This is a genomic window from Streptomyces sp. NPDC002640 (assembly GCF_053592575.1).
Genome location: NZ_JBSFVZ010000012.1, coordinates 166,516 through 221,426, shown reverse-complemented (window position 1 = coordinate 221,426; position 54,911 = coordinate 166,516). Strand labels below are relative to the sequence as shown.

Below are 54,911 nucleotides of genomic sequence, written 5' to 3'. Positions count from 1 at the left end.
TTCGGCCCGTGCGTCTCCACCTCGCCCGACCACGCCTTCGCCGACTACGAAGCCGAAGGAGAGGCGTTGCTGTCCTGCTCCGTCAGCCTGCCGGTGACCGGCGTCTCCGGCACCATCCGGTGGAGGGACTCGGCCGGCGACCCCACCGGTGTCTCCCGCTTCAGCGGAGGCATCTCGCTGACCGAGCGGCCCGTGGGCCAGAACGTCGTCGTCGTCGTCGCCACCATCACCTCCGGTGACTTCGCCGGCGATCAGCTGATCTACGAGATCGTGCTCCTCAACACCGACCTCTTGAAATGCCTCACCACCGGCATCGATCTGGTGGCCGGTCCCGCCAACATCACCGTCCTCCCCGTGTGAGCACTCGCGCTCCTCGCCCTCCGGGACGACGCCCGCACGGATGACCGGGGCGCAGTGAGGACCTCATGGGATCTCCGGCCGGTGTGAGGGCACATCGGCCGGAAACAGCGGTAGCCGAAGCGGTAGCCAGGTGTTGTCCTGGCAATCGGGGCACCGGCGCGCCCGCGTCCGGCCCCCTCTCCGATGCCGGAGGTATGGCGTGGATCCGGACAGCGACCTCCCGAGAACCGCAGCGGCGGCGCACGGTGTGCCCGAGACCGTGCAGTTGCCACAGGATCTGTCCCGACTGGACGACCCCTTCCCGCTGCTGGCCGAGCTGCGCCACAGCGCCCCGGTGGTGCGAGCGCGTCTGCACGACCGCTGGAACGTGTGGCTCGTCACGTCGTACCGAGCCGCTCGGCACGTGCTGCTGGACACCGAAACCTTCCGCAGCGACCACTCGTGGATCGCCGCCGCCGACGCGAAGCACGTGTCACCCATGCGGATGGGACTGCTCGACTGGGACCCGCCGCTGCACACCGAGGCACGTCGCCTGGTCCGACCGGCGTTCGCTCCGTCCGCCGTGCGCGACTTCGCCGCCCAGGTCCGCCGCCGCTGTCCGCCGCTCCTGCAGGCACTGTCCCCGACGGGGACCGCCGACCTCGTGGCGGAAGTGATCGAGCCGTTGGTCAACACCGCCGTGGGCGACTTCCTCGGCGTGCAGTGGGACGAGGCATTGGGCCGCCGAGCCGCCGCGCTCGTCGCCCCCGTGGACGACGACAGGGCGCGAGAACGGGTCGCTCGTGCCCGCGACGCGCTCGCGGCCCATGTCGACGCATGTCTGGCCGAGTCGGCCGAGTCGTCCGAGCGGCACACCGGCCTCCTGGCACGCCTCCTGACGGAAGGCGGTCCCGGCAGCCCGGAGAGCGGGGTGCCCCGTGGTCAGTTGGTGCTGCAGATGTTCGTCGCGGGGCGACAGAGCACCGTGGACTTTCTGGCCACACTGATCCGGGGACTGACCGGGACAGGGGCCCTGCCCCGGCTCCGGCATCCAGGAGCGCCACTCGCGGCCACCGTGGAGGAGTACCTGCGGCACGACGGCCCGATCGTTCGCGGCGTATGGAGGTTCGCCGCCCGGGACGGCCACATCGCCGGCACTCCGGTCGCCCGAGGTGACACGGTCCTGGTGTCCCTGGCCGCCGCCAACCGCGACCCCGCTGTCTTCGACCGTGCCGACGAGGTGGCGCCACAGCACCGTCCTCACCCCCATCTCGCGTTCGGGGCCGGCCCGCACCACTGTCCGGGAGCGCCGCTCGTCCGGGCCATGGCAGGGACGCTCGTGACGGAGATGGCCCGTCGCTTCCCCCGGATGAGCCTCGCTCCGCAGCGGGACCGCTGTCCGACGGACAGCGTGTTCCGGGGACCACGCGCCGTGCACGTACGTCCGGGCGGCGACGACGCCGGCGCGTGACGACGCCGTCAGGACCGCCGGTACCTCGCCGAGGCCCGAGAACCCGCATACCGACCACCGGCACAGGAGACCCATGCGACGTGTCACTCTGACCTGGCCAAGTCTGGACATCACCGTCACAGCCCGTCTCGACGACGCACGCAACCCCGTGCTCGCCGACACCTGGTGGCGCATGCTGCCCTACAGGAGCATCCAGAGCCACGCCGTCGTCGCCGACGGCCACATGTATCACCTCGCCCCGGACATCAACGCGGTCTTCGCGCAACGCCAGACACTGGAGGACCGCACGGACGCTCCGGACGGCAGCGTCTACCTGACCCGCCTGCAGCACCTGCTCATCAAGTACGCACCGGTTCTCGAACCGACCGTCTGCGCCCGCGTCGCGCAGGTCGAGGACGCGGACGTCCCGGCCCTGGCCACGGTGGCACGGCGCTGCTGGGAAGCCGTCTACCGCGGGCCGGGTCACTTCCAGGTCGAGGTCGCACGGGAAGGCCACCCGCCCGGGGCGGGCCTCGGGCTGCCACCCAGCCACGACGCGGAGCAACCGGCGGTGCGTGACCTCATCGACGACATGCGCCGGGCCACCGAGCGCATCTGGCTCACTCCCGCGCCCGAGGTGGTCGAGCTGCACGGCGGGAGGGTGCCACTGGGCAGCCGCGGCCAGTACTTCTCGACCCTGGTCTACGTCAACGGGGAGATGCGCACGCTCGGTTCGACCACGCTGAACCCCCTGGCCCGAGCAGCTCACGATCCCCACACAGACCTCGCCGGCCTCCTCGCGCTGACCCGCCCGCTGACCGAACTCCAGGCGGAGTTCCTCGGGCACTGCGGCTTCCGCACCCTGCGCGACCTCTTCGACCGTGTCTACGCGGTGCTTCCGCAGGTGCGCTCGAAAGACGACTACGGTGCGCTGATCGCGGAACTCGCGCTGCACGTCAACTGCCTCCGACGGTGGAACCTGCACTTCTTCCCCTGGCACCACGGTGACGAGCACCGCTGGACGGACGCGCCCTCGGCCGCGGACCGGCGAGCCGGGAGCCGGTGATGGACCTGGGACTGGAAGGCCGCGTCTTCGTCCTGACCGGCGCCACCGCCGGACTGGGCTACGCGGCCGCCTCCGCCCTCGTCCAGGAGGGCGCCCGCGTAGTGGTGTCCTCCCGTTCCCCGGAACGCGTGGAGGCCGCGGTGTCCCGCCTGGGCCGGCACGCCGTGGGCGTGACAGCCCCGGTCGAGGACCCGGCCACGCCGGCCCGGCTCGTCCGAGCGGCACTGCACCACCACGGGCGCCTGGACGGTGCTCTGCTGGCGACCGGACCGAGTGCTCGGGGCCGCGTGTGCGATGCCACCGACGAGCAGTGGCGGGCCCACTTCGACCACCTCTTCCTCGGCCTGCTGCGCACCGCCACCACCGTGGCCGGGCACCTTCCGAGCGGCGGCGCCATCGTTTTCGTCCTGTCGACCTCGGCCCGCCGTCCCCTACCGGATTTCGGCCTCTCCGACGGACTTCGTCCCGGACTGGCCATGGCGGCCCGGCAGATGGCCGCAGAGCTGGGACCGGACGGCATACGGGTGCTGAGTCTCGTCCCCGGACGCTTCCCCACCCCAGGATCTCCTTTGGGGCCGGAGGAGAGCTGCGCGGACATACCGCTGCACCGCTTCGGGACACCGGAGGAGTTCGGCAAGGTCGCCGCCTTCTCGCTCTCCACCGCAGCCGGCTATGTCACCGGCACCGAGATCGTCATCGACGGGGGCAAGCTGCGCTGCTGAGGCAACAGCTCGGCACGCCTGCCGAGGATCGCCGCACGGGCGCTCCCGACGCGCCGCGACCGGGCGTGCGCCCGTGGCGCGCGCCATGCGCCGACGACGTACAGGGGACGCTCCGAGGGTCCCGCGTCGCGCCGACGTCACCGAAGCGTCCGCCTGCCCGCCTACGGTCGTCGCCAGAGCGGTGACCGGACGCTGCCCACGCGGCGTCGGCGCGCCGTGGACGCTCCTTCTCAGGACCTCGGCCGCACACCGATCAACAGCCCCTCGTTCGTTCAGGAGTCTTCGCACGATGTCGATCGTCATCACCGGGATAGGGGCGCGCCTGGCCGGCTCCCCCTCCGCGTCCGCCTTCTGGAACAACCTGCGCACCGGGCGCCCCGGTGCGCGTTCGCTCACCGCCGACGCGCAGTTCAAGGGCATCGACAACGCCATGGCAGCCACCGTCTCCTGCCGCCGTCCGTCGGCGGACCTGCCCGGCCTCGACCCCCGGCACGCCCGCTCCTGCACCGACGAGGCCCTGGTGGCCATGGCCGTGATGGAGGAGGCGCGCCGGGACGCCTCCCTGACGGGCGACGCCGTGGACCCCGGGCGTGTCGATGTGGTCGCCTCGTCGTCACGCGGACCACTGGACTGGTGGGCCGAGCACATCCGCGACCGGCAGGGCGACGACCCGGCCACCGTGCCCAGGACGGCCGCGCTGACCGGTCTGGCGGGCGCTCCGGCCACCCTGTACGCCATCTACGGCAACCTCCGCGGACAGGTCACCACGCTGAGCTCGGCGTGTGTCGGGGGGCACCAGGCCCTCGGCTGGGCCGTCGACCGTCTGAGGACCGGGGCCGCCGACGCGGTCATCGTGGCCGGACACGAGTTCCCGGTCGTGCCCGAACTGCTCACCTGCTACAACGCCCTCGGCGTCCTCAGCCGACGCGTCGACGACCCGCCCACCGCGTGCCGTCCGTACGCCCGTGACCGTGACGGGTTCGTGCTCGGCGAAGGCGCCGTCGCACTGCTGCTGGAGCGGTCGCAATCGGCCCGCAGGCGGGGCGCCCGGGTCTATGCCGAGGTCCTGGGCCAGCGCTCCGGCAACGAGGCGCGGCACGCGACGGGCATGGACCCCACCGGCCGCTCGGCCGCCGACCTGGTGCGTGCCTTGCTGGACGACACCCGCCGTGGTGCCGGTGACGTCTCGTACGTGGCCGGACATGCCTCGGGCACGCCGCTCAACGACCTGTCCGAGTGCCGCACGATGCGCCACCTCTACGCAGGCACGTCCCCGGCGGCCTGGCCTCCGCTGGGCGGCAACAAGGCGGTGTTCGGACACACGCTGGGAGCGGCGGGGCTGGTCAACGCGGCCGCGTGCGCGCTGATGATCCATCATCAGGAGCTCGCACCCACCCCGCTCCCCGGGCCGGTCGACCCCGAATGCGACCTCGACCACGTCGCCGAGGGGCCACGGCGCGGCGACGTCGGGCTCACACTCTCGCTGTCCTTCGCCCTGGGCAGCCAGACCTCGGCCCTCCTCCTGGCCGCGCCCGCATGAACGGCCCCGTACTGCACGACGACCCCGACGACATGCTCAGGGCTTGGGTCGAACCGGGCGCGCACCTGCACTTCGCCTCCACCATGGCCCGGCCCAACGCACTGCTGTACGCGCTGGCCCGCACCCGCGAGGGGCGGCAGGACGTCACCGTGAGCGTCGCCGCGGTGCACTCGAGCGCACACGCACTGGCTCTCTCGGGAGCCGTGCGCCACGTCATCACCGGTTTCCTGGGCGACGTGTACCCGCTGCCCCGCCACAACCCCCTCTACGCGCAGATCGCGCAGGGGCAGCCCTTCACGGCGGAGATCTGGCCGCTGTGGACGCTGGTCCAGCGACTGGCGGCGGCCGGCACAGGTGCCCCGGCAGCCGTCACCCGGTCGTTGCTGACCAGCGACCTGCGCCACGCGCTCACCGCCGACCTGGAGACCGTCACCTCGTTCGACGGCGGCACGGCCCACCTCGTCCGTCCCCTGGCCCCCGACCTCACCCTCGTGCACGCCGTGCTGGCCGACCGCCGCGGCAACCTGGTCCTCGGCTCCCCGTCGGGCGAGGGCGCCTGGGCCGCCTACGCCGCCCGGCACGGTGTCCTCGCCTCCGCCGAACGGATCGTCGAGCGTCTGCCCGACGCCTGCTCGGGACTGCTCGCCGTGCCCGGACACCTGGTCCGCGCCCTGTGCCCAGCACCCCGTGGAGCACATCCGCAGGCACTCGCCACACCGCCGGCCACCGGGGTGGCGGGATACCCGGACGACTACACCTTCCTCGAGGAGGTCAACGCCCACTGCCGTCGCGGCGCGGGGACCGAGTGGTTCGACCGGTGGGTGAGGTCACCTCGAGGACACGACGACTATCTGCGCCGCCTCGACCGCCGTCCCCGCCGCGTCGCCCGCCCGTCCCGCACCGTCCCCAGCACGGCCGGTGCCAGGGAACGACTCGTGATCCTCGGCGCACGCGCCGTGCGCGACCGTGTGCTGGCCGACGGACACACGACGGTGCTCGCAGGCATCGGCCACTCCCACCTGGCGGCCTGGCTGGCCCGCGACATGCTGGCACGACGCGGCGTCGACATCCGGGTCTGCGCCGAACTCGGCTTCTACGACATGCGGCCCGCGCACGGCCAGGTCCATCTGTTCGCCCCCGCACACCTGCCCGGAGCGGGCCACCGCGTCGGCCTCCCGGAGATCCTCGGAGGCGTCGTCACCGCCGGCGGTGAGCAGTGCCTCGGAGTGCTGTCCACCGCGCAGATCGACCGGAGCGGCGCCCTCAACACGTGCCTGCTGCCCGACGGGCGCTGGCTGACCGGACCGGGCGGTGCCTGCGACATCGCCGCAGCCGCCGACTGCGTCGTCCTGGCCCAGGCCGAACCCCGTCGCTATGTGGCCTCCGTACGGCACCGCACCAGCCCGGGCGACCGGGTGCGCACCTGCGTCAGCCACTACGGACGCTTCGAAAGGACCGGTCCCGGCGAGTCGTTCGCCCTGTCCACCTGGCTCCCTCCCCACGACGCCCCGGGGGACGATCCGTTCCGCACGGTGGCCCGCACGACGGAAGGGTGGTCAGCAGGAGGCCGACCGCCCGTACCCGAGCCCGCCGTCACCGTCCGGGAGCTCGCCGCCCTGCGCGCCCTCGACCCCGACGGCGTCTACCGGTGACCACCACCGGGGCCACCCCGCCCGCACACCGCCCCCGCCGTCGGAAGGCAGCGATGGAAGCCGCACCGCACGACCCGCCACCCGTTCTGGTCAGCACCTGTGACGCAGGCGTGCTCACCCTGACCCTCAACCGCCCCGATCACCGCAACGCGCTGGATCAGGCCCTGGCCCTGCGCCTGCTGGACGCCCTCGCCGTGGCGGCCGCCGACCCCGCGCTGAGGGTCCTGGTACTCACCGGATCCGGCACCGCGTTCTGCGCCGGCGACGACCTCGCCGCCACCGCCCGCTGGCGTGCCGGGGAGTACGCCGACACACCGGCCGACCCGCGCACCCACGAGCACCTGTACCTGTCCGTCTGCCGCAGCCTGCTGACCCTCCCCGTCCCCGTCGTGATCGCGGCCAACGGGCCGGCGATCGGCGCCGGCCTGTCGCTGCTGTGCGCCGCCGACCACCGCATCGCCTCGCGCGACGCGGTCTTCGGTACACCCGCCCTGCGCCACGGTCACCTCGGCGACGCCACCCTGTTGACGCGCGCCGTAGGCCCCACCCATGCCACCCGCCTCTATGTGACCGGTGCGACCCTGGACGCCGAGGAGGCCGCCCGCATCGGACTGGTCGACCGTGTCGTGGCCCCCGAGGAACTCCGCTCCGCTGCGGCGGCCACCGGTGCCGAGCTCGCGGCCCTGCCGCCGGGAGCCTTCGCCCTGTTCAAGCGGCTCCGCGAACAGGCCCTGCACGCCCCCACCGACGTAGCGCTGCTGCTCCAGGACCGCGGCCATCACGAGTCCCACCGACTGGGTGGAGGCCGCCCATGACAGCGCCGCACAGCGCCTCGCACCGGATGACCGTGCTCGTCACGGGCGCCACCGGGGGCATGGGCCTGGCCATAGTCCGAAGGCTGACCGACGAAGGGGCTCGTGTCATGCTCTGTGCCCGCGATCCGGAACGTGTCGCCCAGGAGGCGCATGCCCTGCGCACGTGTTGGCACGCCGGAGACCTCACGGCACCGGAAACGGCCCGCACGGCACTCGCCGAGGCCACACGGCGGTTCGGCCGGCTCGACGTCGTGGTCGCCGCGGCGGGGGCCCGGGGGAGTACCCGTGACCTCGGCGCCCCCGTCGACGATGAGTGCGGACGGATTCTCGGCGACAACGTCATGACCTTGACGAACACCCTGACCGCTGCTCTGCCCGTCCTCACCGAGAGCAAGGGGTCCTTCCTCACGCTGTCCTCCCTGGCGGGCCTGACCGGCTATCCGCGTTTCCCGTACTACACCGCCGCCAAGGCCGCCACGATCGGGCTGGTCCGGGCCGCCGCGCCGCAAGCCCGGCGCCGGGGCGTGCGCCTGCGGGTGCTCTGCCCCTCCTTCACCGCCACACCCATGATCGAGGACTTCGCGGCAGGACTGGCTCGCAAGGGCGTGCCGGTGCAGCAGCCGTCGCGTGTCGCCGAAGCCGTCCTGTCCGTCCTCCGGTCGGACGGCTGGGACCCGGTCTGGACCCTGACTCCCGGAGCTCCACCCCGTCCCTACGACTTCCCGCCGTTCGCCCCGCTGGCCGAACAGCCCTCATGACAACTGCGGGCGGGCGATCAGAACGGCTGCGTCAGGGTCAGGACCAGCAGCCCCTGACTCGAGGTGACCCCCTCCGGGGTGGCACAGGCCAGCAGATCGGGAGCGGGATACGTGCCGACGAGGTTGAAGATGTAGCCGTCGAACTGACCAGCGGTCACCGTGCCGACGGAGGTGCCGACCGTCTGCCCCACAGGACGGGTGACCACGAACGTCGAGGTGATCTCGGAGTCGGGCCCCTCGTTCCAGTCCAGGATGCTGACTCCCGTGGTCACCGGCGACGAGGTGGGCAGGCAGCCGGCGTCCACCGTGTAGTCGAAGCCGAGCTGCGCGGTGTCCACGCTGCCACCACCCGTGCAGTGGTAGGTGGCGCTCGCCGTGATGCGCGTCGGCCGGGAGACGAGCGTGAGACCGGGGCTGTAGTGCTGGGTGGCGGATGCCGTGCACACGATGGCCGGAGGGCCGGCGGCCTGGGCCGGTCCGCCCGAGGGCACGAGAGCACCGAAGGACGCGAGGCCGAGGGCGAGTGGCGTGGCGAGGCGACGGAAACGATGCATGGCTGTCCTCCCGGAAAGCGCGGCACGGCGCACAACTTCCACTGCTCACACCATGACCACTCCTCCGTGGGATGTAAATGGCCGTTACGGCAACAGCCGAGAAGGGCACCACGATTCGCCGCCCTGCGCACACCTGACGGAGTACCCTTGACCGGAACAAAGCCCTGGATCGGACGGATGTGGGGGTGCGTGATGTCGGACGCTGTGAGCAGCGGCCCGGCGGGACCTGTCCCCGAGAGCGGGCCGGCCGCGCTTCGGTACCTCTCGGCGCTGGGCGAGGAAGGCGACCCGGACCTTCCGCACGAGAGCGCCGGAATGGAATGGTGGTACGCCAACCTCCACCTCACCACCGCCGACGGTGAGCCGGTGTCCGTGTTCGCCGCGTTCTTCCGGGTCGGTGAGCGCCGCCCCGACGGGACGGCACGGTACTCCTTCACCATGGCCGCCGCGTGGAGCGAGCCGCGGCGCAACCGCCACACCCAGCTGACCTGCGTCGACCAGGCCAATCTGGAACTCATCCGGTCCGTGCTGCGGCACGACCGGGCCTACGCCCCGCGTCTGCGGGAGGCGTTGCAGCACCTGGTGTCGGCCGAGGAACCGCCCTTGCCGGACCTGCCGTTGCGGGGCTCCGTCACCCTCGGAACGTCTCCCTTCCACCTCGGGTACGGGCCGCACGGCGGACTGCTGCGCGACGAGGAGGGGCGTTACCGCGTCGAACTGCGGCACCCACGGCTCGACTACGCGCTGGACTGCGTGCTGACTCCCCGGAAGCCGGCCTTCTGGCAGGGCGGGACGGGCGAGGTGGCCGGGCTGGGCGACGGCGAGGAGGGGATGCGGTACTACAGCATCACCCGACTGGACGTCACCGGCAGCGTCACGCTCGACGGGACCCGGCACGACATCGCCACCGGAATCGCCTGGTACGACCATGAGTGGGGCATCGACCTCATCAGGGCCGAGCAGGGCTACGCCCGCAGCGAGCCGGAATGGGACTGGTGCGGCCTGCACCTGGACAACGGCTACGACCTCTCCGTGTCCACCTGGCGGAAGGCCGACCACCGGACCGGGGCCAGACGGACCGCGGACCGGACGTCCCTCCTGGTCGACCCCGGAGGCACGGGCGCGATGCCGATCACCGACTGGACCCTGGAACCGCAGGCGAGCTGGACCTCGCTGGCCACCTGCAACCGGTACCCCGTCCTCTGGCGACTGACGGCACCGTCCCACGGCATCGACCTCGAACTGCGGGCCTCCTTCCCGCAGCAGGAGGTGCGGACCATCACCGTGCACCGCGGCTTCTGGGAAGGGAGGGTCCAAGCCGTCGGCACCTTCGGTCACCGCCCCGTCGGCGGCACCGGTTTCGTCGAGGTCAAGCCGGCACAGGTGCTGCCCAGCCTCGACCCGCTGATGGCGACGATCGGCGCCGAGACGAGGGCGCAGGTCGAGCTCTTCTACCCGGCCGAACCGGGACCCGGCACGACCACCGATCTCATCGGGCCCGTCGCCGGGCCCTTGCCGGCAGCCCTGCCCCACCAGGTGCTGCACCGGTCCCTGGTCGCTCCCGTACGGCACACCGTCGAGGGCATCGGCAGGAGTTGGAGATCCTTCGCCTTCGCCGCCGTCCTGGAGGCGCTCGGAGTCGACAGCGACCCCTACCGGCCGCTGCTCGCGGCGGTGGAACTCCTGCACACCGGCAGCCTCATGGTCGACGACGTCCAGGACGCCGCCGAGCTCCGCCGTGGTCAGGTGGCCGCCCACCGGCTCTACGGCCAAGCCGTCGCGATCAACGCCGGCACGGCGGCGTACTTCACCTTCGACCGCGCCCTCCGGCTCATCCCCCTGGAGCCTGCCGACCGGCTGCGCGCCTACGAGGTGTTGTGCTCGATGCTGCGCGCCGCACATGCCGGACAGGCACTCGACATCGCGGGCAGCGACGACGCCGACTTCCCCCTGCAGGACGGGCAGACCCTGGGGGAGCGCGTCCTCGCGGTGCACCGTCTCAAGACCGCCCTGCCCGTTCGCGCCCTCGCGGAGATCGGCGCCGTCCTGGGACGGGCCACACCAGCCCAGGAGGAGGCGCTGTGCGCGTACTTCGAGGCCCTCGGGCTCGGTTACCAGATCGCGGACGACGTCTTCGACCTGCTCGGACACCGGACACGCGACGGAAGCGTCCGCAAGGAGCCGGGCGAGGACATCCGCAACGGCCGCCTCACCTACCCGCTCACGTGCGCCCTGGAGATCCTGCCCGCGGACGCCGCACGCCGACTGTGGCGTCGGGTCCGGTCCCCTGGGGTCCACGAGCTCCACATCCCCGCGTGCATCGAAGAGATCACCGGTTGCGGAGCGACCGACCTGGCGCTGTCCCGTGCCCGCGCGATGGTGGAACGGGAGTGGGCGGCACTCGAACCCCTCCTGCCCAACTACCCGGTCACCGCGGTACTGCGTTCCCTGGGGTTCTACGCCGTCACCCGTGACGCCGAACTGAACGGGTGACCTTCGTGCCCCTCGGTCGCCGGTCCATGTCCCCGACTTCGACAGCCGGGCACCGGCCGGTGCACCGCCCTTTCCATGCCCCACCGAAGCCCCCGGACGGAGGCGTCCCGATGTCCGAACCCTTACGGGTCCACCCACTCCGCACAGCCCCGCCACGACGTGAACCGGAACTGCGGCAACTGGTGGAGGAGCACTACGACAGCGAACCGCTGATGCGGCTCGCCGGTGAGATCCACTTCGACATGTCACTCAGCCGGGCCGACGTGGAAGCGGTCCTGCGGATCTACGACCGCCCGGCGCCACGGACCGTGTATCTGCCGTGCGCCGGAACGCTGCGCCACGTGGCACCCCTGCTGGAACGGGGCTGTACCGAACTGCTTGCGGTCGACCTGTCGTTGGGCAGCCTGTCCGCAGGGCTGTCGCGCAACGTACCGTCGAGCGCCGCCTCCAGACTCACCGTCTGCCACGGTGACGTCCGTGACGCGGGAGAGGTGCTGCCCCGCGGAGGCGCCGACCTCGTCCTCCTGGGCGGTAACAGCTTGGGCGATCTGACGGACCCGCACGGGCACACGGAGTTGGTCGCGGCCCTGGCCCGCTCGCTGGCTCCGGACGGTGTCCTGATCTTCGACTATGTGGGAGACCGTTACCTGCCCGGCCATGGCTCCCGGTCCACCGAGTGGCCGGAGACCCTTCGTACGGCCGACGGCGACATCGAGGTGCTCGACCGCAGAACACGGTCCGTCTCGCCGCTCGCCGGATCGCCCATGTCGGTCCTGACCATCACCTGCGAAGTCGTGGAGACCAGGAGCGGCATGCCGGTGGTCCCGCGGCACACCTACCGCAAGCTGATCGTGCCTGACGAGCTGCTGATCCAGCAGTTCAGGCAGGCCGGACTGAAACTGAGCAACGTCGGCCCCGTGGCGGAGTGGTCGACGTACCACCGCGACCGCATCGCTCACGCCGGTGACCTCGGCATGCTCGGCGAACCCAATTGCTGGTACAGGGCCGTGCGAGACGAACGGCAGTGAGGAGACGGGCGTAATGAGTGATCTCGAGATCCGCCCTTCAGCCACCCACGGTCGCGGGGTCTACGCGACCCGCCCCTTCGCGCAGGGCGACGTGGTGGAATGCTGCCCGGTCCTCGTCGTCCCCGCAGCACAGCGCGCCCTCCTCGACCGGACGTCGCTGTACGACTACTACTTCCACTGGCAGGACGGAGCCGCAGCCCTCGCGCTCGGCTACGGCAGCCTCTACAACCACTCCTCCGAGCCTCTCGCCCGCTACCGCAAGAACTTCGACGCCGACACGATTCACATCGTGGCCGTACAGGCGGTCCTTCCCGGCTCCGAGATCACCGTCGACTACACCGACGGTGGCACCAACCCCCTGTGGTTCACCCCGGCACCGTGAACGGCCGCGCCCGTGACGGGAGTCGTCGCATCGTGAGAGGGGGCCGGATCACAGCGCGACCGTCAGACTCAGCACACCGCTGTCGTTCTGCAGACCGTCGGCCGTCAGGCAGTCCAGCAGATTCAACGCCGGCAGCACCTTCGTCTGCGTGACGGCCGCCCCTTCGAAGAGGCCACTGGTCACTTCACCGATGCGGACGAGGACCGTCTGGCCGCTGGGCTTCAAGTTGATGGTGAGCCGTCCCTCGACCCTGCTGGTCGCCCCGTTGTTCCAGCGGTAGATGCTGACGTCGGAGAAGTCCGCCCCGGTGCAACTGGCCTCCCCCTGGCCCACAGCGGTGAACTCCGCGCCGAGGTGACGTCCACCAGCGACGAAGCGCTGCCGGCGGATGCGGGTGTGGCACCCATGACGCCGAGGGCAATGCGACGTGCCACGCCATGGCCCCCAACGGGCCCGTGTGAACACCGACCCGGGAACGCGCGCTCCGCGCGCGTCCTTCACGCGGGTGTGCGGCAGAGGCTGCCCGTAGGGCGACCCCATGTGCGGGGCCGGCGTGGCAGTTGCGAGGTCCCCGGTCCGCGAGGTACAGCGGTTCACGTCCGGGCGGCCCGGCCCCGCGCACCGTCAACGCCCAGGCGAGACAGGGAACCCATGGGCCGGACAGGGGAGTTCCCCGATCCGGCGTACGCCATTGGAGGGTGGTGCCCCGTGCCGTGCCACCGTGTTCCCGCACCGGCCGTGCATGATCGGCGAGCCGGAACACGGGGGCGACGCGATGTCGTCTCGCGGCACTCTCACTCCGGGAAGCGAACATGGAACCCGCGCCCGTCCGTTGTCATCCAGGCGAGCCCACCACCAACCCCGCGGACGCCCGCCCGGCGCACGCCGTGGTGCCGGCCCAGTCGTACAGTGCCTTGGCGTACAGCGCCCCGCCGAGGCGCGCCGAGGAGCCCGGCGCACCGTTCGGGCTCAGAGGCCGGAGGGTCGCCGTCGTCGGGCTCGGTTACGTGGGTCTGCCCACCGCCCTCGCCCTCCGCGAGGCCGGAGCCGGCATCATCGGCATCGACGTCAGCACCGCGAGGCTGGAAGACATCCGCACCTGCCAGGTGGACCTCCTGCCCCAGCACCTGGCGCAGATGGCGGAGGCGGTACGAGCCCCGGACTTCCACCTGACGGACGACCCGGCGGCGGTCGAGGCGGCGGACACCGTCGTGGTCTGCGTGCCCACACCGGTCGACCGGCACAAGGTTCCCGACCTCGGCATGCTGTCGGCCGCGTGCGCCGCGGTGGTGCGGCACGCGCGGGAGGGTCAGCTGATCGTGCTCACGTCCACCAGCTACGTCGGCACCACCCGGGACATGCTGACCGAACCGCTCCGGGCACGCGGGCTGGTCGTGGGCACGGACATCTTCGTCGCGTTCGCCCCGGAACGGATCGACCCCGGCAATCCGGCGCACGGACAGGAGCGGACGCCTCGCGTGTTCGGCGGAGCCGACCCGCGCAGCGCCGACCGGGCGGAAGCGTTCCTGTCCGCCACGGCGCCGTACGTACACCGTCTCGCCTCGGTGGAGGCGGCCGAGATGACGAAGCTCTGGGAGAACACCTTCCGGGCCGTGAACATCGCCCTCGCCAACGAACTCTCCGACGGCTGCCACGCCCTGGGACTGGATCCGCGTCCCGTCATCGAAGCCGCCGCCACCAAGCCCTTCGGCTTCATGCCCTTCTACCCGGGCCCCGGAGTGGGCGGACACTGCATCCCGTGCGACCCGCACTACCTTCTGTGGCAACTGCGCACCACCGAGACCGAATCGCCTCTGGTCGAGACGGCGATGCGAGCCATCGCACGGCGTCCCGGCAGCGTGGTGCGCCAGGTCGTCGACCGGCTCGCCCGATCGGGCACCCCCGTCGCGGGAGCGCGGATCTTGATCGTGGGCATCGCGTACAAGGAGGAGGTGGCCGACCTGCGGGAGAGCCCGGCCCTGGAGATCTACGGCCGACTCGCCGCGGCGGGCGCCCGCGTCGCCTACGCCGACCCGCTGGTGCCGGAGGCCCGCATCGGCGGAACCGTCGTCGCGGGCGTGACCGATCCCGCCGCCGCGGAATGGGACCTCGTGGTGATCCACACCCTGCACGGCGGCACCGACATGAGCTGGCTGGACGAGGACACGGCCGTGGTCGACGTCGGCCACCGACTGCCCGCCACGGAAGGGCTGGACCGGTGAACGTCACCGACAGCACGAACGTCCGCTCCGGCCGGCCCTCCCGCTCCACGACCGGTGTGCCGGCCCCCCGCGCGAGGGGCCGGGCGATCGAGCGGTTCGGGCAGACCGACCCGGCGGTCAGACACGGCGTGCGCCGCCTGCTCGTCCTCCTGTGCCTGTCCCCGCTCGTCCTGCTCCTGGCCTGCGCCGCGCTGCGCCTCACCGAGCCGACCCTCCCGCTGGCCTACGGATGCGTCGTCCTGGCCAGCACGATCGCCGTGCTCTACATCGCCTACACCCGGTACGAGGACCCCTCCGGCGGCCCGCTGACCGTCCGTCGCCGGCACGCGGCCGGCATGCAGTTCCCGCCGCTGCCCGCCGAGCCCACTGTGACCTTCCTGCTGGCGGTCAAGGACGAGGTGGACGGCATCGAGGCCTGCGTACGCTCCATGGTCTCCTCCGACTGCCCACGGGTGCGCGTCACCGTGATCGACGACCACTCCGGCGACGGCACGGGGGACGTCCTGCGCCGACTCCGCGACGAGCTCGGTATCACCGTCATCCACCTCGACGAGAACCTCGGCAAGAAGCAGGCGCTCGTCACCGCGTGTGCGGGGGTGGACACCGATGTCATCGCCTTCACCGACTCCGACTGCGTCCTCGCCCCCGACGCGCTGACGCGGTGCGTCCGGGCTCTCGTGCGCAACCCCTCGCTCGGCGCCGTCAGCGGCCACTGCCGGGCCCTCAACGCCTCGGCCGGCCTCCTCACCCGCGTCCAGGACACCTGGTACGAGGGCCAGTTCCGCATCACCAAAGCCGCGGAGGCCTCCTTCGGCTCGGTCACCTGCGTTTCCGGACCCCTGGCGGTCTTCCGCCGCGACGCCATCTACAACTACCTCCCCGCCTGGGCCGACGACCACTTCCTGGGCGCCCCCTTCAAGTTCGCCACGGACCGGCAGCTGACCGGGTACGTCCTGGGCCAGCCGTGGAAAGGCCGTGCGCTGAAGGCCCGTTACGCCGATTCCCCCTTCGTCACCACGGAGGACTTCCCCGAACGCCCCTGGCAGGTCGGGTACGTGCGCTCCGCCGAGGTCTGGACCGACGTACCGGCCCGGCTGCGCCCCCTGCTGCGTCAACAGGTGCGCTGGAAGAAGAGCTTCATCCGCAACCTGTTCTTCACCGGCGGCTTCATGTGGCGCCGCGGCGCCGGTCCCGCCGCCCTCTTCTACGGGCACGTGCTCTGGGTACTGGCCGCCCCCGTCCTGGCCTGCGTGCACCTGATCCGGGCACCGCTGCAGGGTGCCTTCCTGCTCACGGGTCTGTATCTCCTCGGCGTGCTCCTCAAGGGCTTCGCCTGGGCCTTCGCGTACCGCATCGATCACCCCGGTGACCGCCGCTGGCGCTACCGCCCGCTCATGAGCCTGTTCTCCGCCGTCGTCCTGGCATGGCTGCTGCCGTACGCACTGCTCACCGTCCGCAGGGGCATCTGGTCGAGGGGGGCGGCATGAACAAGGTCCTGCGGCGTCTGCGGGACGCCCTCACCGGCACCCTGCTCCTGCTCGGCGCCGGCGTCGCGTACCTCCTCGTGCTCTTCCGGGGGGAACTCCCGTGAACACGTCACCGGTGACACCCTCACCACCGCCCGCGGGACAGGCCCCCGGTACCCGGCGGAGCGGGGCACGGGGCGTCCGGGCCCTCTCGGGCGCGCTCGCGTGCGTGCTCCTCGCCTTGCCGTTCCACCTGGCCTGGACCTACGACACGCACCGTCGCGCCGTCACCGCGCAGGAGGATCCGCCCGGCGCGTCCGAGGCAGTGCGGACACTGCACGCGGGCGCCGGCTCAGCCGGCCGCCCCGCGACGCCCGGCGCCCCCGTTGTGCTGGCCTACCACGACATCGGACACAGCGACCGCAGCCGGTACACGGTCACCCCGCGGGCCTTCGAGGACCAGATCGCCGCCCTCGCCCGGGCCGGGTACCGCAGTCTGCGCAGCTCGGAGTTCCTGGCCTACCTCCGCACCGGCCGTGCGCCGGCCGCCCGGACGGTGTTCATCACCTTCGACGACGGCACGCACGGGCTCTGGGTCCACGCCGACCGCATCCTGGCGAAGTACCGCATGCGGGCCGCGGCCTTCCTGATCACCGGCCAGGTCGGCCGTCACCGCCCGTACTACCTCTCCTGGGCGGAGATCGAGCGGATGCGGGCGTCGGGCCGCTGGGACTTCGAGAACCACACCCACGACCTGCACCACCGGGCTGCCGTGGACCGGGCGGGCCACCAGGAGCCGGCGCTCGGCAGCCGATTGTGGCTGCGGGACAAGAACCGTGCGGAGACACCCTCCGAATACCGCCGAAGGGTCGGCAAGGACCTGGACGTCTCGCTCCGCGCCTTCGTGGACCACGGCCTGCCGCGCCCTCGCCTGTTCGCCTTCCCGTTCTCCGACGCCCCGGCGCACCCGGGGGCGGACGGGGCGACGGCGGAGGACGGCGACCACTCGACCGACGGCCTCCTCACGGAGATGCTGCGCGCGCGTTTCGACGCCCGGCTCACCAACCGTGCCGACCGGCCGTTGCCCGCAGGCGCGCGGGCCGCCGTCGCGGGGCAGGTGCAGCGCCTGGAGGTGAACCGCGGGACCAGCACCGCCGACCTGCTCGACGGACTCGCGCGCTTCACCCCCCAGGACCCGGACACCTGCCGGAAACCGCTGCGGGAACCGGGCCGGTGGGAGCGCACCGACGGGACGGGGCACACCGGGCTGGGAGCCCTCACCGGCCGGGGCCCCTACCCCGGCCGCACAGGTTACGCCTCCGCCGCCTACCTGCCCATGGGTTCCGCCGACTGGAGCGGGTACACCGTGACCGCCACGATCGGACGGCTCGCCGCGTACGGCAACAACGTCGGCCTCGTCGTGCGCCACCACAGCCACGAACCGGTCACCATCACCCTGAGCGACAGCTATGTACGCGTCCTGGCCGGTACCGGGGACGGGCGCCGGGAGATCGCCCGCCGCGAACTGGTCAGCGCTCCACGGCACCGGCTGCGGGTCACCGTCGAGGAGAACCGGACGGTCGTACTCGTCGACGGATCCGTCCGCATCGAACGGACGACGCCCCGCACGGTGACCGGGGGAGAGGCCACGGGAGGCATCGCCATCAGCACCCGCAACGGTGACGCGGCACACCCGTACCCGCGCTTCACCGCGATGACCGTCGCCTCCGCACAGGGGCGCTCCCGGACGCCCGCGCCGAGGGTCGCCCGGTGACGTCGCCCGACCGTCCAGGCAGGCCCTCCCGGCGCGTCGTCCTGGGAGCCGCGCTGGCCGCCGCAGCCGGTACCGGCCTCCTGGCCCACCCGACACGGCTGGAACGAGAGGCTGCCGTCACCCGACCGGACGGCAAGGCGGGGCTGCCCGAAGCCTCGGCTCCCACCCCCTCCGGCGCGTCCGCCGGGCCTCCCTTCCATGCCTCGTTTCCCCAGAGCGGTCTGGTCACCAACGAGTACGCCTTCCGTCACCCCGACGCCCCCGACGCCCGGGTCGACCCGCACTGGACGGTCACCAGCGGCTCCCTGTTCGGACGGAGGGGAAGCGGCTGGAGCGGCGTCCCCGACGGTCTGTCCCCCGACCCGGCCTCACGGCTGCGCACGGGGTCGGCGGTGCTGCGCGCCGTCACCCGGCGCACGGACTTCGGTGACGTCACGGTCGGCGCCCGGTTCCACCTGCTCCCCCCGGGCAGCACCGCACGCACGCCCGCCACGGCCTGGGACGGAGGCCACCTGATGCTCCGCTACCGGAGCCCGCAGGAGTTGTACGCCGTCAGCTTCAGCCGTCGCGACGGTGCCGTGGCCATCAAACGCAAGGCGCCGCGCCCAGGGTCCGCAGAAGGCGTGTACACCACACTCGCCCAGGCCACCTCGCCCTTCGGCTACGCCTCCCACCGCCACGTCGCGGCGCAGGCGGCGACCACCGCAAGCCGTTCGGTCGTGCTCCGCCTGTGGGTGGCGGGCCGACTGATCCTCCAGGCTGAAGACACCGCACCGGGCCGGCTGGCCGGACCGGGCGCGGTGGGCGTTCGCGGGGACAACACCGAACTGCTGTTCCAGGACTTCTCAGCCGTTCAGCCCGACGGAGCCACGCGAAGGACAGGGCCGGGACAGCCGTAGTTCCCCGCCGGGATGGCCCGGGGCACGACCCCCGGCTCGGACGCCCAGGAGCCGGGGGAAGGGGAGACGTGGGGACCTCACGGGCGTTCTTCCTTCTTCCTCCGGATGGTGGTGAGGGGGTCGGGGGCGAGAGCGACGGCCATCCACGGCGGCGCGTCGTCGCGGAAGCTGTGTCCGACGGGCGCGATGCCGGTGCGGTCGTCAAGGCTGAAGCCGGTCACCATGACCAGGTCCGAGTCGTCGGCCACGGAGATCAGGTGGGTTCCGCATCGGGGACAGAAACCCCTTCGAAGGGTGGGCCAGCTGGCGTACCAGGCCGGTTCACCGCCGGGCCCGGTCCACCGCAGCCCGTCCCTGCGGAATCCGACCCAGAGCACGGCCGGGCCGCCGGAGATCCGCGTCTCGTGCGGGCAGGAACACAGGTGAGGGTCGTACGGCACGCCCGTGACCTGGTAGGTGATGTCCGCGCACAGACAGCGCCCTGTCCGCCGCAGCTGCCCTGCGCCCGCGGCAGAGGGGAGTGAAGCGTCGCCGCTCATGTGGACGTGGCTCCCTCGTCGTGGGTGAGGATGTGGTCGGCTGCCGTGAGCAGCGCCTTGGTGGAGACAGCGGTGTCGTGGTTGAGGGCCACCGAGCAACGGGGAAGCGCCGAGAGAGCGTCGGCGGGTGTCGGGACCTGGCGGCGGGTGACGGCGAGGCGGAAGACATCCGGGTAGCGGCCGTCGGAGGCCCCGCTGAAGAAGTCCGCGTCGCGCGGCGCCCGATCGGTGGGCCGCATCACCGGATCGCAGGCCCGGTCGATGGTGGGGAAGAGCAGGCCCGCGGCGCGCGCGTGCGTGGTGAGGGCGAGGTCGAGCCAGGAGAGTTGGTCGGGGAAGAACTGAGCCTTGAGCTCCGTGTGCCCGTTCCACAGGGGTTGGGCACGGCCCGCGCGGAGGGCCGCGGTGACCTGTGGGTGCTGGGTCGGGTGCAGGGATTCTCCGGCGAGGACGCGGTCGCGGACACGGTCGTACACGCCGAGGGCGGCGAGCAGACCCAGCCCGAGGGCGGCCGCGGCGGGCCACGCCAGCAGCCGCAGGGTGCCGTCCGGCTCCGGGCGGACGAAGACCCGGTCGTTGGCCAGGAGTTGGTGGCCCGCGCGGCCGAGGAGCAGGGCGGTGGTGGACTTGCCCGCGCCCTTGTCACCGAGGGCAAGCACGGCGCGACCGTCCTGGACCACCGCGGAGGCGTGGAGGATGCTCCAGCCGTCGTCGAGGAGTCGGCCGCGTACGACCTCACGCGCCAGCCGCGCGGCGGCGACGGCCACCTGCTGCTCCTCCGTGCCGACGATCAGGAGCTCGCCGGAGGCACGTTCGTACCGGTAGGCGAGCCCAGGCACCGGTTGCACGGCGATGACCGTGCCGGCGTCGTCGCGGTGGTGGAGCATGGGGCCGCCGGCGTAGGCGACTTCGATGGCCGGAGAGGAGCGGAGCTATCGCTCGATCTCCTTCCACCGCACCCGGTCGACCTCGGCCCGGACGTGAGGTAGCCCGGGGGAGGGGGCTGGGTGGTCCGTTCGGGCGGGGCCCGTGATCCACCAGGGGGTGAAGTAGCGGGCCGCCCAGTCGGTGACGAGACGTGAGGAGCTGGTCACGGTGGTTGCCGCGTCGCCCGCGCGGATGACGGCGGTGGTCGTCACGGTCATCCCTTCCCCTCGTCGAGGTAGCAGGCGGTGCTGGTGAGGCGCGCCTGGTGGACGGCGTCGAGGCGTTGGAACCTGACGGGCGCCAGGATCCCCCGCCACGTGTCGAGGGAGTGCACGGCGACCTCGGTGTGCTCCTTGGGGTCGAGGACGATGCCGTCGATCTGTGACGGGGTGAGGCGGCCGCCGTCGAAAACGAAGCCGATCTTGTGGAGGGGCCAGGAATCCACGGGCGGCAGGAAGTGCACCGCGAGGAGGCGGGGCTCGGTTCCCAGGTGAAGGCCGGTCTCCTCGAGGGCCTCCCGCCGGGCACACTGCCAGGGGGTCTCGCCGGGATCCATGACGCCGCCCGGCCACTGCCACCGGTCCGGCCGCTCGGCCGAGCGGAGTTGCACCGGGCGATCGTCTTGGTCGGTGACGTAGAAGCAGGCGTAGACCGTGGCTTTGGGCAGGGTCGCGATGAACTGCTCGGGCGGAAGCCAGGGCATCGCTCTCACACCGCCCGGGGCTGGGCGGAGCCGGCGGGCGCCGGAAGGAATGCCTCAGCTTTCAGCGCGAGCTGCCCGCGGAGGTAGGCGGCCGCGTCGTCGGGGCGCATCCGCTGGAGTGCGACCAGGCTGGTGATGACGACGTCGGCGACCTCGGCGTGGACGTCGTTCCAGTCGGCGGGCAGGTGCTTCTTGCGCGGGTTGGTGCCGCGGGCGCCGATGACGGCCTGGGCAGCCTCGCCGGTCTCCTCGGCGAGCTTCAGGACCTGGAGCGTCCACTGTTCCCGCCGGTCGAGGCCGAGCCGGCCGTCGTGGTCGTTGAGATGGCGTGCGAACGCCTCGATGGTCTGCCAGACGGAATGGTCCATCGCGATCGATCTCCTCGAGAGCTGGTGTCGGTGGGCAGGGCGGGGGTCAACCGGGGCGGTGGGCGCGCAGAAGGGTGCAGGTGACCGGGTCGCCCTCCGTGGGGGAGGTGAGGAGGTCGACCTGGTCGACGACCAGTCCGTGGTCGGCGACGAGGGACTCCCAGAGCAAGGGAGTGAGCACCCACATCTCGACGGTGACGGGCCCGACCCCCTTCAGGTGCAGAACCTCGGGCCGTGCCGCGACGGTGTCGGACGGACCGTCGCCGGTGGAATCGGTGTGCAGGACGGAGAAGACGAGACGCCCACCCGGCCGGAGCGCCCGCGACAACGCGGGCAGGAGGCGGTGCGGGTCGAGGTAGGAGATGCCGTGGGCGGAGAGGACGACGTCGTACGGTTCCGCCGCCCGCAGGTGGTCGACGGCGTCCGCGTGGATCAGCCGCAGCCCCGGCCGGTCTCCGAAGCGGGCGATGGCGCGCTCGTGCTGCGGGCGGGCGCCTTCCACCGCGTCCACCCGCGCGCCCGCACCGGCGAGGTGGGCGGCGAATCGGCCCATGCCGGAGCACAGGTCCAGCACCCGGCGGCCGGCCAGCTCCCCGAGGATCTCCTCGCCCGGGCCGACCTCCTGCCAGTAGCCCCAGTACACACGCCCGGGGTCGGGGATCTCCGTCCGGGCCGCCAGGTGGTGGGCGCCGTAGGCGGTCCACCGGGCCATGTTGCGCTGCTCGACATCCGACATGGGTTCGTGGTGGGGCGTGGTCATGGGCTGCGTCATGCTGGTGCCTCCGGGGCCGGGCTGCTGCGAGAGTGCGGAGTGGACGCCTTCCTGCAGGATCTCGCCCTGGTCAAGGACCACGATCCGGACATGCGCGCCGGGCGTTGCGAGCGCTCCGAGGGCATCGAGCCGGCGCGGACCATTCGGCTCGGAGAAATCCCACCCAGCGTTTCTCGTTCACGCAGGGGAGGGGTGGCTGGGTCGCGGTAGGTCGATGGGGCCGTACAGGGCTGCGTGCTGCCCGGTCCGCAGGGCCCAGTAGCGGTCGCCGTAGCTCCAGTGCCACCACTCGGTCGGGTAGTTGCGCAGTCCGGACTCGTTCAGGACGGTCGCCAGGAGGTCGCGCATCGCGCGTGCGGCCGGGGCGATGTTCGCCGCCTCGGTGTAGCAGGCGTTGTCGCTCTCTTCCGGGTTCGCGTTCACCGGGGTGCCCATGTTCACCTCGGCGCCGTGCTCGTCGAGGAGCGTGAGGTCGACTGCGGCGCCGGCGCTGTGCGGGGCGATCTCCGGCGGCGAGACAAAGCGGGAGGCCGCCTCCCGGATCCGTGTCGCCGCCCAGTCCGGGTGCTGCTGGGCCAGCCAGGTGGCGTACGTGTCGAAGTACCGCTGTTGCAGCACCGGCGGACGGTAGCCCTCGACCACCAAGAGGTGCATGCCGTCCGGCAGCATGGACTGGCCCTGCAGCAGCCGGTCGAGTACGCCCTGCCGCACGTGCGCATGCGCCCCGGCGGCATCCGCGCGACGCCCGTCGACCTGGATCCCGCCCCGGCCGCGGACATCGACCAAGGGCTCCCCGCACTCATGGACGGGCATCGTGGCCACGCGCGGGTCGGACATCAGCACGATGTCGATGCTCATGAAGCCGCCCACTCCTGGTTTCCGAAGTGGTCGGCGCGCCCGGTGCGGCGGGCCTCGGCAAGCGCGTGCGGGCGGGAGGAATCCTGGGGAGGCGTCAGTGCCTGCCTGGTCTTGAGAGACTGCGGTGTGAGAGTCGGCGCGGACGCCGGGATGCCGGTCGCCTCCGTCACTCTACGCAGCGCCGCCGCCAGCAGGGTGAGGTCGCCGGCCTCGACCTGACCGCCCGGTACGAGCAGCGCTCCGGTGTCGCGGTGGGCGATGTGCAGGACGCGGAGATCGTGGTCGAGGACGGTCGCGCCGCAGTTCACGTGGCCTGGCAGAGCCGTGCGGCCGGTGGCGTCGTCGGGCTGTACGGGTGTGGCGAGCAGTGCACCGAGGGCCTCCTGCTCGCCCGGGTGGTGGCTGAGGTAAGCCTCGACGGTCCTGTGGAGGTGGACGCTGCCCGGCACCGAGGGCTCGGGGTGCGACGGCGTGTCCACGGTGGCGGTGGTCTCCGGCCTGCGGGCGGCCGGGTCGGCAGTTGTTCCGGTCGGTGTCAACGGGCCCCTCCGGGAGTGAGAGAGCGGTATGCCTGGTCCAACGACACGGAACCGAATCTCGAACACACGTCTTTCGGACGAACGGTGCACCCTGGTGCAGAGCCGTTCGGTGAAGGTGTGGGATGCACGGACCCTTGTGGCGCGGGAATCGCCGCGACGTCACGGGTGGCCAAAACGCCGCACCGGGTCGGGCGACCGCGCCGCCCTCGGACACGCTCGTCCGCACCATGGGCAGGCGGGCCTGCCGGGCGGCATCGCGACTCCATCGGTCTCTCGGTGGGCGGCGAGCGTACGGGGCGCTCTCAGGTGTCGACTCAGCCGCTGGTGGGCACGCTCGGGATGCTCAGCGGGGGGCGGGGGTGGGGGCGATCGCGGCGTGGCAGTCGCGCCACGACCAGGTCGTAGGAGTCCTCGACCATGTCGGTGATCAACCGTTCGGTGATGCCGGCTCCCGGCCCGAGCGTGATCCAGTGGCGTTTGTCGAGGTAGCGGCCCGGTGTGATCGAGGCGTGCGCGTGCACGTGGGCGCGGGCGTGTTCGGGGTCGCACTTGACGGTGATGATCTGCTCGTCCGGGTCGTCGGTGACGATGAGGAACACCTTGCCCGCGACCGTGAACACGTCGAGCTGAGGGGTGAAGGGGCGTGAATGGCTGACGTCGGGCAGGGCGAGAGCCGCCTTGCGGGCGGTGTCCTGGAGCCGGTCGCCGGCCGCGCTCACCGGGACGTCCGGGTGCCGCCGGCGTAGGTGTGCGGGTCGACGGGCTGCTCGGCCTTGGGCAGGTGGGCGACGACGAGCCGGTAGGACTCGGTGACGAGCTCCCGGACCAGCTTCTTGTCGATGCCCTCCCCGTCCTCCAGCGTGATCCAGTGCTTCTTGTTCATGTGGTAACCGGGGGTGATATGGCTGTTGTCTTCCCGCAGGGCCAGGGCATCGCCGGGCTCCGACTTGAGGATCACGACGGGCCGCCCGGGGACCTCGGTCATCAGCATGAACACCTTGCCGCGCACCTTGTAGACCTCCCAGTCCTCCCCGAAGGGATGATCCAGCTCGGCTCCGGGAAGCTCCTGCGCACAGTCGGCGGCGGTCTCGTGCAGAGTCATGGGACGTCGTCCTCCTCGGGGTGGTGCGGGCTGCGCTGCACTTTCCATCCTGGCCCGGAAACCGCCCAGAACGGACAGTGTCCGGCGGACACATGATGGTCGACAAGCGACATCCGGGCTCGACACGCCGGGCCGACCGGAGTCCCCTTGCACGGTTTCCCACCCTCAGCCGGCCCCTCTGGGATGGGGGTGAGCACCGTGGAGGGCATCTCCTCTCAGCGCGAGGACTGGCCCTGGAACCCGCACCGCACCTCGCTGCGATGCTCACGTGGACACGGCGCTGAAGGGGAGACCAGTCCGTCCGACGCCGCGAGGTGGGAACGCCTGCGGGTGCAGGTCGCCCGGGACCAGGCCCAGGCGCCGCGCGCGCTGCTGAGCCTCGTCGCCGAACTCCCCGTCACCGGGCACCGGCGTCGTCGCCCGGTACGAGCTGAACCTGGCGGCCATGGACGGCGACCAGTTCGTCGTCCTCCGGGGAGGCATGGTGGGCGCCGCCGGCCCCCGACGACCGCCCGCACGTCCGCTTCCTGGGCGCGGTGACCGGATCCTGACGCCGGGGCGGCGTCAGTCGTCGATCGACTGGTAGAGCGTGGTCCAGAAGTCGTGGAAGACCCGCGCCGGGTCCGGGACGGATGTCCCGACCTGGGTGAGCAGGATCCCGGTGACCCGGTTCTCGGGGTCGGCGTAGGTCGAGGTGCCGCTTCCGCCGTCCCAGCCGAACTGGCCGATGGGCGCGTAGTCACCGCGGTAGGTGCGGACGGCCATGCCGAACCCCCAGCCGCCGTGCTGACCCTGCCCGAAGGAGATGTGGACGTTGTCGGTGGCCAGTCTCCGTCGCGCGGCCTGCTGTTCGGCCGTGAGGCGGTTGGTGGTCATCAGCTCGACAGCGGCCCGGGACAGGATCCGTTCGCGCCCGTGCATCCCGCCGTTGAGCAGCATCCGGAAGTAGGCGTGGTAGTCGTCGGCGGTGGAGTTCAGTCCGCCGCCGCCCCCCTGGAACGCCGGAGGCCGGCTCTGGCGCCCTCCTTCGGCCTCGTCCCACACGTGGAACTCCCCGGTCTGCGGGTCGGGGGCGTACAGCGGCGGCAGCCGGTCGATCTGGTCGGCCGGCACGTGGAAACCGGTGTCCTTCATCCCCAGGGGGCCGAAGACGCGCTCGCGCAGGAACGTCTCGAACGACTGGCCCGAGACCCGGGCGACGAGCACACCCAGAAGATCGCTGGCGATGTGGTACTGCCAGCGTTCCCCAGGCTGGTGCATCAACGGAAGTTCGCCCAGGCGACGCAGCCACTCGTCCGGCTCGGGCATCGGTTCGGGCAGATTGGGCGTCAGGCCCTGCTCGAAGACCGCGTTCATGATCGGAGTGCCCAGCGACGTCATATCCATACCGAGCCCGAACGTGGAGGTCAGCACGTCCCGCACGGTGATCGGCCGCCGCGCGGGCACCGTGTCGTCCAGGGGGCCGTCGAACCGCTTCAGCACCTGCCGGTCGGCGAGTTCGGGCAGCCACTCCTGCACCAGGTCGTCCAGCCGCAGCCTGCACTCGTCGAGCAGGACCATGGCCGCCGCGACCGTGACCGGCTTGGAGGTCGAGGCCATGCGGAAGATCGTGTCGCGGCTCATCGGCGCGCCGCCGTCATGGCGCATCGTGCCGAGCGATTCGACGTGCGTCTCCTCGCCCCGGCTGAACAGCGCCACGAGCCCAGGGATCCTCCCGGACTCGACATGCCGCGCGAGCACGTCACGCACTCGTCGCAGCCCCGTCTTGGAAAAGCCGTTGCCGTGGTCGGCGAAGGCGAGGGACATGGTCGTGTACTCCTTCGATTGAACGGACAAATACCCTGGGGGAGTCAGGAGTTGTGAGCCCGGCGCGTCCATGGCGTAGTTGCGTCGGGCCGCGGTGGTGCTGCGGTGTCGCCCCGCCGCCGCGCCCGGTCGGTGGACCCGGGCGTCCACACCGGCTCGGTTCCGCCTACCGGGTCGACTTGGCCGTGTCGGCCGGCCCGGGGTGCCTGCCGCCGAACACACCTGCGACGAGTCTCTGCGTCGCCGTCTGGAAGGCGGCTGCCATGGAGAGCGTGGCGTCGTCGACGTAGTTCAGTGCGGCGGTCAGGGTCTTGCCGCCGTCGGGCGTGCTGTACATGAGCGCCGCGTGGCCGGCCATGCCGCCGTTGTGGGTGATGACGGTGCCGCCGTCGCCCGTGTCCTGGACGAACACGCCCAGTCCGTAGCCGGCCTTGGGATGGGGTGTGCACATCTCGGCCAGCAGCGGGGCGGGCAGGAGCTTGCCGCCCGTCAGCGCGGAGATGAACGTGTGGAGGTCCTGGGTGGTCGAGATCATGTCTCCGCCGGTGGAGATCCAGGAGGGGTTCTGCCGGGTGACGTCGACCGTCTTCTCCTGGCCGTTCTCCTCGTACCGGTAGTAGGCGTGGGCGTGCGGCGCGGGGATCTCCGGCCCGGCGTCCGGCACCACGGTGTCCGACAGGCCGAGGGGTTCCAGGATCAGTCGCCGCATCTCCTCGGCGAGCGAGCGTTCGGTGACCTTCTCGATCAGCAGTCTGGCCAGGACGTAGTTGGTGTTGGAGTAACTCCAGTCCGCCCCCGGCTCGAACCGCGCCGGCTTGGACAACGCCAGCCGTACCAGCTCCTCCGGCCGGTAGGTCTTGAACCGGTTGTCCACCCACTCCTGGCCCGCGGGCGTGGCGGGGATCCCCGGCACGAACGTCCCGTCGTCGTCGTAGTCGCCCGTGGAGTTGAAGATCCCACTGGTGTGCTGCAGCAGCATCCGCACCGTGATCTTCGGGTCGAGGCCGAGCTCGGGCAGATGGCCGGCCACCGGGGCGTCCAGGCCGATCGCGTCCTCGGCCACCAGTTGCAGCACCACGGTCGCGGTGAAGGTCTTGGTGTTGCTGCCTATCCGGACGTGCCCGTTGGCCGGCGGCTTCGCGGTCCCGCCCAGCTCGCGCACCCCTGCGGTGCCGACCCACTCGCCCTGCTCGTCGTGCACGCGCATCGCCACCCCGACGAAGCCGGACTCGACCATCTCCTCGATGGCCTTCCGCAGCTCGGGACGGTCCTGGTCGGCGTGAATGATGGACATGGTGGTGTGCTCCTTCGGAACTGTCACGACATTCGACTGGACGGATGGGATCGCCCCCTGGGTGCGCACCCGTCTCAGAGGCTGCGGGCGGTGATGTCGCCGTAGGACGTGGTCGCATGGATGTGCAGGGCGGCGTCGGCGCCGTCGGTGTTCCTGAGCGCGTTGTTGATCCGGCCGTAGGTGGTGTCGGCGTCCAGGGAGGCGGAGACTCCGGGGGCGGCGCCGACCGTGATGTCGCCGCGCTCGGTGCGCAGCGTGACCGTGCCACTCACCGCCTCGGTGATACGGAGGTCGCCCTTTCGCGTGCTGATCTCGCCGGGGCCGCCCAGGCGGCCGACCGAGACGTCGCCGTCGAGGACGGTCAGGCGGGCGCTTCCGGTCTCGTCGAGCTCGACCGCGGCCTGTGCACCCTCGAAGGTGACCTCTCCGAGCCGTCCCACGCCCCGGAGTCCGGCGGCGGCCACCTTCGCCTCGATGCGTGAGCCGGCGGGCAGTTGGACCGTCACCTCGATGGATCCGGAAGGGCCGAGGGCCAGGTTCCTCCCCTCCGGGGCCTTGATCCGCAGCACGCCGTCGCCGTGCACGACCTCGGTCTGCTCCGCGGCCTTCACGTCGCGGCTCTTCGAGGCGTTCGCGGGCAGGACCTCGACCGTGGTGTCGGCCCGGTCGGCGGCGATCAGGTGGATGCGGCCGGCGGGGACGTCGAGGACGGCGGTCACCGGCGTTGGGGTGTCGAACCTCTGCATCACGCTCTCCTTGGGCTTGTTGTTTCGGGATGAGTGAAAGCTACATTGCGTTCATGTTTTAGGCAATCAATTCATTGCAATCAGTTGGCGTCTATACAGGTTAAGTGCGCCATTTCGTTGCAACAGCCGTCGAGTTAACGCAACGTTACTTGTCGCGTCGTTGCAATGTGTGGCGAGTGAACGCTGAGACGGGCACCACGCCCCGTACCGCACTCACTCGCCCCGCACGGCGCCCCATGGGTCGAGCTCCGCGTAGGCGAGCAGCCACTGGTGCTCGTACGTCCGACGGGCCGGTGCCGGCAAGAGAGCCAGCATCTTCGTGGCCGTCAGCTTCTCGGCGCCGTCCAGGAGCCACGGCAGGAGCCGAGGGGCGCCGGGGCCGATCCTCGCGGCGTGGACCTGGCCGAAGCGGGCCCATTGCTCCGGCGTCACGACCTCCTGGACGAGAGGAAGCGCTGCCTCCTCCTCATGGGCAAGGTGTCCGGTCAGGCCCGTGACGACGGAGTCGGCGAGGTCACAGGGCCTTCCGGCCACGTTGCCCCGCAGGGCCGGCCAGAGGGCCTCGTCCTCGGCCCTGTGGTGGACGCGCAGGCCGTCCTTCAGAAGGTCCCAGCCGACGGCGGCCCGCAGGGCCTCGAGATCTTTCTGACACTCGCCGAGGAACTGCACTTCGGGCGCACCGCCGCACGGCTCCATGTGAGCCAGGCGCGGGTGAGCCAGGCGATCAAGCAGCAGGAACGGCGCATCGGCGGCGCCCTGTTCGACCGTTCCAGCCGACGCAGTGTCCGGCTGACCCCGCTGGGCCGGCGTCGCCGTCGGGCGCAGACTGCCCTAGCCCATGCCACCCGGGGCAGAAGGCTTAGGGGCGCGCGCACGTGGAAACGACTACCCCCGAACGATCGTCGTGACGACGGCCGGCTACCCGGGGAGGGGTCCGACGTGGATGAGCCCTTGTACCTGAGACCCAAGGTGGACCCGCCGCTCGCCTCGCTGCTGGCGGACCGGCAGTTCCTGGGCTCCCTCGTCGACGCGCTCGGGTCCCCGCTCAACGTGCTGCTCCCCGAGACCGTGGCGGAGAACGCCGCCCGCTTCCGCGCCGTCTACCGCCGCCACCACCTCACCGGCCGCGTCCACTTCGCCCACAAGGCGAACCGGTCCAGCGCCCTGGTGCGGAGGCTGGCGGCCGAGGATCCGGCTGCCGTGGGCATCGACGTCGCCTCCGTGGAGGAGCTCCGGCACGCCCTCGGGTGCGGCTTCACCGGGGACCGCATCATGGCGACCGGCCCCAAGGACACCGCGTTCCTCTGGCTGGCGGCGCGGGTGGGAGCGACGGTGAACCTGGACTCGCCCGGAGAGCTGGCACGGTTGTCCGCCCTGGTGCGCCGGCACGGTCTCGCCCGGGTCGCCGTGCTGGTGCGCCTCTCCGGCTTCGAGCCGGCCGCCGACCACGGAGGAGCGGGCACCCGGCTGCTCTCCCGGCGCAGCCGCTTCGGTACTGCGGTGCGGGACGCGCACCTCCTGCTGTCGGGCCTCGAACGCGACGCGGACGCCGTGGAGTTCGTCGGTGCCGCCTACCACCTCGACACCACCGCCGTGGAGGAGAAGGCACGGGCACTGGAGCAGTGCGTGCTCTTCCTCGAGGAGTGCCGGGACCGGGGACTGACGCCGCGCGCCGTCGACATCGGGGGCGGGTTCGGGGTCGGCTATGTCGCCGAGGCGCGGGAGTGGGAGCGCTGGACGACGGCGCTGAGCGAGGCGGTGCTCGGGGTCCGCCCGCCGTTGACCTGGCGTGGTCACGGCTACGGACTGCGCAACGAGGGCGGCACGGTGCGGGGTTCCGCCGCGCTCTACCCCGCCCACCGTCCCACCGCCGGCCCCGGCTACCTCGACGAACTGCTCTCGCGCCCCGCGCCCGTGCTGGGGCGCCCGCCCGCCACCCTGCTGCTGGAGCACCTCCACGACCTGCACATAGAACCCGGGCGCGCCCTGGTCGACCAGTGCGGACTGTCGCTGGCCCGGGTGCTGGACGTGCGTCCGGCGGACCCGGAATCCGGTCACCACCTGGTGCACCTCGCCATGAACGCGGGCGACATGAGCCTGGAGGAGCACGGGGTCCTGGTGGATCCCGTCCTGCTGCCACGCGGCGAAGCGGCGGCGGGCGACGAGGAACCGGTCGGTGTGTACCTCACCGGCAATCTGTGCCTGGAAGGCGATCTGCTCACCCGCCGCCTGGTCTTCCTGCCCCGGCTGCCACGGGCGGGGGACCTGCTGGCCTTCGTCAACACCGCCGGATATGCCATGGACTTCCGGGCCCATCACGCGCAGCGGCACCCCCTCGCGCGGACGGTCGCGGTCGAGCGGCGGGGCGGCTCCTGGCACTGGTGCCCGGACGAGGACTACTGGCCGGTCGGTCTCGTGGAGGAGGCGACCCCGGGTCCTCCGCCCCCCGGTTCCCGACCTGGGCCGGACACCGGGCCGTAACCCGCCCTCTTCGGCGCCGGGCTCATCAGGACCTCGTGCGTCCGCACCGTGGTTCCCGCACCGCAAGGGTCAGGGGTTGCTGTTCGAGTGGGGCGCCGGGCCGGACGACGCGGGCATGCCTTGGCCGCGCCGGTGTGCCCACGGGCCCACGGGCCCACGGGCCCACGGGCCCACGGGCCCACGGGCCCACGGGCCCACGGGCCCACGGGCTTAGACGCGGGAGCGGATGGAAAGGATGCATCGCGAACGGATGTTCCTCGTGATGGAGGGCTACGGCGGGGAGCGGTCCCGCTCGTCGGGCGCGGAGGCGCCCCGCCGCCCGCGCGGCTGCGGCGGGCCCAGGACGGGGACTTCGGGCGGTGGTGGGGCGCGGGCGCCAGTAGCCGGTCGGTCCGTCGGGAGGGGAGTGTCATGAGGTACGACAGCATCGTCGAGGTCATCGGCAACACGCCGCTGGTGCGCATCGACCCGGCCGTCCACGGCCTGCGTCACATCGACCTGTACGCCAAGCTGGAGATGCTCAATCCGTTCGGGTCGGTCAAGGACCGGGCCGCGTGGAACATGGCCCGCGACGGCCTGGCCACGGCGGCCGGACGCGAGGCGACCGTGGTGGAACTGTCCAGCGGGAACACCGCGAAGGCGCTGGCGCTGCTCGCCGGCATGCACGGCCTGCCGTTCAAGAGCGTCACCAACCGGATGAGGGTCCCCGAGATCAAGGAACTCCTCCTGCTGCTGGGGGCCGAGATCGAGGAACTGCCGGGACGGAGCGAATGCCTGGACCCGACCGACACCGAGGACCCCCTGACCCGCTTCCACCAGACGCTGGCCGAGGAGGGCGGGGCCTACCTGCACACCGACCAGTACTTCAACCCGCGCAACACCGAGGCCCACGCGGTGGGCACCGGGCCGGAGATCGTGAAGGACCTCGACGGCCGGGTACCCGACTGGTTCATCGCCTGCGTGGGCACCGCCGGCTCCTCGACCGGGGTGGCACGGGCGCTGCGCGAGCACGACCCGGCGGTGCGGGTGGTGGGCCTCGTCGCCGACAAGTCGGACTTCATCCCGGGCATCCGCACCCTCGACGAGGTGCACCAGGTCGGTCTCTTCGACCCGGCGACCTACGACACCATCGAACCCGTGACCTCCGACGAGGCCATCGACGGGATGCTCACCCTGATCCGCCGCTGCGGCCTGCTCTCCGGCCCGACCGGCGGTGCCGCCTACCACGGTGCCGTCCGTCACCTGCGGGCGCTCGACGGGGAGCTGACGGAGCGGCGTACCGCGGTGTTCATCGTCTGCGACCGGGCCGAGAGCTACCTGAGCTACGTCCGGCAGCGCCGCCCCGAACTCCTCGGACGGCCCCCGAGGAAGAACTCGGTGGAGAGCCTCACCGGCGACGAGGCCGCCCGTCTCGCGAAGGAGGTCACGGTCCAGGAGGCCCGCCACCGGCTCTCCACGAGCACTCCGCCGCCCCTGGTGGTCGACCTGCGCGGGCCCCGCGCGTACGCGGCCCTGCACATCGAGGGATCCCTCAACATCCCCGACGAGCTCTTCGCCGAACTCGTCCGCGGCGGCCTCCCGTTCGCGCGCAGCCGCCCCGTCCTGCTGGCCTGTCCCGTCGGCGAACGGTCGGCCCGCTACGCCGCCCTGCTGACCCGCATGGGCCACCCCGACGTGCACAGCCTGGCCGGTGGCGTCGTCGCCTGGCGGGACTCCGGCGCGCCCCTGGTCCGGGACTGAACCATGACGAACCCGGCCATGACGGGCCCGCCCTACGACCCGGAACGCGAGCTGAAGGACCTCGAGTCCTGGCAGCGCGAGCTGCGCGAGCAGTTCCCCATCATCACCGGCAACCCGGACCTCGCCTACCTGGACAGCGCCGCCACAGCCCAGAAGCCGCAGGCCGTCCTCGACGCCGTCCACGCCTACCTGACCACCTCCAACGCCAACGCCGCCCGCGGTTCCTACCTCTGGGCGAACCGCACGACCGAGCTGGTGGAGCGCGCGAGGGACCGGGTCCGGTCCTTCCTGGGCGACCCGGAGGCCGGCGCCGACCGTCCCCGCTCGGGCGTCCGCTTCACCGGCGGCACCACCGAAGGGCTCAGGACCGTCGCCCGCGACTGGCTCGCGGACCGGCTCGCCGACGGCGACGAGATCCTCGTCCCGGGCGCCGACCACCGGGCGAACCACGAGCCGTGGCTGGAGGTCCAGCGGCTCCTCGCCGACCGGGGCGTGCACGTCCGGGTGCGGGAGCTGCCGTACCAGGCGGGGTCGGGCGACTACGACCACCGGGCGTTCCCCGGGCTGGTCGGGCCGCGGACCCGTTTCGTCGCGGCCACCCACGTCCACCACGTCCACGGCGGCGACATGAACGTGCACCGGATCCGGGAGGCCGTCGGCCCCGACGTGCCGATCTGCCTGGACGCCGCCCAGAGTGCCGGGCACCTGCCGGTCTCCGTGGAGCGCCTGGACGTCGACTTCGTCGTGTTCTCCGGCCACAAGGCGCTGGCGCTGCCCGGCACCGGAGTCGTCTGGTCACGCGACACCCGTGGTCCGGCCTTCCGCCCCGGTGGCTGGCAGGGCACCCCCAACACGGCCGGCATCGTCTCCCTCGACGCCGCACTGCGCTGGCTCGACGCCGCCGGCACCGACCGGATCGACCGGTGGACCACCGCCCTCGCGGCCCGTCTGACGGACGAGCTGCGGCACTGTCCGTCCTACGACATCCTCGGCTGCCAGGCCAGTCTGGCCGCCGGGCCGGCCGTGCAGCGACGCCACGGCATCGTGACCTTCCGCCACCGCGACATCCCCTCCGACGACCTCGGGTTCATCCTGGACAGCCACGGATTCATGGTGCGCGCCGACGCCCTCTGCCAGGCCGGGCAACCGGACGAGGCAGGATCGGTCCGGGTCAGCGTGCATGTGTACAACACGGTCGAGGAAATCGATCGCCTGCTGACCGTTCTTGTGGAACTCGCCTGACACATCGCCTCCTGCGAAATGGGAACCGTTTCCAGTAGTAGATTGGCCCGCAGTCGCCGAAGGGCCCGCACGCGGCGCGGCGGAAAGGTTGTCCGGTTCCATGGGCGTGAGCATGTCGACAGCACAGCGGTGGGTGGAGCGCTGGGAGCTGCAGCAGGAGCACTACGCGCTCGACCGTGAGACGCGGTTCACGGTGATCGCCGACGTGGTCGAGCACCTGGTCGGCGAACGGGAGAGGCCGCTGCTGCTCGACCTGGGCTGCGGGCCGGGATCCCTGTCCGCCAGGCTCGCCGCACGCCTGCCGCACGCCGAGATCGTCGCCGTGGACATGGATCCCTTCCTGCTCGAGCTGGGCCGGACCCACCGGCCCGACGCGGCCCGCTACGTCGATGCCGTGATGGGCGCGGAGGACTGGGCGGACGCGCTCGGGCTGGAGCGCCCGGTGGACGCCGCGGTCTCCACCACCGCCCTCCACTACCTGCCCGAACCGGTCCTCGCGGAGGTCTACGGCGAGCTCGCCCGCCGGCTCGGCGCGGACGGGGCCCTGGTCAACGGGGACCACTTCCCCGCCGAGGACCCGTGGCGAGCGCGACTGACCGCGCACCTCGGCCACCGGTTCGCGCGGCGGTCCCGGAGCGACGGCCGTGAGGACTGGGAGGCCTGGTGGGCGGCCGCCGCCCGGGAGCAGGAGTTCACCGACCTGCTCGAACGGCGGGAGTCCCGGTACGCGGCGCTCGAAGGGGCCGACACCACGGGCGACGGCCTCGGCGTGTCCCGCCACGTGGAACTCCTGCGGAAGGCCGGGTTCTGCGAAGCCGGCCTGGTCTGGCAGTACGGGGACAGCGGTGTCCTGGTCGCCCGCAGGAGGTGACCTCGGAGCAGTGTTCGCCCGTTTCCGGGTGGCGGCCCGGAAGCGGCCCGGTCGACACTGGAGGTGGCGGGGGAGAGAGGAGAGCGTCATGGCGACCGCCACCCACGCACCCCACACGGACCACCAGCACTCCCACGGCCCCGGCTGCGGGCACGTGGCCGTGCCGCACGCCGACCACGTCGACTACGCCCACGACGGCCATCTCCACCGGGTGCACGAGGGCCACGCCGACGAATGCGAGGCCGGCGAACACGCCACCCATCAGGATCACCAGCACCAGCACCGTCCCGGCTGCGGTCATGTCGCCGTCCCGCACCGCGACCACATGGACTACATCCACGACGGCCACCGCCACGCAGAGCACGACGGCCACTGGGACGACCACTGACCGACCGGCTCACCGGTTGCCCGGGGCAGGGACGGAACGCCCTCAGGCGCGTCGAGGACCGAGGGCCGAGGACCGAGGGCGGACCGGGCCGGACGGTGCCGTGGCTGCGACCACCGTCCGGCCCGGAGTCTTATTCGATGAGCAGGTGGTCGAACCGGGCCTCGCGGGCCGGCCGGTCCACCTCCACCAGGAGATCTTCGCGGAGGGTGCAGCAGACGCACCCGTTGGTCAGTCGTCGGGACGCAGCAGGCCGCGCTCGTACGCCTTGGCCAGGCGCTGCGGGACCAGGTGAGGGACGCCGTCCACGGTGACGGGGACGAGCTGCGGCGTGACCGCCTTCCACTGCGCGCGGCGATGGCGGGTGTTGGAGCGGGACATCTTCCGCTTGGGAACAGCCATGGGGGCTGACCTCCTCGATGGGGGTGCTTCGGTACGTCCCGGACGCTACATGAAAATGGGAATCATTAACAAAGTGTTGACGGACCGGCGGGAGGCGCCCGGCCGCGGCTCCGCCGAGTCGCGACCGGGCGCCTCCCGAGGTGACTCGGCGGTCACCAGGACGACTTGGTGACCCCCGGGAGGAACCCGGCGTGCGCCTGCTCGCGCAGCCGGACGCGGGAGAGACCGAACTTGCGCAGGTGGCCCCGGGGCCGGCCGTCCACACTGTCGCGGTTGCGGACCCGGGTGGCGCTCGCGTCGCGCGGCTGACGGCGCAACTCGGCCCAGGCGGCGGAGCGTTCGGCGTCCGAGGTGCAGGGACGGCGGGCGATCTCCTTGAGTTCGGCGCGCCGGGCGGCGTACCGCTCGACGGTCGCCCTGCGCTTCTCGTTCTGCGCGATCTTGCTCTTCTTCGCCATCAGGCCTTCCCTCCCCGGGCGCGGATGCGCGCCACCGCGGCCTCGACGCCGATGCTGTCGACGGTCTTGATCGCCTTGGCGCTCAGCGTCAGCCGGACGTACCGGCCCTCGCTCGCGAGCCAGTAGCGCTTGCGCTGGATGTTCGGGTCGAAACGGCGCGAGGTGCGCCGGTGCGAGTGGGAGATCTTGTTGCCGAAGCCCGGCTTGGCGCCGGTGAGTTGGCAGTGGGCGGACAAGGGGATACCTGCCTCTTCGTGGTCGGGGTGCGGTGGTGGAGCTGGTTTCGAAAATGAAAACCGTTCCCATATAGTACCGGTCATGGCACGCAACGAACTCCGCCCCGTCGTCAAGCTCCGCTCCACCGCCGGCACCGGCTTCACCTACGTCACCCGCAAGAACCGCCGGAACGACCCGGACCGCATGGTGTTGCGCAAGTACGACCCGATCGCCCGCAAGCACGTCGACTTCCGCGAAGAACGCTGACCCGGCCCCGCCTCCGCCCCACCCGTCAGACCTCGAAGGACATCCCATGAAGCCTGGAATCCACCCCGCCTACGGCCCCGTCGTCTTCCGCGACCGGGCGGCGAACCACGCCTTTCTCACCCGCTCCACCATGACCAGCGACAAGACCATCGAGTGGGAGGACGGCAACACCTACCCGGTCGTCGACGTCGAGATCTCGAACGTGAGCCACCCCTTCTACACGGGCACGGCGCGCGTCCTCGACACCGCCGGACGCGTCGAGCGGTTCGAGCGCCGGTACGGCCGGATGGGGGAGAAGTGATGGCAGGGCAGACCCCGCTGCCCGTCGTGCTCGTCGGCGGGCTGCACTCCGCCGCGCGCAAGGAGACCGTGGACGGTCTGCTGCGCGCCGTGCCCGGCAGCGTCGCGCTCCACCACGACCTGTCCACGGCGGCCGACGGCACCGTGCTTCGCCTGGTGCGGGACGCCTCGGGTGAGCTGTCCCGAGGTGACAGCCCGCTGGTCAACGACTGCGCCTGCTGCGCGCTGCGAGAGGACCTGGTCCCCGAACTGGAGCGGCTCGCGGACGGCGGCCTGACCCGGCTCGCCGTCGTCGAGCTGTGGGACTCGGTCGAGCCGAAGGCGATGGCCGAAGTCATCGCCGCGCACGGCGCCGGCGCCCTGGAACTCGCCAACGTGATCACGGCGGTCGACCCCGCGCTCGTCCTGCCCTGCCTCGGCAACGGCGACGACCTCGCCGAGGCGGGCCTCGCCGCCGCCGCGACCGACCGGCGCACCGTCGGCGACACCTGGGCCCGGCAGCTGGAATACGCCCCGGTCCTCGCCGTCGTCGACAGCGACGAGGCCGACGACGAGGACCGCGCCCTGCTCGCCCAGCTCCACCCCACCGCCCGCCAGGTCCCGGCCGGATCCGGCGCACTCGCCCGACTGGCCTTCGCGGGCTTCGACGTCGACGCCGCGGCGGCCGCCCAGCACCCGGCCTGCGCCCTGCTCCCGCAGGAAGCCGACGAGGCCGGGGTGGCCACCTTCGTCTGGCACCGCGACCGGCCCTTCCACCCCGAACGCCTCTACCAGGCGCTCGAGGACCTGTGCTGCGCCGCCGCCCGCAGCCGCGGCCGGTTCTGGCTCGCCGACCGCCCCGACACCCTGCTCGCCTGGGACTGCGCGGGTGGCGCCCTGTGCGTCGAGAGCGCCGGCCCGTGGCTCGCCGCGCTGCCGGAGGCCGCCTGGGAGATGGTGCCGCCCGTGCGCCGGGCGGCCGCCGCCCTGGACTGGCACGCCGAGCACGGCGACCGCTGCCAGCACCTGGTCTTCACCTCGCCCGGTCTCGACCGGGGCAACCTCGAGCGGCTCCTGGAGTCCTGCCTGCTCACCGACGCCGAGTACGCGGCCGGCCGCGAGGCGTGGAAGCACCTGCCCCGCGCCTTCGACGCCCTCCTCGACGCCGCCTGACCACCGCGACACCCACCTACGAGAGACCTATGAGAGACCTACGAGAGGAACGAATCCCGATGACACGACGCCACGACCCCCGCAAGCCCCTCAAGGCCCGACCCAACCCCCTCGACGCGGCGGGGATCACCTACGTCGACTACAAGGACACCGACCTGCTGCGGAAGTTCATCTCCGACCGGGGCAAGATCCGCAGCCGCCGCGTCACCCGGGTCACCGCCCAGCAGCAGCGGCGGATCGCCGCGGCGGTCAAGAACGCGCGGGAGATGGCCCTGCTGCCCTACGCCGGCAGGTGAGGAGGCTTCCTGCCCGCACCGCCGTACCGAGCGCGGGGGCCGTCGGCGCAGGGGCCGTCGGCCTCAGGGCTCGGCCGGTGCGTCCCGCAGACCCAGGCGCAGGTGCTCCACGTGGTGCAGGGCCTGCTCGAGGAGTTCGGCGACATGGTTGTCGTAGAGGGCGTAGATGACCGAGCGGCCCCGGCGCTCGGCGGTGACCAGGTCGAGATTGCGCAGCAGCCGCAACTGGTGGGAGCAGGCGGACTGCTCCATGCCGACGGCGTCCGCGAGCTCCGTCGCGGCGCACGGGCCCTCCTGGAGGCGGGCCAGGATCCGCAGCCGGGACGGGGTCGCCAAGGCCTGGAGGGCGGCGGCCACGTCGGCGGCGCCCACGGCTTCGAGGCGCTCGCGTGCGGTGGCGGGGGTACTGATCTCAGCTCCGTGGCCCATGTCCCCATCCTATGAGGACCGGTGGAGGAAACCCATGAACGCATGAATAGGTGTTCATGTGATCCTGTATGGTGGGAGGCGCGGCGCCCCCTGAGGAGGGGCCGCTGTTCCGTCCTGTCCTCGTGAAGGGTCCCCACTGCGATGACCGCCACCCTCGCTCCCGCCCCGGCGGACCGGGCCGCCCGTCGGCGCGACGGCGGTGCGCCCCGGCGGCGCACCCGTGTTCTCGCCCTGCCCGAGGCGCGCTGGGCCGCGGCGGCCACCGCCTTCTTCCTGCTCGCGCTGCCGCTGCACCTGACCGGCGCCCCGGCGTGGACCTGGGGCCCGCTCTACGCGCTGACCTATGCGACCGGCGGCTGGGAGCCCGGCCTGGAAGGTCTCCGGGCCCTGCGCGAGAAGACCCTCGACGTCGATCTGCTGATGGTCGTCGCCGCCCTCGGGGCCGCGGCGATCGGCCAGGTCATGGACGGGGCCTTGCTGATCGTCATCTTCGCCACGTCGGGGGCGCTGGAGGCGCTGGCCACGGCGAGGACCGCCGACTCCGTGCGAGGGCTGCTGGACCTCGCACCCGCGACGGCGACGCGGGTCGACGCCGAGGGCGGCGAGGAGACCGTCGCCGCCGAGGAGCTGTCGGTCGGCGACACCGTTCTCGTCCGGCCCGGGGAACGCGTCGGAGCCGACGGACGTGTCCTCGACGGGGCGAGCGACATCGACCAGGCCACCATCACCGGCGAGCCCCTGCCCGTCGGCAAGGCCAAGGGGGACGAGGTCTTCGCCGGCACGCTCAACGGCACCGGCGTCCTGCGCGTGCGCGTCGAGCGCGACCCCTCCGACACGGTGATCGCCCGGATCGTGCGCATGGTGGAGGAGGCGTCCGAGACCAAGGCGCCCACCCAGCTGTTCATCGAGAAGGTCGAACAGCGTTACTCCGTGGGCATGGTGGTGGCGACCCTCGCGGTCTTCCTGGTGCCCCTGGCCTTCGGCGCGGACGTCGGTGACTCGCTCCTGCGGGCCATGACCTTCATGATCGTCGCCTCGCCCTGCGCGGTGGTCCTGGCGACCATGCCGCCCCTGCTGTCGGCCATCGCCAACGCCGGACGCCACGGGGTGCTGGTGAAGTCGGCCGTGGTCATGGAGCGGCTCGGCCAGGTCGACGCGGTGGCGCTCGACAAGACCGGAACCCTCACCGAGGGCACTCCGCGCGTCACCGCCGTCCGGCCGCTGACCGGGTCCGGACTCGGCGAGGACGAACTGCTGGCGCTGGCAGCCGCGGCGGAGCACCCGAGCGAGCACCCGTTGGCGCGGGCCGTGGTGGACGCTGCCCGCGAGCGCCAACTCGGCCCGGCGGCGGCGCAGGACTTCGACTCCACACCCGGTGTCGGCGTGACCGCGACCGTCGAGGGGCGCGTGGTCGCGGTCGGCGCGCCGGCCCGGCTGCTGGAGGGCGTGCCGGACAGCGAGGCCGCCCGGGCGGCGTCCGCCCTGGCCGGAGAGCTGGAGGAGGGCGGGTGGACCGCCGTGCTGGTCACCGTGGACGGCACGCCCGCAGGGGTGCTCGGCGTCGCGGACCGGCTGCGCCCCGACGCCGCCGGCACCGTCGCCGCGCTCACCTCCCTCACCGGGCACGCGCCCGTGCTGCTGACCGGCGACAACCCCCGGGCGGCCGCGCGCCTCGCCGCCGAGGTGGGCATCGAAGACCTCAGGGCCGGACTGCTGCCCCAGCACAAGGTGGAAGCCGTCCGGGAGTTGGAGGACACCGGCCGCAAGGTCCTGGTCGTCGGCGACGGAGTCAACGACGCTCCGGCACTCGCGGCGGCGCACATCGGCATCGCGATGGGCCGGGCGGGCTCCGACCTCGCCCTGGAGACCGCCGACGCGGTGATCGTCCGCGACGAACTGGCCACCGTGCCCGCCGTGATCTCCCTCTCCCGCAAGGCCCGCAGGCTCGTCGTGCAGAACCTGGTCATCGCCGGGATCTTCATCACCGGCCTGGTGGTCTGGGACCTCGTGGGCCACCTGCCGCTGCCGCTGGGCGTCGCGGGCCACGAGGGCTCCACCGTCATCGTCGCACTCAACGGGCTGCGCCTGCTGCGCGAGTCGGCCTGGAAGGGAGCCGCCGCGTGAGCCGCCGCAAGACGCCCGCCAGGGCCGCGGCACCCGCCGCCCCCCGGTGCACGGTCACCGTCTGCCGGGGATGCTGCTGCGGTACGCCCAAGATCCCCGGCGTCGACCACGCCGCGCAGCTCGCCGGCCTGAAGGCCGCGCTGGGCCCGGTCGCCCAGGTGCGGGTGGTGAACTGCCTGGATGCCTGCGAGCACGCGAACGTCGTCGTCGTGCAGCCCTCCTCGGCCGGCCGGGAGGCCGGCGGCCGTCCCGTCTGGCTCGGCCTGGTCAACGACCCCGACGCGACGGCCGACATCGCCGCGTGGGTCACGGACGGGGGCCCCGGCATCGCCGAGGCGCCACCGGTCCTGGAGTTGTACGCGTTCGCCCCGTCCCGGCGGGTGAGGCGCGCGGTGGAGGACTGAGCGCCCCGGCGCGGAACGCTCCCGGCGCCGAGGGCCCCCAGCACCGCATGCCCGCGGCGCGACGGCCCGCGCCTGGAGGCGTCACCGGCCCACGGGGTCGCCTTCGGCGCCGTCGGCGGGCGTGCGCAGTGTCGCGTGCCCGCCGTGACGCAGCGGGGTGCTCAGCCGCAGGCGGGTCACCTCCCGGCCCGAGGTGGCGTCGACGATGTGCACCTCGCCGTGGCCGCCTCGGGTGACGGCGACCCAGTCGGCCCCGGGTGAGGCGGCCACCGCCCGCCGCTCCACGCCCTCCCACGGGGTGGCAGCGCGGCCCGGGGCGCCGTCCATGGCGGGAAGCGGCACGCGACGGACGGCCCCGTCGAGGCCCAGGAGGACCAGTTCGTCGCCGTCCGGGTGGATGCGGGTGAACGCGGTGTGGTGCCGGGCGAACGCGAGCCGGAAGACCAGGCCGGGTCCGAGGACGGTCAGCGACGTGCGGCCCGTGGCCAGGTCGTGGCGCCAGGCGTGGTTGGTCCACTCCGGCCAGCGCAGCGGGTCCGTGGGGCCGCCCCGCAGGGTGCTCCACAGGGCGGGACCGCGCGTGTCCAGCCGCAGGTACCAGCCGCGGGCCGGGTGTTCCCAGGGGATCACCGGCTCGGCGGTCAGGCCGCCGCCTTCCCGGCGGGCCCGGTGCACTCCCTCGCCGGTGGCCGCGAACACCCGGCCCGAGGCGGGCTCGTAGGCGTCGCCGTGTCCGTCGTCCGGCAGGGGGAGCAGCGCGTCGGGCGGCTGCGGCGGACAGCCGGGAGGCGCGGCCAGGAGGTCCGTGAAGCGGTGGACGGCCAGCGCCCCCGGTTCCCGATGGCGCAGCACGACCAGCGGTTCCTGCCCACCCGTCAGGGTCACGCCGGGTTCACCGGTGCGTATGCGGACCCGGGCCGCCTCACCGGTGGCGAGGTCCACGACCGTGAGCAGGTCCGACCACGGCTCGGTGTTCCTGCCGAGTCCGGTGGTGACGGCCAGTCGGCGGCCGGCCGGTTCGCCGGCGAGGTGTTCGGCCGGCACGGCGACCGGGACCGCGGCCTCCACGAGCCGGTCGCCGAACGGGGCCAGCACGAGCAGTTCGCCCCGGCGGTCGTCGACACAGGCCGTCCGTCCGCCCGGCAGGGCCAGGAAACCGGCGTGCTCCGACAGGTGGCGCCCCGTCAGGCGGGCGACGACCTCGCCGTCCGGAACGGTCACCACGTGGACACAGCCGTCGACATGGTCGGAGACGAGGAGCACGGCGGGGGGTGCGGGCACGGAGACCTCCAAGGGAACGACAATGAAAACGATTATCATGTATGTTCAGCGTGTTCGGGACCCCGGAGAAGAAAGTGAGGGCGTCGATGCTCCGAGCACCGTCGAAATCCGTCCGTACATGGTTCGCCTCGGTGACGGCCGCCGCCGTGCTGGCCGGCTGCGGTTCGCCGTCGGGTGAACCCGCGGAGGGCAAGGGCGAACCAGCCGCCAGGACCGAGGTGACCGTCGAACCCATCAAGGCGGCGACGGAGTTGACCGACGTCAACGGCGCGAAGGTCGCACCGGAGAAGCGACCGGAGCGGATCGTCTGCCTGTTCGCGCTCTGCGACGACATCCTGACCGAGCTGGGCATCGTGCCGGTCGCCACCAACAGTGCGCTGCTGGCCCACCCCGGCTTCCTCGGCGAGGACAAGGCCAAGGAGGTCGACGTCATACCCGGCGGGTTCATAGCCCCCGAGGTGGAGGCGGTCCTGTCCCACAAGCCGGACCTCGTGATCGGGCTGGGAGACACCCACGGCAAGCTGGCCCCCGCGCTGAAGGGCGCCACCACCTTCTGGGCGATGCAGCCCGAGACCTGGCAGGACAGCGTGGGCTACCTGCGTGACGTCGCGGCGCTCACCGGCCGCACCGAGGAGGGCGAGAAGGCCGAGAGGGCCTTCCGGACCAAGCTCGCCGAGGCCGAGAAGACGCCCAGCGACCGGACGGCCCTGATCATCTACGGCAGCGACGAGAACTTCGGCGTCGCCACCCCGGAGGGTGACGTGGCCGCCAGCCTGTTCCCGAAGATCGCCCAGTACCCGTGGAAGTCCCGTGGCGTCGAGGGCAGTTACAGCCTCGAGGAGATCCTCGCGCAGGGCGTCGACGTGCTGTTCGTCGAGACGATGAGCTTCGGGGACCAGGACGGCAAGCTCTCGGAGAAGCTGGCGAAGAACCCTCTCTGGAGCAAGATCCCCGCGGTCCGGAACGGCGACGTCCACGAGGTGGACCCGGAGGCCTGGGCGAAGGGGCGCGGCACGCGCTCGCTGGGAATCGTCCTCGACGAGGCCACGGCCGCGCTGCGGTGAGCGCGGCCCGGCCCGCAGCGGCAGGCCCGGCCGGCCCGGTGCGCCCCGCCCGGCCCCGGTGGCGGACGCACCGCCAACCGGTCCTGCTGACACTCCTCCTGATCGCCGCCTCGGTGTGCGCCCTGAGTGCGGGCACCCCCTACGTCCCGCCGCACCGGCTCGTCGGCGCGGCCCTGGAGGGGGAGGCCACGCTCGCCGGCATCGTCCTCACCGAACTCCGCCTGCCCCGGCTGGTGCTGGCGCTCGCCGCGGGGGCCTGCCTGGGCGCCGCGGGGCTGGTGCTCCAGGAGGCGCTCCGCAACCCTCTGGCGGTGCCGGAGATGCTGGGCGTCTCCTCCGGGGCCGCGCTCGGGGTGGCCGCGCCCCTGGTGCTGACCCTCTCGATCCCGCTCGCGGTCCAGCCGCTGCTGGCGGTCGGCGGGGCCGCGCTCGGCGGCGGGCTCACCCTGCTGGCCGCCGGGCTGGGCCGCAGCCCGTCGGCCGTGCTGCTCACCGGAGCCGCGGTCGCTGCCGCCCTGCAGGCCGCGCTGCTGGTGCTGATGGTGATGGCCGACCAGCTCGACCTGCAGCTGATCTACCGCTACCTGCTCGGCTCCCTCTCCGCCCGGACCTGGGACGACGTCGCCGGCCTGTGGCCGTGGCTGCCGGCCGCCGTCCCCGCGCTGGTCCTGTGCGCCCCGGTGCTCTCCGTGATGCGGCTGGGCGACGAGGACGCGGAGGCCCTCGGGGTGCGGGCCCGGCGTGCGCGGTTCGTGGCGCTCGCCGTGGCCGTCGTCCTCATCGCCCCCGTGACCGCCGCGTGCGGGCCGGTGGCGTGGGTGGGGTTCCTCGCCCCGCACCTGGCCCGCTGGTTCCTTCCCGGCGCGGGCGCGGTGCGGTGGCTGCCCTGGTCCGCCGCGTGGGGCGCGGTCGTGGTGACCGTCGCCGACATTCCGGCCCGGCTCGCACTGGCGCCGGTGGAGACACCGGCGGGCGCCTGGACGGCGCTTCTGGGCGTCCCGGCCGGGGTCGCCCTCATGCGCGCGGGCGACGGCCGCTCCCGGAGCGGCAGCGGTGCCCCGGCCGGCGGGAAGGAGACGCGATGAGCCGGCGTTTCACGGCGCTCGCGGCGCTGGCCCTCGTGCTGGCCGCCGTCGAACTGGTCGCCGGACGCGGGATGTCCCCCGGCGCCGTCTGGCAGGTCCTGGGCGGTGGCGGCGACCCGACGGAACGGCACATCCTCCTGCAGCTCCGCCTGCCCCGGCTGCTGGTGGCGCTCGGGTCGGGCGCGTGCCTGGCCGTCGCGGGGCTCGTACTCCAGTCCGCGCTGCGCAACCCGCTCGCGGGACCGGAGGTGACCGGCGTGACCCCGGGCGCCGTGCTCGGGGCGGTGACCGCGACGGCCCTCGGTGTGGCCGGCTGGGACTCACCCCTGGCGGTCGTGGTCGCCGCCTGCGTGGGCGGCTGCTGCGGAGCCGCCCTGCTGTGGCTGCTGGCCGGCCGCGGCGGCGGCGACCCGGCGAGGACGGCCGTGCACGGCGTGCTGGTGTCGGCGGTGCTCGGCGGGCTCACCGCCATGGTGCTCCTCGTACGGCCGGGCGAACTCGGCAGCGTGGTGCAGTGGCTGGTCGGCACCACGGAAGGCCGTGTGTGGCAGCACTGGCACCTGCTCTGGCCGTGGGCCCTCGCCTGGGGCGTCGCGGCCTGGCTGCTGGCGGGGCCGCTGACCCTGCTGCGCTGCGGCGACGAGATCGCCCTGGCCGCCGGTCTTCCGGCCCGCCGGGCCCGCACCCTGGCGCTGCTGTGCGCGGTGGCGCTGACCGCGGGCGCCGTCGCCGCCGTGGGCGCGCTGGGGTTCGTGGGGCTGCTGGTCCCGCACCTGGCGCTGGCCGTGTTCGGCGCCGACCTGCGGGTGAGCCTGCCGGGGGCCGCCCTGCTCGGCGCGGTGGTCATGTGCGGCGCCGACGCGGCGGCGCAGCTGTCCTCGCGGCTGCTGGCGGCCGCGCTGGACTCCGGGCGGCTCACCCTGCCGGTCGGGGCGCTCACCGCGTGCCTCGGCGCCGCCCTGCTGCTGGCCGTCGTGCGCCGCGCGCCGAGCCGTACGTTCTGATGCCGACGGAGGACAGAGAATGACCGAGCCCCTGGGGATCCGCATCGAGGGGGTCCACTTCGGCTATCCGGCCCGCCCCGTGCTGCGGGGCGTCGATCTGACCGTCGCGCCGGGGGAGCTGACCGCCCTGGTCGGCCTCAACGGCTGCGGGAAGTCGACCCTGCTGCGGCTGGCGGCCGGTCTGCTGCGGCCGGAACGGGGGCGCGTGCTGCTCGGCGGCGACGACGTCGCCCGGCTGTCCCGGCGGGCCACCGCCCGCCGGGCCGCCCTGCTGCACCAGTCCTCGCCCGCCGTGCCCGGCATGACCGTGCGTCACCTGGTCCGTCAGGGACGGTACGCGGCGCGCGGGCCGCTGGGCATGCTGCGCGAGGGCGACGACCCGGTCGTGCGCCGCGCGCTGCGGGACGTCGGGGTGGAGGACTGGGCCGACCGCGACGTCGACGCCCTCTCCGGGGGCGAGCGGCAGCGGGTCCGGCTCGCGATGGCGCTCGCCCAGGACACCCGCGTCCTGCTGCTCGACGAGCCGACCACCTACCTGGACCTGCACCACCAGCTCGACGTGCTGCAGACGGTGGTCCGGCTGCGCGAGGAGCGCGGCCTGACCGTGGTGATGGTGCTGCACGACCTCGCCCACGCGGCCCGCTTCGCGGAGCGCATCGTCGCCCTGCGGGACGGCCGGGTGGCGGCGGACGGACCGCCCCGACAGGTCGTCACCCCGGGCCTGCTGGCAGACGTGTTGAGGGTGGCCGGCCGGGTGGGCCGTGATCCGCAGGGGGGGTGGCCGGTGTGTTACCCAGATCACCCTCTGCCCTCTAGAATATGAAAATCATATTCATCTAGAGTTCGTGACGCGGCGCTCACCCGAACGCCGCGTCTCCCCGGAACAGAAGGAGAACTCATGGACAACGAGTCGGTCTTCGCCCCCATCGCGGACCCGGGCCAGCTGGCCCACGACTCCGCCTCCCACTCCAACGCGCTCGTCGAGAACCCCTTCGACGACACCGAGGAGTAACCGAGGGCCCCACCCCTCGACCGTGGGTCCGTCCGGCTCCGTCCGGGCGGGCCCACGCCCCGTCCCGCAACCCGTCCGTCAGGAGGTCGCCGTGTTCCGCAGCCGACTCGCACCCGGTGTCGAGGTCTTTCCCGTCCCCGGGCGGGGCCTCGCCCTGCGCACCGACTCAGGGGAGTTCCTGAGCGTCAGGACCGCGGCAGCCGACCACGCCGCCCTCCTGTCCCTGCTCTCCGGCAGCACCGACACACCGACGGACGCCGAACTGGACCGGCTCCTGGAGGCGTTCGGGGAAGCCGGTTATCTGGCCGAGCACTCGCCGGAACCGGCAAGCTCCCGGTGGCCCGCCGCCCGCCGCGCGGTCCGTCTCCTGGGCGACCCGGTCCTCACGGAACTGCTCGCCGCCTGCCTGGCCGGACTGGGCGCCGAGCCCAGGACCGACCCGCCCGCCGCGGACTCCGCCGCTTCGCCGGCCACCCTCGGCGATCTGCTGCACGGTGAACCCGCCGCCGTCGTGTGGTGCCTCGACGGACCCGTGCCCGACGGCCTGTGGGACGCGGCGGACCTGCTGCCCGAGCACGGTGTCGCCTGGCTCCGCTGCCACCGCGAGGGCCGGCAGGCGTACGTCGAACCGCTCGCCGCCGCCCCCGGGGACGTGACGTCCGCGCACGTACGCCTCCGGCGGCTCGCCGCCACCCCCGCCCACCGGGAACTGGCGGCCTACTGGAGCGGACCCCGCACGTCGGGCGCCACGGACGGACTCACCGGACCCGCGGCCGGGCTGCTCACCTCCCTGCTGGCCGACGACCTCGTCCGGTGGGCCACCGGCGCCGACGCCCCCGGCCCGGCGGGGCTCCCGGCACGACGCCGTCTGCGGAAGATCGACCTGCGTACCCTCACCGTCACCGAACACCCCGTGCTGCCCGTGCCGGACGTCGCGCCCATGCCGGGGAAGGACGGATGAGGCGGACCGGCGCGGCCGTCGGCCGGCTCGCCACCGACGTGGTCCTCCCCGCCGGGGACGGCCCGTTTCCCGCCGTCCTGATCCGCACCCCCTACGACCGGACCCGGCACCTGCCCGAGGCCCGCGGCTGGGCCCGCCACGGGTTCGCCGCCGTGGTCCAGGACGTACGGGGCCGGTTCGGGTCGGCGGCAGAGCGGCAGGCGGGAGAGCGGCGGGTGGGAGAGTGGCGGGCGGGGGAGTGGCGGCCGTACACGCACGAACTCGCCGACGGCACGCGGACCTCCCGCTGGATCCGCCGTCAGCCGTGGAGCGACGGGCGGATCGTCGCCGCCGGCGCCTCGTACGCCGCCCACTGCGCCCTCGTCCTCGCCCTGGAGGCGCCCGACGACGCCCGCCCCGACGCCGTTCTCGTCGCCGTCCCCGCCCTCGGAGCCGCCGAGACCGCGCGCGAACCCTCCGGGGTGGAGCGGCTGTCGGCCCGTGCCGGATGGTGGGCCGCACACGGCGACCGGCCGGACTCCGACGAGACGGCCCTCGCCGCAGCGCTCGCCGCGGACCCCGGGCTGCTCACCCACCTGCCCCTCGTCACCCTGCCCGAGCGGCTGGGGCGGGAGCTGCCCTCGTGGCCCGGGCTGTGGCGCGAGCGCGACCGGGGGCGCCCGGTGACCCGGGCGGCCGGGGCCACGACACCCCTGCTCGCGGTGGGGGGCCTCCACGACCACTTCGCGGACGACACCTTCGCCCTCTGGCACGCCTGGGGAGGGCCCTCGGCGCGGCTGCTCATGGGCCCCTGGGGGCACGGCCTCACCGCCGAGCCCGGCCCCGGCGCCGAACCCGCGCACCGGGTGAACCTGGGCGAGCTCTACGTCCGCTGGGCCCGCCGCGCCCTCGCCGGCGACCTCGCCCCCGGGCGCCAGGGGGCGCTGGCACTCGGCGGCGCCGATCGGTGGCTGCCCGCCACCACCGAGGGCGCACCGTACACGCCGGAGCTGATCCCGCTGCGCGGTTCCGCCTTCACCGCCGACCCCCGCCACCCGGTCCGCTCGGACGACCTCGCCGTTCCCCGTGAAGGGCCCCTCGACCGCTGTCTGTTCGCCACCCGGCCTCTGCCCGGCACCCTCGACGTGGTGGGAGCGGCACGGGTGCGCCTGCGGGGCACCGCCGACACCCCGTCCGCCGACTGGGCGGCCCGCCTCGTGGCCCTCCTCCCCGAAGGGAACGCCGAACGGCTCGCCGTCGGCATCGTCCGGCGACACCAACCGCCCGGCGTCGAGTGCGAGTTCACCGTCGAGCTCGGCCGGCTCGCCCGCCGCCTCCCGGCCGGGACCCGGCTGCGCCTGGAGATCGCCGGCCACCACTTCCCCGCCCACGCCCGCAATCCCCACACCGGGGAGGACCCCGTCACGGCGGTACGGCTGATCGGCTCCCGCCGGGAGATCGCCCCCGCCGGCGTGCGACTCGACCTGTGCGTCCTCCCGTCCCCACCCACCCCCGTCGACCCGGCCATGGAGGTCCTGCGATGACGGCGCTGCCGTTGGAAGCCCTCGTCGACCCTGTCTGCGGCATCGTCCGCAAGGTCAAGCCCGTCGAGCACCCGGCGGGAGCCCCGCCCCGCTACACCGCGCTCACCGCCGAGATGTCCGACGCCCGCAGGCTCGGCCTCTGGCCCGCCGACCGGGTCTCCCTCGGCACCACCTTCGGCGACCCGGAGGGCGCCCGCGTCGCGGCGATAGCGGAGGGCGTGGAGCGCTACTGCGGCAACCGGCTGCCGCCCCCGCATCACCCGCTCGCCCCGCTGCGCGCCACCGCCGCCCGGCTCGCGGACAGGGGACTGCGGTTGTACGGGCCGGCCGACCTGCCCGCCTACGCCCCGTGGCAGTACTCCCGCCCCCGGTTCCCCTACCGTCCCCTCACCGACGACACCCCGGCCCTGTGGACCCGCGGCCTCGAGCGCCTGCCCGACGGCACGACCACCGAGGTCTGGGCTCCCGTGGCGCTTACCCACCTCAACTGGCGCCAGGGAGAGCTGCGTTCACTGCCCCGCACCCACCACCTCAACTACGCGGGCATAGCCACCGGCCAGGGCATCGACGACGCCGCGGAACGAGGGCTGCTGGAGATCGTCGAACGGGACGCCCTGGAACTGTGGTGGCATCTCGACGGACCCGCCCGCGGCATCGACCCGGCCAGTGTCCCCGGCCTCGCCGACGACCTCGCCGGGTGCGCACTCGACGTGCACCTCGTCGAGATGCCCTCCGAGTTCGCCCCCTGCATGGCGGCACTCGTGCACGACCCGCGTCTCGGCCTGTACGCGGCGGGCTTCGCCTGCAAGTACGACCCGGCCGAGGCCGCCCGCAAGGCCGTGCTGGAGGCCGTCCACACCTGGGTGTTCACCCAGGGCCTCACCGATCCCGACGGCTGGGTGTTCCAGGCCGTCGACGCCGGCCTGCTCGCCCGCGGCCTCTACCTCGACCACCGCGCCGACAACCGCTACCTCGACGACTGCGGGGAGCAGTTCGAGCACGTACGGGACCTCGGCGCCCACGTACAGGTGTGGCTGGACCCGCGGATGGCCGCCGAAGCCCGGCGCTTCACCGAGCCCGCGCTCGGCACCGTGCCCGTCGACGCCGTCCGGCCGACCGACCGGGAGCGGCTGGAGCGCACCCTCCACGAGCGGGGTCACCGGATCATGACCTTCGACCTCACCACCGAGGACGTGGCCGAGACGCCGCTGCGCGTGGCCCGCGTCCTCGTCTCCGGACTGCTCCCCAACGCCCCCGCCGCCTTCGGCTACTTCGGCTGCCCCCGCCTCGCCGACGCCGCCGTCGGACGGGGCTGGCGCACCACCGCGCCCGCGGCCCCGGAGGACTTCACGCTGGCCCCGCCGCCCCACATGTGAGGAACCGCCACCCGTGGACCACTGCCCCGACGACGGCCCGGCCGACCTGGTCACGGCCCTCGCCGCCGCCCGCTCCGCCCAGATCCCCGGACCCCGGACACCGGCCGGCTCCGCGGTCCGTGCCTGGCCGGGACCACCGGTTCCGCTGACTGCTTCCGCCGGTGCCGGTGCCGGTGCCGGGTCCCGGTCCGGTGCGGGGTCCGGGTCCCGGTCCGGTGCCGGGGACCTGGACGTGGGGACACTGCTGCGGTTGTCCCTGGCCGCCGCGGACAAGGCCGGACGCCTCCGACCGGTGCCCTCCGCCGGTGCGCTGCACCCGGTGGACACCGTGGTGACGGTGGGCGCCGGCTGCTCCCTGCCGCCCGGCCGTTACGGCTACGACCCACTGCGCCACCGCGCACACCGCCTCGGCCGGCACACCGGCGGCACCCGGCCGGGCCTGACCGCGGAGCTGTCCGTCACCGTGCGGCGCACCGCCTCCCAGTACGGCCACCGCGCCTGGCCGCTGCTCCTCCTGGACACCGGCCACGCCGCAGCCGCCCTCGTCCTGGCCGCCCGCGCCCTGGGCGCCGGAGAGCCCGTGGCCCGGCTGCACGGGCTCACCGGGCAGCCGGACCACGGGCTCGCCGAGGTGTACATCCCCCCACCGGGAACCCCCGCCGTCGGCGGCTCCCGCGTGCCCTCGCCCACCGAGCTCCTGGCCCGTCGCAGCGCGCCGCCGCCACTGCGGGGCGTCCCGTCCGAGGACGCGCTGCGGGCGGTCCTCGCCACCGCCGTCCGGGAGGGCGGCGACCTTCGCTGGTGCGCCGCCGTCGGCACGCCCAGGCCCGGCCTGCTCGAACTCGCCCCCGACGGCCGCGCGCTACGCCGCCTCGCCACCGGGGAGGCGCGCCCGGCACTGGCCGCCTGGGCCGCCGGACAGGCGTGGATCGCGGAGGCGGGCGCCGTCCTCCTCGCGTACGGCTGCCCCACCGACGCCGACGCCCCGCACATCCGCCGCACCCACCTGCGCGCCGGGTTCGCCGTCCACCACGCCCATCTCACCGCCCTGCGACACCAGTTGGCCGCCCGCCCCGTCGGCTCCTGGCAGCAGGCGGACCTGGGCGCCGCGCTCGGCGGCGCCCCCGGCCGCGACTGGATCGTCCACGGCATGGCCCTCGGCACCCGCCACGCCGACGAGGAGAACACCACATGATCGTCCACCCGGAACTGCGCCGCGCCGCACGGCACGCACGACGCCCCCTGCTCATGGCCACCCTCCTGCAGGGCGCGGTCACCCTCACCCACCTGACCCAGGCCGTCCTGCTGGCGGTGGCCCTGGCCGGCCTGGCGCGCGGCGACACGGCCCGCCTCCCCTGGCTGCTCGCCGCCGTACTCGCCGTCGTCGCCGTCCGCGCCGCACTGGCCGTCACACAGCGGCGCACCGCCACCCGCGCCGGATCCGCGGTACGGGTCGCCCTGCGCGACGAACTCCTCGACCGGCTCGGCAGGCTGGGACCCGCACACCTGACGACGGCCCGCGCCGGCGCCGTCCGCACCACCCTGGTCGACGGGGTGGAAGGCGTCGACACGTACGTCTCGCGCTACCTGCCCCAGCTCCTGATCACCCTCACCGTGCCGCCCCTGGTCCTGACCGTCCTGGCCGTCGTCGAGCCGGTGACACTGCTCGGCCTGGTACCCGCCCTGCTGCTGGCACTGGCCGGTCCGCGCGCCTGGGACCGGCTCCTCCTGGCGCGCGGGAAGGACCACTGGGACACGTACGAAGGTCTGGGCGCCGACTACCTGGAGGCCCTGCAGGGGATGCCCGCCCTGCGGGCCGCCGGGGCGGTGGGCCGCACCCGGGAACGCCTGGAGCGCCGCTCGGCGGACCTGCACCGGGCGACCGTCGCCAAGCTGCGCCTCTCCCTCGTCGACACCGGCATCACCGACCTGGCCATCCAGGGCGGTACCGTTGCCGCGGGTGTCCTCGCCGCCTGGTCGGCCGTCACCGGGTCCACCACGGCGGCCGGCACCTACCTGGTGCTGCTGCTGGCCTCCGAGTGCTTCCGGCCGGTCCGCGACCTGGCCCGGGAGTGGCACGCCGGCTACCTCGGAGCGTCCGCGGCGGACGGACTCGCGCACCTGCGTACCGCCGAGCCCTCCGTCCGCGACACCGGAACCGAGGCCGCGCACTGGACGGCGCCACCGGAACTCCGCTTCGAGGACGTCGCCTTCACCTACGACGGCGCGCCCTCGCCCGCCCTCCGGGGCGTCTCCTTCACCGCGCCCGGAGGCCGCACGACGGCGATCGTCGGCCCTTCCGGCGCGGGAAAGTCCACACTCGTCTCCCTCCTCCTGCGGCACCACGACCCGCGGCAGGGCCGCGTCCTCCTGGACGGGCGGCCCGCGACCCGGTACACCCTCGACTCCCTGCGCCGGGGCATCGCCGTGGTCTCCCAGGAGACCTACCTCTTCCACGCCACCATCGCCGACAACCTCCGGCTGGCCCGGCCGGACGCCACCGACGACCTCCTCGAGGACGCCGCCCGCGTCGCGGGCGTCCACGACGAGATCACCGCCCTCCCCGACGGCTACGCCACCGTCCTCGGCGAGCGCGGGGCCACCCTCTCCGGCGGGCAGCGCCAGCGGCTCGCCCTCGCGCGCGCCCTGCTCGCCGACGCCCGGGTGCTGGTCCTCGACGAGGCCACCAGCTCCGTGGACGAGCGCCGTGAGTCGGACATCGTCCGGGAACTGCTGACCGCGGCGGGGGGCCGGACCGTCCTGGTGGTCGCCCACCGGCTCGCCGCCGTCCGACACGCCGACCGCATCGTGGTGCTCGACGGGGGACAGGTGGACGCGGTCGGTGACCACACCGGCCTGATCGAGGCCGGAGGCGTCTACGCACAGCTCGTCCAGGCCGGCCGGACCCGCCGAGGAGAGATCGCCGCATGACCAGCACCGCCGACACCCGCAGCACCTCCGACACCCGCAGCACCTCCGACACCCGCAGCACCTCCGACACCTGCAACGCCGCCGACCCCCGCGGCACTGCCGACACCACTGGCACTGCCGACCCCCGCAGCGTCGCCGACTCCCACGGCGCCGCCGGACACACGGCTGCGCCGCCGCGTGGTGCCCTCCGCGCGTTGCTCCCCGCCCTCGCCGCCCACCGTGGCACGGCGGCCCGGACCTGTCTCGCCGCACTGCTCGAACACGCCTCGCTGGTGGCCCTGGTGACGCTCGTCGCGCACACCGTCGGCGCGGCCGTCATCGAGGGCCGGGCGCCCTCGGCGACGACGGTCGTGTGCCTGATCGCCCTGGCCGTCGCGCGCGCCCTGACGACATGGCGGGAGATGGACCTCTCGCACGACCTCGCCTACCGCGTGCTGGCCGTCCTGCGCGTACGGGTCTTCGACGGGCTCGCCCGGAGCGCCCCCGCCCGGGTCGCCGGCCGCCGCAGTGGCGACCTCGCCGCCACCGCCATGGCCGACGTGGAGGCGCTGGAGTTCTTCTACGCCCACACCACGGCCCAACTGCTGGCGTCCGGAACGGTGTTCGCCGGTGGTACCGCCCTTCTCGCCTCCGTCGACCCCTGGCTGCCGGCTGCCGTTCTCCCGGCGGCCGTGCTGCTGGCGGTGGCGCCCTTCGCGGAGATGCGCCGGCGTGCGGAGCGGGGCGCCCGGACCCGGACCGCCCTCGCGAAGCTGTCCGCCGACACGGTGGAGGCCGTCGACGGGCTGCGCGAACTCCTCGCCTTCGGTGCCCTGGGCGAACACCGCCGCAGGCTGGCCGGACGGGGGCGGCAGGTGGGGTCCGCCCAGAGCGCCGAGGCCACCGGGGAAGCCGTCGCCGCCGCGGTCCGCGACCTGCTCATCGTGGGCGCCGTCCTCGGGGTGGTGGCCGCGGCCGCCCAGTCCGTGGCCGGTGGCCGGCTCCACGGGGCGTGGGCCCCGGCGGCGATGACGCTGGCCCTGTCGTTGCTCGGCCCGGTCGCCGAATCGGCCCGTGCGCTGAGTCAGGCCGTGGCCCTGCGCGCCGCGGCCGC

General features: G+C 73.0%; 59 protein-coding genes and 2 pseudogenes (2 of these 61 only partly in view). 38 read left to right on the top strand and 23 right to left on the bottom strand.

Annotated features, from left to right (window positions below):
* The 8 genes from ACWD3O_RS18455 to ACWD3O_RS18420 form a co-directional block, all read left to right on the top strand.
* Positions 1 to 360 carry the 3' portion of a hypothetical protein gene (locus ACWD3O_RS18455; protein ID WP_451412525.1) on the top strand. 204 nt of this gene lie to the left of the window's left edge, so 360 of the gene's 564 nt are visible here — the last part of the coding sequence; its start codon lies off the left edge, out of view; its stop codon occupies positions 358 to 360.
* A 259-nt stretch (positions 361 to 619) separates the two neighbouring features.
* A complete protein-coding gene (locus tag ACWD3O_RS18450; RefSeq protein ID WP_451416571.1) occupies positions 620 to 1,810 on the top strand; it encodes a cytochrome P450 in 1,191 nt (396 codons plus the stop codon).
* A 73-nt stretch (positions 1,811 to 1,883) separates the two neighbouring features.
* Entirely contained in the window at positions 1,884 to 2,855 is a 972-nt protein-coding gene (locus tag ACWD3O_RS18445; RefSeq protein ID WP_451416570.1) for a cucumopine synthase-related protein, read from the top strand.
* Positions 2,855 to 3,577 carry an SDR family NAD(P)-dependent oxidoreductase gene (locus ACWD3O_RS18440; RefSeq protein WP_451416569.1) on the top strand — a complete coding sequence of 241 codons (723 nt, stop codon included), beginning with the start codon at positions 2,855 to 2,857 and terminating at the stop codon, positions 3,575 to 3,577. The genes ACWD3O_RS18445 and ACWD3O_RS18440 overlap by 1 nt, the downstream gene beginning before the upstream one ends.
* Positions 3,578 to 3,866: 289 nt before the next feature.
* Positions 3,867 to 5,117 (top strand): beta-ketoacyl-[acyl-carrier-protein] synthase family protein, encoded by a 1,251-nt coding sequence (locus ACWD3O_RS18435; protein ID WP_451416568.1) that lies wholly within the window; start codon positions 3,867 to 3,869, stop codon positions 5,115 to 5,117.
* Positions 5,114 to 6,769, top strand: a complete 1,656-nt coding sequence (locus ACWD3O_RS18430; RefSeq protein WP_451416567.1) for a CoA-transferase — start codon at positions 5,114 to 5,116, stop codon at positions 6,767 to 6,769. Before ACWD3O_RS18435 ends, ACWD3O_RS18430 begins: the two co-directional genes overlap by 4 nt.
* 53 nt (positions 6,770 to 6,822) lie before the next feature.
* On the top strand, positions 6,823 to 7,584 hold the full coding sequence (locus ACWD3O_RS18425; RefSeq protein WP_451412531.1) for an enoyl-CoA hydratase/isomerase family protein: 762 nt from the start codon (positions 6,823 to 6,825) through the stop codon (positions 7,582 to 7,584).
* Positions 7,581 to 8,342 (top strand): SDR family NAD(P)-dependent oxidoreductase, encoded by a 762-nt coding sequence (locus tag ACWD3O_RS18420; protein ID WP_451416566.1) that lies wholly within the window; start codon positions 7,581 to 7,583, stop codon positions 8,340 to 8,342. The genes ACWD3O_RS18425 and ACWD3O_RS18420 overlap by 4 nt, the downstream gene beginning before the upstream one ends.
* 17 nt (positions 8,343 to 8,359) lie before the next feature.
* Here the strand turns inward: ACWD3O_RS18420 and ACWD3O_RS18415 are convergent, their stop codons facing one another.
* Positions 8,360 to 8,896 carry a hypothetical protein gene (locus ACWD3O_RS18415; RefSeq protein ID WP_451416565.1) on the bottom strand — a complete coding sequence of 179 codons (537 nt, stop codon included), beginning with the start codon at positions 8,894 to 8,896 and terminating at the stop codon, positions 8,360 to 8,362.
* Positions 8,897 to 9,211: 315 nt separating this feature from the next.
* Here ACWD3O_RS18415 and ACWD3O_RS18410 point away from each other — a divergent pair, with 315 nt between their 5' ends.
* From ACWD3O_RS18410 to ACWD3O_RS18400, 3 genes are all read left to right on the top strand, one after another.
* Positions 9,212 to 11,389 (top strand): polyprenyl synthetase family protein, encoded by a 2,178-nt coding sequence (locus tag ACWD3O_RS18410; protein ID WP_451416564.1) that lies wholly within the window; start codon positions 9,212 to 9,214, stop codon positions 11,387 to 11,389.
* A 110-nt stretch (positions 11,390 to 11,499) separates the two neighbouring features.
* The gene (locus ACWD3O_RS18405) at positions 11,500 to 12,417 is read left to right on the top strand and encodes a hypothetical protein (RefSeq protein ID WP_451416563.1); all 918 of its coding nucleotides are present in this window, start codon (positions 11,500 to 11,502) and stop codon (positions 12,415 to 12,417) included.
* 13 nt (positions 12,418 to 12,430) lie between these two features.
* On the top strand, positions 12,431 to 12,799 hold the full coding sequence (locus tag ACWD3O_RS18400; protein WP_451416562.1) for an SET domain-containing protein: 369 nt from the start codon (positions 12,431 to 12,433) through the stop codon (positions 12,797 to 12,799).
* Between the two features lie 48 nt (positions 12,800 to 12,847).
* Here the strand turns inward: ACWD3O_RS18400 and ACWD3O_RS18395 are convergent, their stop codons facing one another.
* On the bottom strand, positions 12,848 to 13,132 hold the full coding sequence (locus ACWD3O_RS18395; RefSeq protein ID WP_451416561.1) for a hypothetical protein: 285 nt from the start codon (positions 13,130 to 13,132) through the stop codon (positions 12,848 to 12,850).
* Between the two features lie 479 nt (positions 13,133 to 13,611).
* Here ACWD3O_RS18395 and ACWD3O_RS18390 point away from each other — a divergent pair, with 479 nt between their 5' ends.
* The 4 genes from ACWD3O_RS18390 (at position 13,612) to ACWD3O_RS18375 (ending at position 19,160) form a co-directional block, all read left to right on the top strand.
* A complete protein-coding gene (locus ACWD3O_RS18390; protein ID WP_451416560.1) occupies positions 13,612 to 15,021 on the top strand; it encodes a nucleotide sugar dehydrogenase in 1,410 nt (469 codons plus the stop codon).
* Positions 15,018 to 16,508 (top strand): glycosyltransferase family 2 protein, encoded by a 1,491-nt coding sequence (locus ACWD3O_RS18385; RefSeq protein WP_451416559.1) that lies wholly within the window; start codon positions 15,018 to 15,020, stop codon positions 16,506 to 16,508. Before ACWD3O_RS18390 ends, ACWD3O_RS18385 begins: the two co-directional genes overlap by 4 nt.
* Before the next feature lie 208 nt (positions 16,509 to 16,716).
* Positions 16,717 to 18,261: a polysaccharide deacetylase family protein gene (locus ACWD3O_RS18380; protein ID WP_451416558.1), complete on the top strand. Its 1,545-nt coding sequence runs from the start codon at positions 16,717 to 16,719 to the stop codon at positions 18,259 to 18,261.
* Positions 18,258 to 19,160, top strand: coding sequence for a hypothetical protein (locus ACWD3O_RS18375; RefSeq protein WP_451416557.1), 903 nt, complete (start codon positions 18,258 to 18,260; stop codon positions 19,158 to 19,160). The genes ACWD3O_RS18380 and ACWD3O_RS18375 overlap by 4 nt, the downstream gene beginning before the upstream one ends.
* 77 nt (positions 19,161 to 19,237) lie before the next feature.
* On the opposite strand, the gene ACWD3O_RS18370 is transcribed toward ACWD3O_RS18375, so the two are convergent.
* The 15 genes from ACWD3O_RS18370 to ACWD3O_RS18300 form a co-directional block, all read right to left on the bottom strand.
* Positions 19,238 to 19,699, bottom strand: a complete 462-nt coding sequence (locus ACWD3O_RS18370) for a GFA family protein (protein WP_451416556.1) — start codon at positions 19,697 to 19,699, stop codon at positions 19,238 to 19,240.
* A complete protein-coding gene (locus tag ACWD3O_RS18365) occupies positions 19,696 to 20,586 on the bottom strand; it encodes a hypothetical protein (protein WP_451416555.1) in 891 nt (296 codons plus the stop codon). Before ACWD3O_RS18365 ends, ACWD3O_RS18370 begins: the two co-directional genes overlap by 4 nt.
* A 45-nt stretch (positions 20,587 to 20,631) precedes the next feature.
* Positions 20,632 to 20,844 (bottom strand): hypothetical protein, encoded by a 213-nt coding sequence (locus ACWD3O_RS18360; protein ID WP_451416554.1) that lies wholly within the window; start codon positions 20,842 to 20,844, stop codon positions 20,632 to 20,634.
* On the bottom strand, positions 20,841 to 21,329 hold the full coding sequence (locus ACWD3O_RS18355; RefSeq protein WP_451416553.1) for an NUDIX domain-containing protein: 489 nt from the start codon (positions 21,327 to 21,329) through the stop codon (positions 20,841 to 20,843). The genes ACWD3O_RS18360 and ACWD3O_RS18355 overlap by 4 nt, the downstream gene beginning before the upstream one ends.
* A gap of 5 nt (positions 21,330 to 21,334) precedes the next feature.
* Positions 21,335 to 21,697: a MazG-like family protein gene (locus ACWD3O_RS18350; RefSeq protein WP_451416552.1), complete on the bottom strand. Its 363-nt coding sequence runs from the start codon at positions 21,695 to 21,697 to the stop codon at positions 21,335 to 21,337.
* Positions 21,698 to 21,743: 46 nt separating this feature from the next.
* Positions 21,744 to 22,550 (bottom strand): class I SAM-dependent methyltransferase, encoded by an 807-nt coding sequence (locus ACWD3O_RS18345; RefSeq protein WP_451416551.1) that lies wholly within the window; start codon positions 22,548 to 22,550, stop codon positions 21,744 to 21,746.
* Between the two features lie 96 nt (positions 22,551 to 22,646).
* Positions 22,647 to 23,327 (bottom strand): M15 family metallopeptidase, encoded by a 681-nt coding sequence (locus ACWD3O_RS18340; protein WP_451416550.1) that lies wholly within the window; start codon positions 23,325 to 23,327, stop codon positions 22,647 to 22,649.
* The gene (locus ACWD3O_RS18335) at positions 23,324 to 23,866 is read right to left on the bottom strand and encodes an NUDIX domain-containing protein (protein WP_451416549.1); all 543 of its coding nucleotides are present in this window, start codon (positions 23,864 to 23,866) and stop codon (positions 23,324 to 23,326) included. Before ACWD3O_RS18335 ends, ACWD3O_RS18340 begins: the two co-directional genes overlap by 4 nt.
* A gap of 314 nt (positions 23,867 to 24,180) precedes the next feature.
* Positions 24,181 to 24,585 carry an MmcQ/YjbR family DNA-binding protein gene (locus ACWD3O_RS18330; RefSeq protein ID WP_451416548.1) on the bottom strand — a complete coding sequence of 135 codons (405 nt, stop codon included), beginning with the start codon at positions 24,583 to 24,585 and terminating at the stop codon, positions 24,181 to 24,183.
* Positions 24,582 to 24,968, bottom strand: a complete 387-nt coding sequence (locus tag ACWD3O_RS18325; protein ID WP_451416547.1) for an MmcQ/YjbR family DNA-binding protein — start codon at positions 24,966 to 24,968, stop codon at positions 24,582 to 24,584. The genes ACWD3O_RS18330 and ACWD3O_RS18325 overlap by 4 nt, the downstream gene beginning before the upstream one ends.
* Positions 24,969 to 25,232: 264 nt before the next feature.
* Positions 25,233 to 25,415 carry a hypothetical protein gene (locus ACWD3O_RS18320; protein WP_451416546.1) on the bottom strand — a complete coding sequence of 61 codons (183 nt, stop codon included), beginning with the start codon at positions 25,413 to 25,415 and terminating at the stop codon, positions 25,233 to 25,235.
* Between the two features lie 117 nt (positions 25,416 to 25,532).
* Complete coding sequence (locus tag ACWD3O_RS18315; protein ID WP_451416545.1) at positions 25,533 to 26,774, bottom strand: serine hydrolase domain-containing protein; 1,242 nt, start codon at positions 26,772 to 26,774, stop codon at positions 25,533 to 25,535.
* A 166-nt stretch (positions 26,775 to 26,940) separates the two neighbouring features.
* On the bottom strand, positions 26,941 to 28,068 hold the full coding sequence (locus ACWD3O_RS18310) for a serine hydrolase domain-containing protein (protein ID WP_451416544.1): 1,128 nt from the start codon (positions 28,066 to 28,068) through the stop codon (positions 26,941 to 26,943).
* Positions 28,069 to 28,142: 74 nt separating this feature from the next.
* On the bottom strand, positions 28,143 to 28,814 hold the full coding sequence (locus ACWD3O_RS18305) for a DUF4097 family beta strand repeat-containing protein (RefSeq protein WP_451416543.1): 672 nt from the start codon (positions 28,812 to 28,814) through the stop codon (positions 28,143 to 28,145).
* A 213-nt stretch (positions 28,815 to 29,027) separates the two neighbouring features.
* Complete coding sequence (locus tag ACWD3O_RS18300) at positions 29,028 to 29,483, bottom strand: hypothetical protein (RefSeq protein WP_451416601.1); 456 nt, start codon at positions 29,481 to 29,483, stop codon at positions 29,028 to 29,030.
* On the opposite strand from ACWD3O_RS18300, the pseudogene ACWD3O_RS18295 reads away from it, so the two are divergent.
* The 6 genes and pseudogenes from ACWD3O_RS18295 to ACWD3O_RS18270 all read left to right on the top strand — a co-directional run.
* Positions 29,394 to 29,630, top strand: a pseudogene (locus ACWD3O_RS18295) (helix-turn-helix domain-containing protein); the annotation flags it as partial. The gene ACWD3O_RS18300 and the pseudogene ACWD3O_RS18295 overlap by 90 nt on opposite strands.
* Positions 29,631 to 29,753: 123 nt before the next feature.
* On the top strand, positions 29,754 to 31,295 hold the full coding sequence (locus tag ACWD3O_RS18290) for a Y4yA family PLP-dependent enzyme (protein WP_451416600.1): 1,542 nt from the start codon (positions 29,754 to 29,756) through the stop codon (positions 31,293 to 31,295).
* A gap of 411 nt (positions 31,296 to 31,706) precedes the next feature.
* Positions 31,707 to 33,035, top strand: a complete 1,329-nt coding sequence (locus ACWD3O_RS18285; RefSeq protein WP_451416542.1) for a pyridoxal-phosphate dependent enzyme — start codon at positions 31,707 to 31,709, stop codon at positions 33,033 to 33,035.
* 3 nt (positions 33,036 to 33,038) lie between these two features.
* Positions 33,039 to 34,277 carry an aminotransferase class V-fold PLP-dependent enzyme gene (locus ACWD3O_RS18280; RefSeq protein ID WP_451416541.1) on the top strand — a complete coding sequence of 413 codons (1,239 nt, stop codon included), beginning with the start codon at positions 33,039 to 33,041 and terminating at the stop codon, positions 34,275 to 34,277.
* Between the two features lie 100 nt (positions 34,278 to 34,377).
* Positions 34,378 to 35,148 (top strand): class I SAM-dependent methyltransferase, encoded by a 771-nt coding sequence (locus tag ACWD3O_RS18275; protein WP_451416540.1) that lies wholly within the window; start codon positions 34,378 to 34,380, stop codon positions 35,146 to 35,148.
* Positions 35,149 to 35,236: 88 nt separating this feature from the next.
* Positions 35,237 to 35,536, top strand: coding sequence for a hypothetical protein (locus ACWD3O_RS18270; RefSeq protein ID WP_451412557.1), 300 nt, complete (start codon positions 35,237 to 35,239; stop codon positions 35,534 to 35,536).
* A 133-nt stretch (positions 35,537 to 35,669) separates the two neighbouring features.
* On the opposite strand, the pseudogene ACWD3O_RS18265 reads toward ACWD3O_RS18270, so the two are convergent.
* From ACWD3O_RS18265 to rpmB, 4 genes and pseudogenes are all read right to left on the bottom strand, one after another.
* Positions 35,670 to 35,768, bottom strand: a pseudogene (locus tag ACWD3O_RS18265) (GTP-binding protein); the annotation flags it as partial.
* A complete protein-coding gene (gene rpmF / locus ACWD3O_RS18260; protein ID WP_451416539.1) occupies positions 35,765 to 35,935 on the bottom strand; it encodes a 50S ribosomal protein L32 in 171 nt (56 codons plus the stop codon). The gene rpmF and the pseudogene ACWD3O_RS18265, both read right to left, overlap by 4 nt.
* A gap of 152 nt (positions 35,936 to 36,087) precedes the next feature.
* On the bottom strand, positions 36,088 to 36,393 hold the full coding sequence (gene rpsN, locus ACWD3O_RS18255) for a 30S ribosomal protein S14 (protein WP_451412559.1): 306 nt from the start codon (positions 36,391 to 36,393) through the stop codon (positions 36,088 to 36,090).
* Positions 36,393 to 36,629: a 50S ribosomal protein L28 gene (gene rpmB, locus ACWD3O_RS18250; protein ID WP_451412560.1), complete on the bottom strand. Its 237-nt coding sequence runs from the start codon at positions 36,627 to 36,629 to the stop codon at positions 36,393 to 36,395. Before rpmB ends, rpsN begins: the two co-directional genes overlap by 1 nt.
* 82 nt (positions 36,630 to 36,711) lie before the next feature.
* On the opposite strand from rpmB, the gene rpmG reads away from it, so the two are divergent.
* Genes rpmG through rpsR form a run of 4 tightly spaced genes read left to right on the top strand, consistent with a single transcriptional unit; the run spans position 36,712 to position 38,624 of the window.
* A complete protein-coding gene (rpmG, locus tag ACWD3O_RS18245) occupies positions 36,712 to 36,876 on the top strand; it encodes a 50S ribosomal protein L33 (RefSeq protein WP_451412561.1) in 165 nt (54 codons plus the stop codon).
* Between the two features lie 46 nt (positions 36,877 to 36,922).
* Entirely contained in the window at positions 36,923 to 37,177 is a 255-nt protein-coding gene (locus tag ACWD3O_RS18240; protein WP_451412562.1) for a type B 50S ribosomal protein L31, read from the top strand.
* Positions 37,177 to 38,328, top strand: a complete 1,152-nt coding sequence (locus ACWD3O_RS18235) for a CobW family GTP-binding protein (RefSeq protein ID WP_451412563.1) — start codon at positions 37,177 to 37,179, stop codon at positions 38,326 to 38,328. The genes ACWD3O_RS18240 and ACWD3O_RS18235 overlap by 1 nt, the downstream gene beginning before the upstream one ends.
* Positions 38,329 to 38,387: 59 nt before the next feature.
* Positions 38,388 to 38,624: a 30S ribosomal protein S18 gene (gene rpsR / locus ACWD3O_RS18230; protein ID WP_451412564.1), complete on the top strand. Its 237-nt coding sequence runs from the start codon at positions 38,388 to 38,390 to the stop codon at positions 38,622 to 38,624.
* A 63-nt stretch (positions 38,625 to 38,687) separates the two neighbouring features.
* Here rpsR and ACWD3O_RS18225 read toward each other — a convergent pair whose 3' ends face one another.
* Positions 38,688 to 39,053 carry an ArsR/SmtB family transcription factor gene (locus ACWD3O_RS18225; RefSeq protein WP_451412565.1) on the bottom strand — a complete coding sequence of 122 codons (366 nt, stop codon included), beginning with the start codon at positions 39,051 to 39,053 and terminating at the stop codon, positions 38,688 to 38,690.
* A gap of 141 nt (positions 39,054 to 39,194) precedes the next feature.
* Here ACWD3O_RS18225 and ACWD3O_RS18220 point away from each other — a divergent pair, with 141 nt between their 5' ends.
* Positions 39,195 to 41,177 carry a heavy metal translocating P-type ATPase gene (locus ACWD3O_RS18220; RefSeq protein WP_451416538.1) on the top strand — a complete coding sequence of 661 codons (1,983 nt, stop codon included), beginning with the start codon at positions 39,195 to 39,197 and terminating at the stop codon, positions 41,175 to 41,177.
* Positions 41,174 to 41,581, top strand: coding sequence for a (2Fe-2S) ferredoxin domain-containing protein (locus ACWD3O_RS18215; RefSeq protein ID WP_451416537.1), 408 nt, complete (start codon positions 41,174 to 41,176; stop codon positions 41,579 to 41,581). Before ACWD3O_RS18220 ends, ACWD3O_RS18215 begins: the two co-directional genes overlap by 4 nt.
* An 81-nt stretch (positions 41,582 to 41,662) precedes the next feature.
* Here ACWD3O_RS18215 and ACWD3O_RS18210 read toward each other — a convergent pair whose 3' ends face one another.
* Positions 41,663 to 42,862: a hypothetical protein gene (locus ACWD3O_RS18210; RefSeq protein ID WP_451412568.1), complete on the bottom strand. Its 1,200-nt coding sequence runs from the start codon at positions 42,860 to 42,862 to the stop codon at positions 41,663 to 41,665.
* An 86-nt stretch (positions 42,863 to 42,948) separates the two neighbouring features.
* Here ACWD3O_RS18210 and ACWD3O_RS18205 point away from each other — a divergent pair, with 86 nt between their 5' ends.
* From ACWD3O_RS18205 to ACWD3O_RS18155, 11 genes are all read left to right on the top strand, one after another.
* Positions 42,949 to 43,926: an ABC transporter substrate-binding protein gene (locus tag ACWD3O_RS18205; protein WP_451412569.1), complete on the top strand. Its 978-nt coding sequence runs from the start codon at positions 42,949 to 42,951 to the stop codon at positions 43,924 to 43,926.
* Positions 43,927 to 44,039: 113 nt separating this feature from the next.
* Entirely contained in the window at positions 44,040 to 45,011 is a 972-nt protein-coding gene (locus tag ACWD3O_RS18200) for a FecCD family ABC transporter permease (protein ID WP_451412570.1), read from the top strand.
* The gene (locus tag ACWD3O_RS18195) at positions 45,008 to 46,015 is read left to right on the top strand and encodes a FecCD family ABC transporter permease (RefSeq protein WP_451412571.1); all 1,008 of its coding nucleotides are present in this window, start codon (positions 45,008 to 45,010) and stop codon (positions 46,013 to 46,015) included. The genes ACWD3O_RS18200 and ACWD3O_RS18195 overlap by 4 nt, the downstream gene beginning before the upstream one ends.
* Before the next feature lie 19 nt (positions 46,016 to 46,034).
* Complete coding sequence (locus ACWD3O_RS18190; RefSeq protein ID WP_451412572.1) at positions 46,035 to 46,838, top strand: ABC transporter ATP-binding protein; 804 nt, start codon at positions 46,035 to 46,037, stop codon at positions 46,836 to 46,838.
* Between the two features lie 75 nt (positions 46,839 to 46,913).
* A complete protein-coding gene (gene amiA / locus ACWD3O_RS18185) occupies positions 46,914 to 47,027 on the top strand; it encodes a streptamidine family RiPP (RefSeq protein ID WP_257231356.1) in 114 nt (37 codons plus the stop codon).
* Between the two features lie 91 nt (positions 47,028 to 47,118).
* Positions 47,119 to 47,988, top strand: a complete 870-nt coding sequence (locus ACWD3O_RS18180) for a hypothetical protein (RefSeq protein ID WP_451416536.1) — start codon at positions 47,119 to 47,121, stop codon at positions 47,986 to 47,988.
* Positions 47,985 to 49,511 carry a CocE/NonD family hydrolase gene (locus ACWD3O_RS18175; RefSeq protein ID WP_451412574.1) on the top strand — a complete coding sequence of 509 codons (1,527 nt, stop codon included), beginning with the start codon at positions 47,985 to 47,987 and terminating at the stop codon, positions 49,509 to 49,511. Before ACWD3O_RS18180 ends, ACWD3O_RS18175 begins: the two co-directional genes overlap by 4 nt.
* Positions 49,508 to 50,887: a YcaO-like family protein gene (locus tag ACWD3O_RS18170; protein WP_451416535.1), complete on the top strand. Its 1,380-nt coding sequence runs from the start codon at positions 49,508 to 49,510 to the stop codon at positions 50,885 to 50,887. Before ACWD3O_RS18175 ends, ACWD3O_RS18170 begins: the two co-directional genes overlap by 4 nt.
* Before the next feature lie 13 nt (positions 50,888 to 50,900).
* Positions 50,901 to 52,082: a SagB/ThcOx family dehydrogenase gene (locus ACWD3O_RS18165; RefSeq protein WP_451416534.1), complete on the top strand. Its 1,182-nt coding sequence runs from the start codon at positions 50,901 to 50,903 to the stop codon at positions 52,080 to 52,082.
* The gene (locus ACWD3O_RS18160; protein ID WP_451416533.1) at positions 52,079 to 53,818 is read left to right on the top strand and encodes an ABC transporter ATP-binding protein/permease; all 1,740 of its coding nucleotides are present in this window, start codon (positions 52,079 to 52,081) and stop codon (positions 53,816 to 53,818) included. The genes ACWD3O_RS18165 and ACWD3O_RS18160 overlap by 4 nt, the downstream gene beginning before the upstream one ends.
* Positions 53,815 to 54,911: the 5' portion of an ABC transporter ATP-binding protein gene (locus ACWD3O_RS18155; protein ID WP_451416532.1), read on the top strand. The gene runs 823 nt beyond the window's last position; only the first 1,097 of its 1,920 coding nucleotides appear in the window; the start codon lies at positions 53,815 to 53,817; its stop codon lies beyond the right edge, outside the window. Before ACWD3O_RS18160 ends, ACWD3O_RS18155 begins: the two co-directional genes overlap by 4 nt.

Coding starts and splice junctions, on each gene's coding strand:
- ACWD3O_RS18270 (WP_451412557.1), top strand. CDS start 35,237: ATGGCGACCGCCACCCACGCACCCCACACGGACCACCAGCACTCCCAC.
- rpmF (WP_451416539.1), bottom strand. CDS start 35,935: ATGGCTGTTCCCAAGCGGAAGATGTCCCGCTCCAACACCCGCCATCGC.
- ACWD3O_RS18160 (WP_451416533.1), top strand. CDS start 52,079: ATGATCGTCCACCCGGAACTGCGCCGCGCCGCACGGCACGCACGACGC.
- ACWD3O_RS18405 (WP_451416563.1), top strand. CDS start 11,500: ATGTCCGAACCCTTACGGGTCCACCCACTCCGCACAGCCCCGCCACGA.
- amiA (WP_257231356.1), top strand. CDS start 46,914: ATGGACAACGAGTCGGTCTTCGCCCCCATCGCGGACCCGGGCCAGCTG.
- ACWD3O_RS18240 (WP_451412562.1), top strand. CDS start 36,923: ATGAAGCCTGGAATCCACCCCGCCTACGGCCCCGTCGTCTTCCGCGAC.
- ACWD3O_RS18205 (WP_451412569.1), top strand. CDS start 42,949: ATGCTCCGAGCACCGTCGAAATCCGTCCGTACATGGTTCGCCTCGGTG.
- rpsR (WP_451412564.1), top strand. CDS start 38,388: ATGACACGACGCCACGACCCCCGCAAGCCCCTCAAGGCCCGACCCAAC.
- ACWD3O_RS18350 (WP_451416552.1), bottom strand. CDS start 21,697: ATGGACCATTCCGTCTGGCAGACCATCGAGGCGTTCGCACGCCATCTC.
- ACWD3O_RS18440 (WP_451416569.1), top strand. CDS start 2,855: ATGGACCTGGGACTGGAAGGCCGCGTCTTCGTCCTGACCGGCGCCACC.
- ACWD3O_RS18365 (WP_451416555.1), bottom strand. CDS start 20,586: ATGCTCCACCACCGCGACGACGCCGGCACGGTCATCGCCGTGCAACCG.
- ACWD3O_RS18415 (WP_451416565.1), bottom strand. CDS start 8,896: ATGCATCGTTTCCGTCGCCTCGCCACGCCACTCGCCCTCGGCCTCGCG.
- rpmG (WP_451412561.1), top strand. CDS start 36,712: ATGGCACGCAACGAACTCCGCCCCGTCGTCAAGCTCCGCTCCACCGCC.
- ACWD3O_RS18170 (WP_451416535.1), top strand. CDS start 49,508: ATGACGGCGCTGCCGTTGGAAGCCCTCGTCGACCCTGTCTGCGGCATC.
- ACWD3O_RS18425 (WP_451412531.1), top strand. CDS start 6,823: ATGGAAGCCGCACCGCACGACCCGCCACCCGTTCTGGTCAGCACCTGT.
- ACWD3O_RS18320 (WP_451416546.1), bottom strand. CDS start 25,415: ATGGCCGCCAGGTTCAGCTCGTACCGGGCGACGACGCCGGTGCCCGGT.
- ACWD3O_RS18285 (WP_451416542.1), top strand. CDS start 31,707: ATGAGGTACGACAGCATCGTCGAGGTCATCGGCAACACGCCGCTGGTG.
- ACWD3O_RS18445 (WP_451416570.1), top strand. CDS start 1,884: ATGCGACGTGTCACTCTGACCTGGCCAAGTCTGGACATCACCGTCACA.
- ACWD3O_RS18195 (WP_451412571.1), top strand. CDS start 45,008: ATGAGCCGGCGTTTCACGGCGCTCGCGGCGCTGGCCCTCGTGCTGGCC.
- ACWD3O_RS18400 (WP_451416562.1), top strand. CDS start 12,431: ATGAGTGATCTCGAGATCCGCCCTTCAGCCACCCACGGTCGCGGGGTC.
- ACWD3O_RS18220 (WP_451416538.1), top strand. CDS start 39,195: ATGACCGCCACCCTCGCTCCCGCCCCGGCGGACCGGGCCGCCCGTCGG.
- ACWD3O_RS18235 (WP_451412563.1), top strand. CDS start 37,177: ATGGCAGGGCAGACCCCGCTGCCCGTCGTGCTCGTCGGCGGGCTGCAC.
- rpsN (WP_451412559.1), bottom strand. CDS start 36,393: ATGGCGAAGAAGAGCAAGATCGCGCAGAACGAGAAGCGCAGGGCGACC.
- ACWD3O_RS18435 (WP_451416568.1), top strand. CDS start 3,867: ATGTCGATCGTCATCACCGGGATAGGGGCGCGCCTGGCCGGCTCCCCC.
- ACWD3O_RS18410 (WP_451416564.1), top strand. CDS start 9,212: ATGGAATGGTGGTACGCCAACCTCCACCTCACCACCGCCGACGGTGAG.
- ACWD3O_RS18430 (WP_451416567.1), top strand. CDS start 5,114: ATGAACGGCCCCGTACTGCACGACGACCCCGACGACATGCTCAGGGCT.
- ACWD3O_RS18360 (WP_451416554.1), bottom strand. CDS start 20,844: ATGACCGTGACGACCACCGCCGTCATCCGCGCGGGCGACGCGGCAACC.
- ACWD3O_RS18325 (WP_451416547.1), bottom strand. CDS start 24,968: ATGACTCTGCACGAGACCGCCGCCGACTGTGCGCAGGAGCTTCCCGGA.
- ACWD3O_RS18310 (WP_451416544.1), bottom strand. CDS start 28,068: ATGTCCATCATTCACGCCGACCAGGACCGTCCCGAGCTGCGGAAGGCC.
- ACWD3O_RS18340 (WP_451416550.1), bottom strand. CDS start 23,327: ATGAGCATCGACATCGTGCTGATGTCCGACCCGCGCGTGGCCACGATG.
- ACWD3O_RS18420 (WP_451416566.1), top strand. CDS start 7,581: ATGACAGCGCCGCACAGCGCCTCGCACCGGATGACCGTGCTCGTCACG.
- ACWD3O_RS18280 (WP_451416541.1), top strand. CDS start 33,039: ATGACGAACCCGGCCATGACGGGCCCGCCCTACGACCCGGAACGCGAG.
- ACWD3O_RS18225 (WP_451412565.1), bottom strand. CDS start 39,053: ATGGGCCACGGAGCTGAGATCAGTACCCCCGCCACCGCACGCGAGCGC.
- ACWD3O_RS18315 (WP_451416545.1), bottom strand. CDS start 26,774: ATGTCCCTCGCCTTCGCCGACCACGGCAACGGCTTTTCCAAGACGGGG.
- ACWD3O_RS18370 (WP_451416556.1), bottom strand. CDS start 19,699: ATGAGCGGCGACGCTTCACTCCCCTCTGCCGCGGGCGCAGGGCAGCTG.
- ACWD3O_RS18275 (WP_451416540.1), top strand. CDS start 34,378: ATGGGCGTGAGCATGTCGACAGCACAGCGGTGGGTGGAGCGCTGGGAG.
- ACWD3O_RS18190 (WP_451412572.1), top strand. CDS start 46,035: ATGACCGAGCCCCTGGGGATCCGCATCGAGGGGGTCCACTTCGGCTAT.
- ACWD3O_RS18355 (WP_451416553.1), bottom strand. CDS start 21,329: ATGCCCTGGCTTCCGCCCGAGCAGTTCATCGCGACCCTGCCCAAAGCC.
- ACWD3O_RS18390 (WP_451416560.1), top strand. CDS start 13,612: ATGGAACCCGCGCCCGTCCGTTGTCATCCAGGCGAGCCCACCACCAAC.
- ACWD3O_RS18175 (WP_451412574.1), top strand. CDS start 47,985: ATGAGGCGGACCGGCGCGGCCGTCGGCCGGCTCGCCACCGACGTGGTC.
- ACWD3O_RS18305 (WP_451416543.1), bottom strand. CDS start 28,814: ATGCAGAGGTTCGACACCCCAACGCCGGTGACCGCCGTCCTCGACGTC.